The sequence below is a fragment of the Streptomyces sp. NPDC001848 genome (assembly GCF_042891915.1).
Classification (GTDB): Bacteria; Actinomycetota; Actinomycetes; order Streptomycetales; family Streptomycetaceae; genus Streptomyces.
Genome location: NZ_JBIATP010000006.1, coordinates 266,191 through 323,490, shown reverse-complemented (window position 1 = coordinate 323,490; position 57,300 = coordinate 266,191). Strand labels below are relative to the sequence as shown.

Genomic DNA, 57,300 nt, shown 5'->3' with positions numbered 1-57,300 from the left:
GTGTCGAAGGCTGCCTTCACGGCCGGGTTCGACTTGTAGATGACCTTGCCGGAGGAGTCGTAGAAGCGGGTGCTCTCGCCGGCGAGGATCGCCTGGAGCAGACCGCCGGGGGAGTCCATGAAGGTGGTGCCGCTCGGCGCCTTCTTCTTGTACTGCTCGCCGGCCTGGACGAACTTGTCCCAGCTGCCCGTCCACAGCTTGCTCACGGCGTCCCGGTCGGTGGGCAGGCCGGCCGCCTTGAACAGGTCCTTGCGGTAGCAGATCGCCAGCGGGCCGATGTCGGTGCCGAGGCCTATGGTCTGACCGTCCTTGGTGGTGGCCTGCTGCCACTTCCAGTCCAGCCAGTTGCTCTTCTGCACGCCGGAGACCTTGGACAGGTCCACCAGCTTGCTCGCGAAGGTGCTGGTGACCTCCGCGATGTTGCCGACCTCGACGGCCTGGACGTCCATCAGACCGCTGTTGGTGGTCAGGTGGTTCACGAGTGCGGGGTAGTAGTTCTCGTTCCGCTCGATCGCGTTCTCCTGGATCTTGATGTTCGGGTGGAGCTTCTCGTACTCCTTGTAGAGACCGGCCTCCTTGAAGCCCATCGTCCCGAACAGGCCCAGGGTGATCGTGGTCTTGCCCTTGCTGTCGCCACCGGAACCGCTGTCGCCGCTCCCGCCGCTGTCGTTGGCACAGCCGGCCAGCAGTCCGGCGCCCAGCACCGCGACGGCCGCCAGGGCTGTGGCTTTGTGGCGGATGGGGGTCCCCCCGCTCGAGCGAAGTCGAGAGTGGGGGAGGGTACGTGCTCGCATGTCGTCCTCCAGTTGCCCTGACGTGCCGACCCCCCGGCCAACTTCATTGGTGGGCCCGTGTCTTCTTGCTGCGGCTCGGGCGGGGAACGTGCGGGATGTGTATGGGGCAGGTACTGTGGGAGCGCTCCCACAAGTGATGTGTTGAAGAGTCGTGGGTCGGGGCGAGGGTGTCAAGGGAGCGGACGGCGCAACACGTGTTCAGTTATCGGGCTGTTAACTGGCGCCCGGGCGGAGCCGTCCCTGCCGCGGTGAGCCCGGCGGCCGGCCCCGAGCGACGGCCGCGCAGCCGCACGGTGCTGTTACATTCCAGGCCAGACGCGCGAAGCGCGGTGTGACGGGAGGCGACCATGACAGGCCACGGAACGCGGGGCCGGAGTGGCCGGCGGCCGACCCTCGAGGAGGTTGCCGCGCGGGCCGGCGTGGGCCGCGGCACGGTCTCCCGGGTGATCAACGGCTCACCCCGGGTGAGTGACGCGACGCGCGCGGCCGTCGAGGCTGCGGTCGCGGAGCTGGGGTACGTGCCGAACACGGCGGCCCGGGCGCTGGCGGCGAACCGTACGGACGCGATCGCCCTCGTCGTCCCCGAGCCGGAGACCCGGTTCTTCGCGGAGCCGTACTTCTCGGACATGGTGAAGGGCGTGGGGTCCGCGCTGTCGGACACCGAGATGCAGCTACTGCTGATCTTCGCGGGCAGCGACCGGGAGCGGCGCCGGCTCGCGCAGTATCTGGCCGCGCACCGGGTGGACGGCGTCCTGCTGGTCTCCGTCCACGCGGACGACCCGCTGCCCGACCTGCTCGCCCAGCTGGAGATCCCGGCGGTGATCAGCGGCCCCCGCTCGGCCTCGGAGACCCTGCCGTCGGTGGACTCGGACAACTACGGCGGCGGCCGCTCGGCGGTCGGGCACCTGATCGCACGGGGCCGCGCCCGCATCGCCACGATCACCGGCCGTCTCGACGTCTACGGCGCCCAGCGGCGCATCGACGGCTACCGGGACGCACTGCGGGACGCGGGCCGAGAGGTGGACGAGGCCCTGATCCTGCCCGGTGACTTCACGGAGGAGGGGGGCCGCCGGGCGATGACGGAACTGCTGGCCCGCCGCCCGGACCTGGACGCGGTGTTCGCGGAGTCGGACGTGATGGCGGCGGGCGCGCGCCAGGTGCTGCGCGAGGCGGGTCGCCGCATCCCGGACGACGTGGCCCTGGTCGGCTACGACGACTCGGCGATCGCCCGCCACATGGACCCGCCGCTGACGAGCGTGCGCCAGCCGATCGAGGAGATGGGCCGGGCGATGATCGCCCTGCTCCTGGACGAGATAGCGGACCGCCGGCCGGCGGCTTCCCGTTCGCTGGACCGGCGGCAGGTGGTGTTGCCGACGGAACTGGTGGCCCGGGACTCGTCCTGAGGCACCCGAAGCGGGCACCCACGCAAGCGCCCCGGCGCACCGCGCGTGTCAGCCCGGCGGCGACAGCTCCCACCTGACAGTGAGGCTTGGCGATGGCCCGTGCTGAGCGGGCCGTCGACGGCCGACCTCAGGGAACGGCACCGGGATCCCTCTCGGACTCCCCGCGCTCCTGTGCCGCCATCACCTCGTCGCCGTGTTCGAACGCCCAGGCGCCGAACGCCTCGATCGGTGGCAGCAGGCTTCGCCCCAGTTCCGTGAGCTCGTAGTCCACACGGGGTGGTGCGCCCGGGTGGGCGCGGCGCTCGACCAGTCCGTTGTACTCCAGTCGGCGCAGGGTCTCGGTGAGCACCTTGGCGCTGACGCCGCCGATCCGCTCGCGCAGCCGGCCGGGGCGCTCCGGGCCCTCGCGCAGCGCCCAGATCACCACCGGGTTCCAGGTGTTGGCCAGCAGGTCGAAGGCGAGCCTGGCGCGGCAGTCGGCGATGAAGTCCTGGTGGATGAAGTCCTGGTCGACGGTCACTTACCGAATGGTGCCCGAACGGCTTCCTACTGTCGTTCCGAATCCGAGGACAGGACCACCACGAGGGGAGTGGGGACGATGAGGATCGGGATCGTCGGCACCGGGAACATGGCGGACGCCCTGGGCGGCCGGTGGGTACGGGCCGGTCACGACGTACTGGTGGGCGGGCGGGACACGGGCCGCGCGGCAGCCCTGGCCGGAAGGATCGGCGGACGGGCGGGAAGCGTGCGCGACGCTGTCGGGCACGGCAGGGACGCGGTGCTGCTGGCGGTGCCGTACGCGGTGGCGGCTGACGTGGTGTCCGGGCTGTCCGACGCCCTCGCGGGCCGGACGCTGATCGACTGCACCAACCCGGTCGGCCCTGGCTTCCTGCTGGAGACAGGCGGCGGTCCCTCGGCCGCCGAGCGCATCGCAGCCGCCGCGCCGGGCGCGCGCGTGGTCAAGGCGTTCAACCTCTGCCATGAGAGCGTGTGGCGGCTGACCTCGCCCGTCTTCGACGGCCGCCCCCTCGCGGTTCCGCTGTGCGGCGACGACGCCTCGGCTCTGGGGACGGTCCGTCGCCTGGTGCACGACCTCGGCTGCGAACCGTTGAGCGGCGGAGGGCTGGAGCGGGCGGCCCTGCTGGAGGCGACGGCGGCCTTCCTCATCGGACTGTGGGTGGGCGAGGGGGCGGACGCCCGGGCGATCGCGCCGCCGTTGGAGCACTCGGGGGTCGTGTGAGGGGCCGTACCCACCGGCTCGGGGACGGGTTGAGACCATGGGGCGCATGGGAAAGGGCGGTGCGATACGGGCGGTCGTGGTGGCGGCCTGCGGTGTGTTGACGATGTCCCTTGCGGCGTGCGGAAGTTCGCACCACCGGCGCGCCGCCGCGGCGGGCGGTCAGGCGGTCCGTGCATCGCGGAAGAACGCGGACATGACGCGCATACCCGGTATAGGGGACCGGTTGTGGCGCCGGGTACCGGCGGACTCCCGCCAGGTGGTCGCCGTCTACGGCATGGGCCGGAACTCGCCCGACTCGACCGTCGTGCTCTTCACCGAGCAGGGCTCCACCTGGAAGCCAGAACGTTCCTGGGCGGCGCACAACGGGCGGAAGGGCTGGACGACGGACCATCACGAGGGCGACGGGCGCAGCCCGGTGGGCGTGTTCACGCTGAGCGACGCGGGCGGTGTGCTCGACGACCCGGGATCCAAGCTGCCGTACACCAGGTCCGCGTCGTTCCAGGCGCCCCACACCTGGGGCGAGTCCTACTGGCACGACTTCGACTACGTCATCGCCATCGACTACAACCGGGTCAGGGGCACCGCGCCCGACGACCCGACCCGGCCGCTGGGACAGTCGAAGGGCGGCGACATCTGGCTGCACATGGACCACGGCAGCGGCACCTCGGCGTGCGTGAGCCTGTCCGAGGCGGCGATGGAGTACCTGCTGCGCACGCTCGACCCGAAGCAGCACCCGGTCGTGGTGATGGGCGACAAGGCGGAGCCGAACGCCTGACGCGACACCCGGCGGGGTGCCCGCGCCGATAACCGGTGGCCCGGACGGGAGCAGGTCCAGCACAGTGAGGTCATGGCGACTTCCGAGGCCCGGTTCATACCCGGCCTGAAGCTGTCCGGGATCCTGTACGAGGAAGCGGTACGGCCGGTCCTCAGCGAGGCCTTCCCGGGACTGCGACACGCGGCGGCGCGGATCGGCAGCGGTTCGGAGGTGCTGGGCTTCGACACCCCCCGCTCGGCGGACCACGAGTGGGGTCCCCGGCTGGAGCTCTTCCTCTCGGCCGAGGACCGCGCTCGGTACGGCGACGACATCCGCCGTCTGCTGGCCGAACGGCTGCCGAAGCAGCTGCGCGGCTGGCCCACCCATTTCCAGGAGAGCGACGATCCGCTGGACCCCGTCGGACGCATGCGACCGACCGACGGGCCGGTCAACCACCGTGTCGACGTGCACGACGTCGAAGGGTGGCTGGCCGAGCGGCTCGGGCTGCGGTCGGCCGACCCGGAGCCGAGCGTGCGCGTATGGCTGGCGATGCCCCAGCAACGGCTCGCCGAGACCACCGGCGGCGCGGTGTTCCACGACGGGCTCGGCACCCTGACCGCCGTGCGGCGCCGGCTGGCCTGGTACCCGGAGCAGGTGTGGCGGTACCTGCTGGCGTGCCAGTGGCAGCGCATCGCGCAGGAGGAGGCGTTCGTGGGACGCTGCGCGGAGGTCGGAGACGACCTCGGCTCCGCCGTCGTGGCCGCCCGCCTCGTACGGGACCTGATGCGACTGTGCCTGCTGCTGGAGCGCCGGTACGCCCCCTACGGCAAATGGCTCGGCAGCGCGTTCGGCCGGCTCCCGGTGGCCGCGTCGCTCGCCCCGTCGCTGCGCGGCGCGCTGGCGGCGAGGGACCACCCGACCCGGGAACGGCATCTGTGCGACGCGTACGAAGCGGTCGCCGCCCTGCAGAACGCGTCCGGACTGACGACCCCGGTGGACCCGAGCCGTCGCCGCTACCACGCGCGCCCGTTCCTCGTCCTGCGCGCGGAGCGCTTCGCGCAGGCACTGGCCCGCACGGTCACGGATCCGGACCTGCGCGGACTGCCCCTGGTCGGAGGCGTGGACCAGTGGGCGGACAGCACCGACCTGCTCAGCCGGCCCGAGGCCGTCGGCACGCCGTGGGGCCCCGGAAAACAGTTCAGCCGATGACCTGCTCCCGCAGGCCACCGGCTGATCACCGAGGGTGAGTGACGGGACTCGAACCTGTTTCGTATCACCATCGTGACCTGCAGCTTTGCTGTACATGTGGGCAAATCTGGGCGTATGGGTGACGGGTGATGACGTTGGATGACGCTGTGCGGCATCCGGTTTGGCCATGGCCAAACGCTCCTGTGGAGGACGGCGGGTGCGCGTAAGGCGCGGGGTTCGTACCCTCATGCGCTGTGCACCGGATAGGGCCGTCCTGCCCTGGCGGCCCTCCATGCTTCCGTCGCCGTCCGAACGGTGATGTTCCCCTCGTAGCGTGGAGTCCCGGTGCACGACAAACGCGGGCTGTCAGTCGTCATCCTCGTCGTACGGTTCAGGCTCCCGGACGAAGGCCAGATCAAGGACGTAACGTTCGTCAGCGGGGCACTGGGACCAGGCGTGCCCGATCCGCTCCGGGAACCAGTCGTCGTTGATGCTTCTCAGCACCTCGTCGTAGTAGGCGGACGCCGCTTCGCGTCCGGCCCACCACGCATAGCCCTCGTACACGCCCGGGCGGGGCAGGCTCATCTCGCCAGCCGGGCCAAGGGTGAGCTGATTGACGACGAGGACGCCGGTCACGGATGAAAGAGTTGCCGGGCCTCCGTCCCGTTACGGCAGCCGACGCTGACGCCCGTTCAGATGCGATGCCACTGCGGTCAGCTTCGCCTGCAACGGAACGATCAACTCGTCGAAACGCCCCATACCGCGTCAACGAGTCGAAATACCGGAAGCAACCCGTAGATCTTCGACGGCTTCGGTGCCCGCTCAGAACAGTTCCAGGTCCTCGCCGCTGGTGTCCGCGATGACTGGCCGGAACTGGGCAGGGAGGCCGTCCAGGCGGTCAGGGCCGGCCGCGGCGGCCACGGCGGGGGCAGTCTCGGCCAACCAGGCGCGAAATCGCTCGGCGGCTTCGCGGTAGGGGACTCGTGCCAGGACACGGTGCTCGCCGGAGGGGCAGAAGTCGACGGTGACAGTGAGCAGGCAGGAACGGGGCGTGTTCTGACTGCCCGTCCAGGACACGCGTAGGGCACCGCAGGGCGTGCGCCCGCGGGGGGCGCGGTGGGTCGGGCGCAGTGATCGGCAGGCTATGTGGGCGGTCCATGCGGCGAGGTGCGGCAGGGGCAGGGTGGTGCGTGCGCGGCAGCCGGTGCAGCGGTGCCAGTGGCGGAGCCAGTCGTCGGTGTCGGTGTGGAAGAGGCGTGTGTAGCGGTTCGCCACGCGGATGTCGTTGCTGTACAGGTGGTCGGGGCGTTCCTGTGTGTTGCAGGACTGGCAGACCGGGGCGCGGACGTAGCCGTGTTCGTGGCAGTGGTCGAGCACGGTGGCGGGCGCGGTGCGGCAGACGGCGCACGCCCACCCGGCCACCCTGCGGGAGGTACCGGGCTTCCTGCTGAGTACCGAGTACAGCTGGCCTTCCAGCTCTTTGTCGTACGGGCGCAGTGAGGCGGTGGGGCCCTCGGGGCCCTTCGTCTGCAGACCGCCGGCGTCCCGGCCCCGCCGGGGGTGGGAGGGCGGCTCGGTGGCGGCTGCGCTTGCCTGGCGGGTCCGCGCGGCTTGCAGCCACCGCGTTTCGGCGTGCTCGGCGGCGTCGAGCAGCCTGACCACGGCGCGCGGCAGCCACCACGTGCGCTGCGTCCCGTCGCGGGACTGCTCCACGAGTATCTGTCGCCAGTCGATCCCCGCCAGATGGTGCGGCCGGCCGACGTCACGTCGTGCGGCCCGCTCGGGGCCGCCCGACTCCTGCAGTTCCCCCGTGATGCGCCGGCGCCAACGCAGCGGCGTCTCCGCGTCGCACTTCTGCCTCGGCGCTCCACGAAACGGACCGATGCGGACCAGGTCTTGCCGGTCCATCCCCACCGCGTTCAGTTCCGCAGCCGCCCGGCGCACCTCAGGCTCCGGAACACTCCACTGACCGCCGCTCGCCCTGACTGTCGCCACTACATGGCTGCCGAGCAGGACGTACCCCGCCCGGGCATGGGCAGGAGAGCGGGTGAATGCGCCAGAAGCCGTCGGCACAGCGCTGCCGGCCGTCAGATCGCCCCAGAGAGCGTCCGCGGCATCCAGAGTGATCAGGCCGTCCGTGCGACCGGGCATGACACGCTCTGACATACCGACAGGCTAACGGCCAGCAACGCCGCAACGGGTTCCAATCGCCTCGGTCAGCGCGGAGGCCTGACATCCATGTCGGCCGCAGCCGAGGTGGCTCGGCTGCTGGACCTCGAAAACGTGGACGGCCCATGGCTCTGATCAGGACGCGTCACTCAGCGGCGGATCGGTGCACGAAAAAACTGCACAGTGTGCGACCGGACGCATGCTGTGAGTGCGGTTCCATGCGTACTTACGGCTGTCGGTCCTTCCCGGACGACTCGACTCGCGGGCGGATGGGCCGTGGTTCGGCCGTGGCCAAACGGCAGACAGGCCCATTACCTACGTTTCCGCAGGTAATGGGCCTGTTGCATGGGGTGAGTGACGGGACTCGAACCCGCGACATCCTGGACCACAACCAGGTGCTCTACCAGCTGAGCTACACCCACCATGACCGGTGTTTTCGCAGTGGTTTCCCCCACCGGCCGAGAAAAAGTGTACAGGGTCCGAAGGGGTGCTCGCGCCAGCGTTTCCCCCGGCGTCGGGCGTGGCGCCCCGTCGGCCCCGTCGAGACGCTACCGCGCGGGCAGCACGTGCTTGGCCGCGATCGCGCGTGCCGTGTCGGAGTCCGGGCCCGGCTGCGGTACGAAGATCGCCTCCCGGTAGTAGCGCAGCTCGGCGATCGACTCGCGGATGTCGGCCAGCGCCCGGTGGTTGCCGTTCTTCTCCGGACTGTTGAAGTACGCCCGTGGGTACCAGCGCCGGGCGAGCTCCTTGATCGAGCTGACGTCGACGATCCGGTAGTGCAGGTAGTCCTCCAGCGTCGGCATGTCGCGGGCCAGGAAGCCGCGGTCCGTGCCGACGGAGTTGCCGCACAGGGGGGCCTTGCCCGGTTCCTTGACCCACTCCCGTACGTAGGTCAGGACCTGCTCCTCGGCGTCGGCGAGCGTCGTGCCGGCCGCCAGCTCGTCGAGCAGTCCCGAGGCGGTGTGCATCTGACGCACCACCTCCGGCATCGTCTCCAGTGCCGCGTCCGGCGGCCGGATCACGATGTCCACCCCCTCGCCGAGTACGTTCAGCTCGGAGTCGGTGACCAGCGCGGCCACCTCGATGAGCGCGTCGTCCGACAGCGAGAGGCCGGTCATCTCGCAGTCGATCCACACCATGCGATCGTTCATGTGTCCCACCTTATGGCCCGGGCGTGGCGTGCGGACCGCCCGTGCATGTGACCTGTGCGCGGGCGGGTACGGCGACGGGCGGGACCCGGGGTCCTGCGACCCCCTGGCCCCGCCCGTCCCCGCCGGTGCGCCGGTACGGCGGTGGCGCTACGGCGCGCTGCGCTGCCCGGGCACGCCCGGGCGGCCCGCCGCGTACAGCTCGGGCACGTATCTGCCCGCGTGGTCCGTGGACAGGGACGCCGAGGGACCGAGCCCGTTCGGCGGCGCCGTCCGGCGCGTCTGCATCGGGACCTGGGCGGACTCCTGCGCGGCCGGCGGCACGGACGGGCCGCCGGAGCTCTCGGCGTCCGCCTGCCGGTCGCCCTGCGGGCGGCGCGCCCGGTATGCGGCCCGGTAGGCCGCGGGCGACGAGCCGAGCTGGCGCCGGAAGTGCCCGCGCAGCGCGACCGGCGAGCGGAAGCCGCAGCGCCCGGCGACCTCGTCGACCGAGTAGTCGGAGGTCTCCAGCAGCCGCTGCGCCTGCAGCACCCGCTGGGTGATCAGCCACTGCAGCGGCGCGCTGCCGGTGAGTGAGCGGAAGCGCCGGTCGAAGGTCCGCCTGCTCATGTACGCGCGGGCGGCCAGCGTCTCCACGTCGAACTGTTCATGGAGGTGCTCCAGCGCCCAGGCGACGACCTCGGCCAGCGGATCGGCGCCGATCTCCTCGGGTAAAGACCGGTCGAGGTAGCGCTCCTGGCCTCCGCTGCGGCGCGGCGGGACCACCAGGCGCCGGGCGAGCGCGCCGGCCGCCTCGTTGCCGTGGTCCGTGCGCACGATGTGGAGGCACAGGTCGATGCCGGCCGCCGTACCGGCCGACGTCAGCACGTCCCCGTCGTCCACGAACAGCTCACGTGGATCGACGTGCACCGACGGATAGCGCTTGGCCAGCGTCGGCGCGTACATCCAGTGCGTGGTGGCCGGCCGTCCGTCCAGCAGCCCGGCGGCGGCCAGCACGAAGGCGCCGGTGCACAGCCCCACGATGCGGGCGCCCTCCTCGTGCGCCCGGCGCAGCGCGTCGAGCGCCTCCTCCGGCGGTGGAGAGGTGATCGATCTCCAGGCCGGCACCACGACGGTGCCCGCCCGTGAGATCGCCTCCAGCCCGTACGGCGCGGTGAGTTCCAGGCCCCCTGTGGTCCGCAGCGGGCCTTCCTCGCCGGCCGCCACCAGCAGGCGGTAGCGCGGCACTCCGGCGTCCTGGCGGTCAATCCCGAACACCGAAAGTGGAATGGAACTCTCGAAGATGGGGCCGCCGCTGAACAGCAGCACCGCGACGATCTCCTTGCGGCGTCGCCCGGAGAGCTTCCGGGCCGCGGCGTCCGGCGCGGCAGTTGAGTCGTGGCTCATCCTGCTAAGCCCCCCTCGGTGGTCGCGGCTCCTCGGTTGTGTCGCTCCTGCACGTTTCCCCTCGGTCCTGCACGAGTCCCCCGCCGTAGACAGTCATGATCGAATCTACTGTGTCGCGCGATGCCGACGTGACCAGTTCACCATCCGGCACATTGTCGACATGGCAACTTGGCGTGAAGCATTCGATCACGAAGGGTTGCACTCGTGGAGCGTGCAGGGAAGTGCGCCTCGTCCCGGTGGCCAATCCCCGTAGGGTGCGCGCGTCGCCCGGGGGCCTTTCGGCGCAGGTCGAAAGGGGGGTGGGGGGCCGTCCGGCGGCGTGATGCACGAGATTGAGAAGTTGGCTGAAAAGATGCGGGAGCGTGCGCGGAAACCGGTCAGTCGACCGGAGTGCTTCCACCGCTGTGGCGCCCGCCCCTGTGCGCCCCGGTTCCGGTCCTGCTGTGGCGTCCGCGGTGCGGTGCGATCTCCTCGGCCCGCAGGCGCGCGGCGCCCCGCTCGGACTGGCGGAGCAGGGCGCGGCAGGCGGTGGTGACGGCGGCGAGGCCGAGGGCTGTGCTGATCGCGGCGGCGAGGGAGACGCCGTAGCAGACGAGGACGGTGGGGACGAGGACGCAGCAGAAGGCGGCCCAGCGGATCACGTCGCTCGCGGTGTCCGGCGCGGGGCGGTTCCGGGGGGCGGTAGGGGGTGCGGGCACGGTGCGCTCCGTGGGGCGGGGGTTCGCACGGTTCAACGCGGCTCCGCCCCGTCGGTCACTGCCGCATCCGGGGCGGCCGCGGCCGCGTGCGCGGGTGTGGCCCGGGGGCAAACGCCCGGCAAACCGCCTGTACGGGGCAGCAACCATTGCGTTACGGGCGTTCCCTCGTGCATGCTCCCTGGAACCCCGTGCGGCCTGCGCGGGATCTGGGCTAAGGAGGCGTGCCGCCGTACCCTTGGGGGTATGGGGACGGGAAGACGATTCCCGGACGCAGCTCCGCCGCACACCGTCGTCCCCGACAAAGGATCACATCGCCGAGACAGCCATGGCCGGTCACGAATTCTTCGAACCCGCGGACCGCAAGCGGCCGGTCGCCGACCCGACGGCGACCGATCCCCTGGCGGCCGAAGAGCCACGCCCGTCGTGTGATCCCGCGTTCAAGCACGGCGTCGTCGTCGGCTTCGACGGGTCCACCTCCAGCGAGCGCGCCCTCGCGTACGCGATCGGCATGGCGTACCGCTCCGGGTCGGGCCTGATCCTCGTCCATGTCGCCAACCGGCTGCCCACCACGGTGTGGGCGGGCTGCGAGCCGCCGGTCTTCGTGGACGTGCCGGACCACCGCACGGAGGTCCTGGGTCTGGAGCTGGCCTGCGCGGATCATCTCGCCGACGTGCCCTGGATCCTGGTGGAGCGCGGCGGTGACATCTGCCACGAACTCGAAGAGGTGGGCCGGGAGTACGAGGCGGACGCGATCGTCGTCGGCTCCACGCACGGCATCGTCGGCCGCATCTTCGGCTCGGTCGCCGGCCGCCTCGCCAAGCGCGCCCGGCGCCCGGTGATCGTCATCCCCTGAGCTGTCGCTCCACGTGTGCCCACCGGTTCGGCTGTCGGGGCGCCGGTGGGTCGTACGCCGCCTGCGGGGTGTGCGTGGTCATTCGCGCCGTTCCACGCGCCCCCTTACGGGCGCGATTTACAGCCACCGCGCGCCCCGGCACGCGCCCCCGGCTCGCACCCCCACCGTTGTGATTCCGCAACTCGCCGTTGGCCCAGGTGAGATGCGCCGCGGGTAGCGCCGACCCGCTTCCCAAGTCCCTTCGATTTCTTGGCCCATAGAGGTGTTTGTGCCCTTGTGAAGGGCATATATCGGTCACCGCGCACCGTACACGCAGGACAAGAAGGGAGCCCGCCGTGGACAACGACGTCTCTGCGGGAGGCACCACCACCACCGTCGGCCGACTGGCGCTCGGCGTCACGCTGCTGGCCTTCGGGCTCGGATCCACCAAGGTCATCGACGGCGTGACGACGGCCGACGCCGTGTCACTGGCCCACTACGTCGGCGGCGTGGCCCTGTTCCTCACCGGCCTCCTCGCCCTCGGTGCCCGTGACACCGCCACGGGCACCGCCTTCTCCGCGCTCGGCGCCCTGTGGTTCACCTGGGCCGTCACGGCCGGCAACCAGATGTCCGACCACGCCGCCGGACTCTTCCTCCTGCTGTTCGCCCTGGTCACCCTGAGCCTGACGCTCGGCGCGTCCGGCGGCCTGCTCGACCAGGGCACCTACGGGCTGTTCTTCGTGTCCCTGCTGCTGCTCGCCATCGGCCGCCTCGCCGGCAACGACGTGCTCGGCAAGACCGGCGGCTGGTTCGCCGTGGCGGCGGGAGCGGTGGCCTGGTACGCGGCGACCGCGGCCCTCGCCCACTGGCCCACCACCCTTCCGCGACGCGCTGCCGGCCGGGGGGTGACGGCCGCCGGCTGAGGCAGCGACCGGGCCGGAGTGTGGGCGGCTCCGGCCCCTCCGAAAGAGCAACCCCCTGTGGTGGTGGCACACAGGGGGTTGCTGACGTTCGAACCCGCGAGATCGCGGCGCAGCCGGCCGGCGCGGACTACTCCACCGTCACGGACTTCGCCAGGTTACGCGGCTTGTCGATGTCCCGGCCGAGCGCCAACGCCGTGTGATAGGCGAGCAGTTGCAGTGGAATGCCCATCAGGATCGGGTCCAGCTCGTCCTCGTTCTTCGGCACCACGATCGTGTGGTCGGCCTTCTCCTGCTCCTGGTGCGCCACCGCGAGGATCTTGCCGCTGCGGGCCTTGATCTCCTCCATGGCCGCGCGGTTCTTCTCCAGCAGGTCGTCGTCCGGCACGATCGCGACCGTCGGGAGCGCGGGCTCGATCAGGGCCAGCGGGCCGTGCTTCAGCTCGGACGCCGGGTAGGCCTCGGCGTGGATGTAGGAGACCTCCTTCAGCTTCAGCGAGGCCTCACGGGCCACCGGGTAGCCGCGCACCCGCCCGATGAACAGCATCGAACGGGCGTCCGCGAACTGCTCCGCCAGCTTCTTGATCTCCTCCTCCTGCTTCAGGATCTCGGAGATCTGCTCCGGCAGCTTCCGCAGGCCCTCGATGATCCGCTTGCCGTCACGGACGGACAGGTCGCGGGTGCGCCCCAGGTGCAGGGCGAGCAGCGCGAAGGCCACCGTCGTGTTGGTGAAGCACTTGGTGGACACCACGCACACCTCGGGCCCCGCGTGGACGTACATACCGCCGTCCGCCTCGCGCGCGATCGCCGAGCCGACCACGTTGACGATGCCCAGCACCCGCGCGCCCTTGCGCTTCAGCTCCTGCACGGCCGCCAGCACGTCGTAGGTCTCACCGGACTGCGACACCGCCACGTACAGCGTGTCGGGGTCCACGACGGCGTTGCGGTAGCGGAACTCCGACGCCGGCTCCGCGTCCGCCGGGATACGGGCCAGCTCCTCGATCATCTGGGCGCCGATCATGCCCGCGTGGTAGGAGGTGCCGCAGCCGAGGATCTTCACCCGGCGGATCTGCCGCGCCTCGCGGGCGCCCAGGTTCAGGCCGCCCAGGTGCACGGTGGAGAACCGGTCGTCGATGCGGCCCCGCAGCACCCGGTCCACGGCGTCGGCCTGCTCGTGGATCTCCTTGTGCATGTAGGTGTCGTGGCCGCCCATGTCGTACGACTCGGCCTCCCACTCCACGGTGGTCGGCTCGGCCGTCGTACGGGTGCCCTCGGTGGTGTAGGTGCGGAAGTCGTCGGCCTTCAGTGTCGCCATCTCACCGTCGTCCAGCGTCACTATCTGGCGGGTGTGGGCGACGAGGGCGGCGACGTCGGAGGCGACGAACATCTCCTTCTCGCCGATGCCGAGGACGACCGGGGAGCCGTTGCGGGCCACCACGATGCGGTCCGGGAAGTCGGCGTGCATCACGGCGATGCCGTAGGTGCCCTCCACCAGCCGCAGCGCCTGGCGGACCTTCTCCTCCAGCTTCTCGGCCTGGGAGCGGGCGATGAGGTGGGTGAGGACCTCGGTGTCGGTCTCGGAGAGGAACTCGACGCCGTCCGCCTCCAGCTTCTTCCTCAGCTCAGCGGCGTTGTCGATGATGCCGTTGTGGACGACGGCGACCTTGTTGTCGGCCGACAGGTGCGGGTGTGCGTTGACGTCGGAGGGGGCGCCGTGGGTGGCCCAGCGGGTGTGGGCGATGCCGGTGGTGCCCTTGAAGCGCGCGGGGACCTTGGCCTCCAGGTCACGGACCCGGCCCTTGGCCTTGACCATCCTCAGGCCCGCCGACTTCGGCGAGGTGATGACGATGCCCGCCGAGTCGTAGCCGCGGTACTCCAGCCGCTGCAGACCCTCCAGCAGGAGCGGGGCCACATCGCGCTTACCGATGTATCCGACGATTCCGCACATATGTTTCCTTAAATCCCTTTTGACCCCGTATGGATGGAGCAGTCGCCCGGTGGCTCAGTCGTGGACTCAGCCGTAGACGATGCGCCGCAGCTGCCGGAGCGTGAGCTCGGGCGGTGCCACCGTGCGGTACTTCAGGTCCGCCTCGATCCGTTCGAAGATCGACGCGTTCACCAGTCCCTGGGCCTGCAGTTCGCGGTGGCGACGGCGGACGAACTCCTCGGTCGTCTCGTCGAAGTAGGCGAGCACGTCCTGGACCACGCGCAGCGCCTCGCCCCGGTTGAGAGGTGTGGTCCGCGTCAGATGATCGACAAGTTCGTCGTGCACCCGGTAGATCCTGAGGTAAGAGCGCCGGAATCGCAAGAATCGTGCCCGATTTCGGGCAGATGCCTGTTGAAGTTCTTATAGGGTCCCGTTCGACGCCTGTCCATCCTGTGTCCTGCGCCACGTTGATTATGTGGAGGAACTTCTGGCCACATGGACATACCTCGTATGGGAGTTCCGGAGAAGCTCGCGGCCCGCATGAGCATGGCGGAGCAGCACGAGTACCTGCGCGCGAGATTCTCCCGGCGCACGATGATCAGAGGCGGTGCCGTCACCCTGGGCGCCGTCGCGGGTGGCGCATTCGTACCGGGTGCCAGCGCCCAGGCCGCCGTCCCGACCCAGAGCACCGCCCCCGCCGTCGAGAGCGTCGACGGCGCCCTCGTCGCCCCCTTCGGCCGCCACCTCGCCTTCGGCAACGACCCGCGCACCGAGATCACCGTCTCCTGGCAGGTCCCGGTCGCCGTGAAGAACCCGTTCATCCGGATCGGCGCCCACCCCTGGGACCTGTCCCGGAGGATCCCCGCCGAGGTCCGCACCCTCCACACCCCGGCGGGCGTCGGCGCGAGCGGCGACCACACGCAGTACTACCTGCACGCCAAGCTCACCCACCTGCGCCCCGGCAGGACCTACTACTACGGCGTCGGCCACCACGGCTTCGACCCGGCCGAGCGCCACCTGCTGGGCACCCTCGGCACCTTCACCACCGCGCCCGCGCACAAGGAGCCGTTCACGTTCACGGCCTTCGGCGACCAGGGCGTCAGCTACCACGGTCTGGCCAACGACAGCCTGATCCTCGGCCAGGACCCCGCCTTCCACCTGCACGCCGGCGACATCGCCTACGCCGACCCGTCCGGCGCGGGCAAGACCGCCGACACCGGGTTCGACTCGCGCGTGTGGGACCAGTTCCTGTACCAGACGGAGTCGGTCGCCAAGCAGATCCCGTGGATGGTGTCGTACGGCAACCACGACATGGAGGCCTGGTACTCGCCCAACGGCTACGGCGGCGAGGAGGCCCGCTTCACGCTTCCCGACAACGGCCCGGACAAGAAGAACCTGCCGGGCGTCTACTCCTTCGTCTACGGCAACACGGCGGTCATCTCGCTCGACCCCAACGACGTCTCCTACGAGATCCCGGCCAACCTCGGCATCTCCGGCGGCACCCAGACCACCTGGTTCGAGGCGCAGCTGAAGAAGTACCGGGCCTCCAAGGACGTCGACTTCGTCATCGTCTTCTTCCACCACTGCGCGTACTGCACGTCCACGGCGCACGCCTCGGAGGGGGGCGTGCGCCAGGAGTGGGTGCCGCTGTTCGAGAAGTACCAGGTGGACCTGGTCATCAACGGCCACAACCACCAGTACGAGCGCACCGACGTCATCAAGGGCGACAAGGTCGCCAAGAAGCTGCCGATCGGCGAGACCGCCTACCCCGAGACCGAGGGCGTCGTCTACGTGACGGCGGGCGCGGCCGGCCGCAGCCTGTACGCGTTCACCGCGCCGGACTCCTACGAGGGGCACCTGAACGAGGTCGACTCCGTCGCCTCCTTCATCAACACCAAGGACGGCAAGGTCAACGAGACCGTCGCCTGGTCCCGGGTGCGCTACCTCAACTACTCGTTCCTGCGCGTGGACGTCGAACCGGCGGCGAAGGGCCACTACGCCAAGCTGAAGGTCTCGGGCATCGCCGAGACCGGTGACCGCATCGACCACTTCACGGTGGCGCGCCGCGCCAAGTAGCGAAACCCCACGGCAGGCGGTCCTCACATCCCCATGAGGACCGCCTGTTGGGCCTTCGGAACTCCTCGTCGAGGCGTCAGCGTCGAAACTCCACGTGCCGTCCTTCCGGATGATTTCCGCCGCGCCGGGGGTTGTTCCGTCCCGTTCGCGAGAGAGTGGTCTATACCCATCGGGCCCGGAGTGGACCGGGCCCGTGGCACCTCGTGGAAGGGAGCGCATGTGAGACAGCACCACAGAACGCCCCGTCTGCTCGGCACGCTGCTGCTCGTCGCGGTGGCGGGCCTGTCCGCCACCGCCGCGGCACCCGCCGCGGCACCCGCCGCGGCCGCCCGCACCGCCACCCCTCTCGACCGGGTGGTCCCGGCACCCGCCTCGGTCCGCCCGGGCGGGCCCCCGTACGAGATCACCCCCGCGACCCGCATCCGGGTGGACGACTCCGGCGCGGTCCGCCGCATCGGCGGCTACCTCGCCGACGTCCTGCGGCCCTCGACCGGTTACCCGCTGCCGGTCATCACGCACGGCACCGGCGGTGTCCGGCTCCGCCTGGAGGATGGCCCGTACGGCGCCGAGGGCTACCGCCTCGACAGCGGCCCCCAGGGCGTCACCCTCACCGCCCGCGAGCCCGCCGGCCTCTTCCACGGCGTGCAGACGCTGCGTCAGCTGCTGCCCCCGGCCGTGGAGCGGAAGACCGTGCAGCACGGCCCCTGGCCGGTCGCGGGCGGCACCCTCACGGACTCGCCGCGCTACGCCTACCGCGGCGCGATGCTCGACGTGGCCCGGCACTTCTTCACCGTCGCCCAGGTCAAGCGCTTCGTCGACGCCCTCGCCCTCTACAAGATCGACGAACTGCATCTGCACCTGAGCGACGACCAGGGCTGGCGCATCGCCGTCGACTCCTGGCCCCGCCTGGCGGCTTACGGCGGCTCGACCGAGGTCGGCGGCGGCAAGGGCGGCTCCTACACCAAGGCCGACTACCGGGAGATCGTCCGCTACGCAGCGTCGCGCTACGTCGAGGTCGTCCCCGAGATCGACATGCCCGGCCACACCAACGCCGCCCTCGCCTCGTACGCCGACCTGAACTGCAACGGCACGGCGCCCCCGTTGTACACCGGCACCGACGTCGGCTTCAGCTCGCTGTGCGTGCCGAAGCAGGTGACGTACGACTTCGTGGACGACGTCATCCGCGAACTCGCCGCGCTCACCCCGGGCCGCTACCTCCACATCGGCGGCGACGAGGCGCACTCCACCCGTCACGACGACTACGTGAAGTTCATGGACCGTGTGCAGCCGATCGTCGAGCGGTACGGCAAGACGGTGATCGGCTGGCACCAGCTGACCGGCGCCCATCCGGTCAAGGGAGCGCTCGCACAGTACTGGGGGCTCGACAGCACCGGCGCCGCCGAGAAGGCCCAGGTCGCCGAGGCCGCGCGCAACGGCACCCGGCTGATCCTGTCCCCTGCCGACCGGATCTACCTGGACATGAAGTACACCGCGGACACACCGCTCGGGCAGGACTGGGCGGGGCTGGTCGAGGTGCGCCGCTCCTACGACTGGGACCCGGGCGCCTACCTCCTTGGCGCACCCGCCTCCGCGATCGCAGGGGTGGAGGCACCGCTGTGGTCCGAGACGATCGTCACGGACCACGACATCGACTGCATGACCTTCCCACGGCTGCCGGGCGCCGCCGAACTGGGCTGGTCACCGGCCGCCGCGCACGACTGGGACACCTACCGGGTGCGGCTCGCGGCCCAGGCGCCGCGCTGGGACGCTCTCGGTATCGCCTACTACCGCTCGCCGCAGGTCCCCTGGCCCGCGCGGTAGCCGGAACGCGACGGGCACCCCGGAGGACCGTACACCGGGGTGCCCGCCCGTCCGCGCAGGGCCTACAGGCCCGCGATCGGGTTCTTCAGGGTCCCGGCCAGCTGCAACGCGCCCGACGGGTCCGCCAGGTCCACCATCTGCCGGTTGTCGCGCAGCTGGAGCCGGTTGAGGCAGGAAAGGGAGAACTCCGGGACGAACAGGTCGTACTGGCGGAACCTGTCGGCGAGCTGCGGGTTCGCGTCCTGGTACTCGTGGACGACCTCCGCGACCGTCCGCCAGAAGTCCTCCTCCTCGAGGATCCCCTCGGTGGCGAGCTGAGCCGCGACGAAGCGGAAGAAGCAGTCGAAGACGTCCGTGAAGACCGACAGCAGCTTCTTGTCCTCCGGGACCTCCACCCGGATCCGCGCGACCTCCGGCGGCAGCACCGCCTCCGGATCCATGACCGCGATCTCCTCCGCTATGTCCTTGAAGATCGCGCGCTGTACGACACCGTCCTTCAGGACGAGGATGACGTTCTCGCCGTGCGGCATGAACACCAGGTCGTAGGCGTAGAAACCGTGCAGCAGCGGGGTGAGGTAGGCGCCCAGATAGTGTCGCAGCCACTGCCTCGGTGTGAGCCCCGAGCGCTCGATCAGCGCGCCCGCGAAGGACACGCCCTCGTGGTCGACATGGGCGAGGGACGCCATCGTCGCCAGGGTCTCGCCGTCCTGGAGCGAGGGAACCGGGCTCTCCCGCCACAGGGCGGCGAGCATCTTCCGGTACGGGGAGTAGCGGTCGGTGGCCCTCTCGTACTCCAGGTGGCGGTAGCCGACGGCCGCGCGCTCCCGGATGATCGTCAGGTCCGTCGACTTCAGCACCGGGTCGCTCTCGAGCAGCCGGGCCAGCCAGTCGTTGATCGCCGGAGTGGCCTCCATATAGGCAGCCGACAGGCCGCGCATGAAACCCATGTTGAGTACGGACAGGGCCGTCTTGACGTAGTGCTTCTCCGGGTGGGACGTGTTGAAGAAGGTCCGGATGGACTGCTGTGCCAGGTACTCGTCGTCGCCCTCGCCGAGACAGACCAGGTTCCGGCGGGCCACCTCGGCGGCGAAGGTGACGGTGAGCTTGTTCCACCACTGCCAGGGGTGGACGGGGACGAGGAGGTAGTCGGCCGGGTCCAGCCCCTGGTCGCGCAGGATGCCGTGGAACCGCTCGACGGTCTGCGCGCCGAGCTCCTCCCGGACGAACGACTCGTACTCGATGCCGGTCCCCGCCGTGAACGCCGCCCGTGAGCGGTGCGCCGCCAGCCACACCAGTCGGACCGGGCTCGCGGTCTCGGGCGCGTACGACAGGTACTCGTGGATGCCGAAGCCGAGCCGCCCGTTGTTGGCGACGAAGCAGGGGTGGCCCTCGGTCATCCCGGTCTCGATCGCCTGGAAGCCGGAGCGGGCCAGCTCCCGGGACGTGACGTGCGGCTTGGTGAGCTTGTAGCAGATGCCGGCGAGGGTGGAGGAGATCTCCTCCAGGTAGACGGGCAGGATGTCGTCGCTCAGGCCCAGCGACTGCCTCAGCTCGATGAAGAAGTCCAGCGCGGCGAGCGGCAGCTCGGTGCCGTCCCGGTGACGGGTGATCGAGTCCGCGTCGACCTGCCAGTGGTCGAGGGCGCGCAGGGTGGCCGTGAAGCGGTAGCGGGTGAGCCCGTCGTCGCTGCGGACGAGGAACCGGCCGTCCCCCTCCCGCTCGGGGCTGATCAGCCGCTCGTGGGCGAACTCGGCGAGGGCCTTGCGGATCAGCAGGCGGGTGGCCTTCTCCCAGCGCTCGGGGGTCAGATGGGCCACGGCGTCGGCGAGGGTCATGCCGTCACCGCCTTCTCGAACCGCTCACGGGTGCAGAAACTCAACAGGGCCTTCTTCTCCGGCTTCTCGATCTCACGTTCGGGTACGAACCCGACCGCCGCGTTCAGTGCGTGCACGGCCGTGTTGCGCACATCGGGCTCGACGACGACCCTGCGCGTGGCCGGGTCCTCGAACAGGTGTCGTATCACGGCGGTGATGACGGCCCGGGTGAACCCGTGTACGGGCGTGCCGGCCGGTGCCACCAGGAAGTGCATGCCGACGTCGCCCGGCTCCGGCTCGTACAGGCCGACCAGCTCCCGGTGCGCCGGGTCGTACTTCTCCATCAGGAAGGCGGGCTCGCCGTCGTGCAGCCCGAGGAGCGCGTGGTGGTGCTCGTCGGCTTCGATCTCCGCGTAGGCGCGCTCGACGTCCGCGACCGTGGCGTCCTGCATCATCCAGAAGACCGCCTTGGGGTGCGTGACCCAGGTGTGCAGCAGTTCGGCGTCGCCGCCGGGGTCGAGGGGGCGGAAGGCGAAGGTGCCGATGTCGACGGTCCTCATACGGCGAACTCCTGGAAGGCGATCGTCTTCTCGACGGGGTAGTACTCGGTGCCGAGCAGCTCCCGGATGATGTACGCGTTCCGGTAGGCGCCCATGCCCAGGTCGGGTGACGTGATCGAGTGCGTGTGGACGCCGGCGTTCTGCAGGAAGACGCCCCGGCCGGTGACGTCGATCGCGTAGTTGCGGGCCACGTCGAAGTTGCCGTGCCCGTCGTAGCGCAGGCGGTGGCGGACGGGCCTGAGGAACTCCGGTTCGACGTACTTGTATCCGGTGGCGAGGATCAGGGCCTGGGAGCGCAGCGCGTAGTCCTTCCCCTGCTCCTCCTGGCGGAACGTGAGGGTGTACGTGCCGTCCTGGTACGTGGCCCTCGTCAGCGCGGAGTTGGTGAGCAGTCGGGTCGGGACCGGGCCGTCGAGGTTCTTCTGGTACAGCAGGTCGAAGATCTCGTTGATCAGATCGCTGTCGATTCCCTTGAACAGGCCCTTCTGCTGCTCGGTGAGGCGGTAGCGGGTCCGCTCGGGCAGCGCGTGGAAGTAGTCGATGTACTCCGGGGAGGTCATCTCCAGTGTGAGCTTGGTGTACTCGAGGGGGAAGAACCGCGGGGAGCGGGTCACCCAGTTCAGCCGGTAGCCGTGGGTGTCGATCTCGCCGAGCAGGTCGCGGTAGATCTCGGCGGCGGACTGGCCGCTGCCGACCAGGGTGATCGACTCCTTGGCCTGGAGCCGGTGCTTGTGGTCCAGGTAGCGGGAGTTGTGGATGACGTCACCGTCGAGGTCGCGGCAGGGCTCGGGGATGTGGGGAGGGGTGCCGGTGCCGAGGACCAGACGACGGGCGCGGTAGGTGTCCCCGCGCTGCGTCCGTACGACATAGACCTCGTCGTCGTCCGCGTACGTCACCTCGGTGACCGTCGTGCCGAAGCGGACGCCGGAGAGCTTCGAGGCGGCCCAGCGGCAGTAGTCGTCGTACTCCACCCGCAGTGGGTAGAAGTTCTCGCGGATGTAGAACGAGTACAGCCTGCCCTGCTCCTTGAGGTAGTTGAGGAAGGAGTACGGGGACGTGGGGTCGGCCAGGGTGACCAGGTCCGACAGGAACGGCGTCTGGAGGTGGGCGCCCTCCAGGAACATCCCCGAGTGCCACTCGAAGGTGGGCTTCGACTCCAGGAAGACGCCGTCGAGGCCGTCGATCGGCTCGGTGAGGCAGGAGAGGCCGAGGTTGAAGGGCCCGAGCCCGATCCCGACGAAGTCGTAGGTCTTGCCGGTGGCTTCAGGACGCGCGGTCAAGGGACTCTCCCAGGTACTGCTCGGCGTGGCCGGCGATCAGATCGAGGACGGCTGTGATGTCGTCCACCGTGGTCTCGGGGTTGAGCAGGGTGAACTTCAGGTAGTGGCGGCCCGCCACCTTGGTGCCCGCGACGACCGCGTCACCGGAGGCGAACAGGGCCTTGCGGGCGTGCAGGTTGGCGCGGTCGATGTCGGCCGGGTCGGTGACGGCGGAGGGGATGTGGCGGAAGACGAGGGTGGACAGCTGCGGCTCGACGACGACGTCGAAGCGCGGATCGGCGGCGAGCACCTTCCAGCCCTCGGCCGCCAGGTCGCAGACCTCGTCGAAGAGCTGTCCGATGCCGTCGGCGCCCATCACGCGTAGTGTCATCCACAGCTTGAGGGCGTCGAAGCGGCGGGTGGTCTGCAGGGACTTGTCGACCTGGTTGGGGATGCGCTCCCGCACCGCGCGGCGCGGGTTGAGGTAGTCGGCGTGGTAGGTGGCGTGCCGCAGGGTGGAGGCGTCGCGGACCAGGACGGCCGAGGAACTCACCGGCTGGAAGAAGGACTTGTGGTAGTCGACGGTGACCGAGTCGGCGCGCTCGATGCCGTCGAGGAGGCCGCGGCGGCGGGGCGAGACCAGCAGCCCGCAGCCGTAGGCCGCGTCCACGTGCATCCAGGTGCCGTACTGGGCGCACAGTTCGGCGATCTCGGGCAGCGGGTCGATGGAGCCGAAGTCGGTGGTGCCGGCGGTGGCGACGACCGCCATCGGGATCAGGCCGTCCCGGGTGCAGCGTTCCAGCTCGTGGGCGAGGGCGACGGTCTGCATGCGCTTGTCGCGGCCGACGGGGACGGCGACGACGGACTCGGGTCCGAGGCCGAGGAGCTGGGCGGACTTCCTGACGCTGAAGTGGCTGACCTCGGAGGTGAGGACGCGCAGCCTGGCCAGCGTGTCCGGTGCTTCCCACCCTGCCCGCCCCGGCTCGGCCTCCTCCCGGGCCAGCAGCAGTGCCTGGAGGTTGGACTGGGTGCCGCCGGAGGTGAACACGCCGTCGGCGGCCGGGCCGAGGCCGATCCGCTCGGCGGTCCAGTCGATGAGCCTGCGCTCGATCAGGGTGCCGCCCGCCGACTGGTCCCAGGTGTCGAGGGAGGAGTTGACGGCGGACAGGACGGTCTCGCCGAGGACGGCCGGGATGACGACCGGGCAGTTGAGGTGGGCGAGGTAGCGGGGGTGGTGGAAGTAGACCGCGTCGCGGAGGTAGAGCTCCTCCAACTCGTCCAGGGCTGCCGTGGTGTCGTGCAGCGGACGGTCCAGGTCGATCCCGTCGATGAGGGGGGCGAGGGCGTCGACCGTGACGCCGGTGAACGGGCGGTCGGTGGTGGCGAGTCGGTCGGCCACCCGCTCTACTCCTTCGGTCACGGAGCGGCGGTAGTGCTCCGCGGTGAGGTCATTGAGCAGGTGCGAGCGCATGTGGGGGTCCTCCGGTGGGGGAGTCCGTGCGGGACAGCAGAGGGGCGAAGTCGCCTCTGTCGTAACTTAGGTTAGCCTAACCTAAGTTCGATCTAGGGAAACTTCGCCCCTTCGTGACCGCCGTCACCGCTGTTCGCGCACCTGCTCCTCGCTCAGCCCCTGCCGCCAGTAGCCGACGAAGGTGACACACCGCCGGTCGACACCGCGCTCGGCCACGAAGTGCCGGCGCAGCGCCTTGACGCAACCGGATTCGCCCGCCAGCCAGACGTACGGGCGGGCGGCGGACGGCAGTTGGGTGTCGCGCAGGGCGCCGAGGGCCATGGGGGACCCCTCGGCGCTGTTCTGGTTCCGTACCAGCCAGGTGATCTCGGCGTCGGCCTCGGTCACCAGGTCCTGGATGTCATCGGCGTGCCCGACCTCCAGCCAGACCCGGGCGCGCATGCCCGCGGGCAGCGACTCGAGGATCGCGGCGGCGGCGGGTACGGCGGTCTCGTCGCCCCACACCACGACCAGGTCGGTGTCCTCGGGCGGACGGAAGCGAATGGCGCGGTTGTCCTCGATCACCGGGCCGAGCACGAGTACGCGGTCGCCGGGCGTGGCCCTCGACGCCCAGCGGGAGGCGGGTCCGGCCGGGGTGTGCAGCACGAAGTCGATGTCGATCTCGTCGGGGTCCCGGCGCAGTGCCCGGAGGGTGTACGAGCGCATCACCGCCCTGACGTCGTCCGGGAGTTCACGCCAGGCCCCCCACCAGCCGTCGTCCAGCTCCAGCGGCACCACTGGTTCCGGCTGTCCGGGGTGCGGCAGGAACAGGGACAGACTCTGATCGCGTCCGTCGGAGCGGAAGACGTACAGGTCGTCCCCGGCGAAGGTGACGCGGACGAGTGACGGCCCGAGCCGCCTCGTCCGTACGACCTGGAGGGAGAAGAAGCGGAACGGGGCGGCCACGGCAGTCGTCACGGTGACTCCTCAGCTGACCTTCTTGGCGGCCTCGATCGCCTTGGCGAGGTCCTCGAGCAGCGGGGCGCACTTGCCGTACGACAGGATGGGTTCGGGATTGCGGGCGATGACCTGGCCCGCCTTGACCGCGGGGAGTTTCTTCCAGGTCGCCTCGGTGATGTCGGCGGGCTGGATGGCCGAGGAGCGGTTGTCCATCATGATGACGTCGGCCTTGTACTTGTCGACGTTCTCCCAGCTGAGGTTCTCGAACCAGCCCCCGCTCGCCTTCAGCGCGGAGGCGGGCGGCTCGACGAGGTTCACACCGAGGGCCTTGAAGTACTCCAGGTCGATCGAGAGGTTGGTTCCGGAGACGTAGAAGACGTCCTGGCTCGCGGAACCTGCCAGCACCCTGATGTCGGGCTTGGCCTTGGAGGCCGCGCGCAGCCGGGCGGCGGCGTCCTCGAACCGCTTCCTCGCCTGCGTGGTCTTCGCGGAGGAGGTGTCCGCGCCGAGCGACCTGGCCAGGTCCAGCATCCGCTGGAGGGGCTCGGGCAGCTGGCGGTCGTAGACGGAGATCCCGACGCTCGGGGCGCCCACGGCGAGGATCTTCTTCTTGGACTCCTCGGGCACGTACCAGAGCGTCCCGGCGCCGTCGAACAAGGTGGTGACGAGGAGATCGGGGGCGAGGGCCGCGTACTTCTCCACGTTGAACTGGCCCCACTGGTTGCCGAGGACGGTGACCTTGTTGACGTCGAGGTCGCCGGCCTGGACGTCGGCCCTGCCGTCCTTGGTCCTCGTCGGCCCGAAGACGCCCTTCACCTCGACGCCGTAGTCGTGCAGCGCGGCGGCGACACCGGCGAACGCGACGATGTTCGACGGCACCTTGTCGGCCTTGGCGGTCTGCCCGCGGTCGTCCTTGAAGGACCAGGGGCCGGACGTGGCGGCTGCCGTCCCCCCGCTTCCCGAGCCGCCGCTTTTCGTCTCGCCGCCCCCGCAGGCCGCGAGCACGGCGCCGAGACCGAGGGCGCCGCCGGCGGCGAGGAGGCCGCGACGGGTGGGGCTGGTGAGGCGGGCATGGGGCATGGCGTGGTCTGCTTTCGTGCGGTCGGGGCAACTGGCTGATCGCGACTTAGGTTAGCCTAACCTTATGTGGTGTCCCAGGGGTGCTGAGGCCGCCCGACTCCGCTGCCGCATGGAGAGCGCCGCATCCCAGTACGATCACGCGGACGCTGTCGGGCGGGAGAATGCGGGGGACAGGGGCGTGCGGGGAACAACCTCAGGGGTCACCGGCTGGGTGGGTGTACGGCTGTGCTGCCGCTCGTTGCGGGGTGCGGCGGTGGCCGGAGCAACTCCGAGGCTTCCGGCGGCAAGCGCTCCCGGCCGACTGCCGCAAAGTCGAACCAGGGCAAGGCCACAGACCAGGGGAGCGGAGCCTTTCCGGACACTGATGTGATCGTCACCGCCTCGTGCTCCGTGCTCGCGAGCAACCCGGCCAGGGTTACGGTCACGGGCTGGGATCCGCAGACGTGGAAACCGAAAGCCTCCTGGATCTTCACCGTTCCCGCCCAGGCCGTGGTCGCGGAGGCGGACGATGTCGACTCCCCACTGGTGGAGCTGTGCGCTGACAACCTCCCCGAGCCGGCACCTCGGACGACGGTCCCCATCCCATCGCGCCCACCCGGCTGCGGCAGCTCTTCGACAAGGACCATTCCCGGATGGCCGTCGTGCTCATCGATGCCGCCGACTGCTACCCCTATGGATGGGTCGACAGCGCGACCGTGCTGTGCGGCCCGCGGTTGGGCGAGGCGAAGGACCCGAAGCGGAAGAACTCCTTCTGGACGCTGGACACTTCCCGCCTCGACGACTCGGCGGACGTCCCGAAGGGCGCCCTGGGCGATCCGATCATCCCGGTGACGGATCGGAAGAACACCGTTCGGACGATTTCGCCGGACGGAAAGCAGATGGTCTTTGCCTCACTTCAGGGCACTCGGCTCGAGTTCTTCGTCTCCCCCATCTCCCTCGGCGCAAGCCCGAAGAAGGTCACTGCAGCGGGTGCGGACGGGGCGCTGCGCCTGGGGGACGTCCTGGAGTGGCGGTAGGCGTTCAACTCTTCTTCGTGGTCTCGGCGGAAGCGTGAGGAAGGGGCGGGACGGGCCGATCCCGACCCTCCGGGCCCCCTCCACGCGCTCCGCGCACGCGAACAGGTCTCCGCGCTCGCGACAGGTCTCCGCGCTCGCGCGTCTTCACGCAGTCCGCCGCCGAGCGTACTGAATCATCCGTTTCGGGGCGATTCAGCCCGCCAGCCCCAACTCCCGTGCGATCAGCATCCGCTGTACCTCGCTCGTGCCCTCACCGATCTCCAGGATCTTGGAGTCGCGCCACATACGGGCCACCGGGTACTCGTTCATGAAGCCGTAGCCACCGTGGATCTGGGTGGCGTCGCGGGCGTTGTCCACCGCGACCGTGGAGGAGTGGAGCTTCGCCAGGGCCGCCTCCTTCTTGAAGGGCTCGCCGGAGATCAGGCGGGACGCTGCGTCGCGCCAGGCCAGGCGGGCCGTGTGGGCCTTCATCTCCATGTCGGCGATCTTGAACTGGATGGCCTGGTTCGCGCCGATCGGGCGACCGAAGGCGTGGCGTTCCTTCGCGTACTTCACCGACTCGTCCACACAGCCCTGCGCCAGGCCCGTCGCGAGCGCCGCGATCGCGATACGGCCCTCGTCCAGGATGCGCAGGAACTGGGCATAGCCCCGGCCCACCTCGCCCAGGAGGTTCGCCGCGGGGACGCGGACGTCCGCGAAGGACAGTTCACGGGTGTCCGACGCGTTCCAGCCGACCTTCGAGTACGGGGCCGCCACCGTGAAGCCCGGGGTGCCGGACGGGACGATGATCGAGGAGATCTCCGGGCGGCCGTCCTCCGTGCGGCCGGTGACCGCCGTGACCGTGACCAGGCCCGTGATGTCCGTACCCGAGTTGGTGATGAAGCACTTGGTGCCGTTGATCACCCATTCGTTCGTCGCCGGGTCCAGGCGGGCCGTCGTACGGGTCCCGCCCGCGTCCGAACCGGCCTCCGGTTCCGTCAGGCCGAACGCGCCCAGGATCTCGCCCGAGCACAAGCGCGGCAGCCACTCCCGCTTCTGGGCCTCCGTGCCGAAGCGGTGGATCGGCATCGCGCCGAGGGAGACGCCTGCCTCCAGGGTGATCGCCACCGAGGAGTCCACCCGGGCCAGTTCCTCCAGTGCGATGCCCAGCGCCAGATAGTCGCCGCCCATACCGCCGTACTCCTCCGGGAACGGCAGCCCGAACAGGCCCATCCGGCCCATCTCGCGGACGATCTCGTACGGGAACTCGTGGCGCTCGTAGAAGTCGCCGATCTTGGGTGCGACGACGTCGTGCGCGAACTCCTCGACCGTGCGCCGGAGTTCCTCCAGTTCGGGGGAGAGGTGGTGGTCCATGGGTCACTCCTTGTGGGAGAGGGCTCGGACGGTGCGGGAGGGGCTCGGCCGGTCCAGGTGGGCGGCCATCCACACGCTTGTGGCGGTGAGCCGGCCGAGGTCGACCCCGGTGTCGATGCCGAGGCCCTGGAGCATCCAGACGAGGTCTTCGGTGGCGAGGTTGCCGGTGGCGGACTTGGCGTAGGGGCAGCCGCCGAGGCCGCCCGCCGAGGCGTCGACGGTGGTCACGCCGTGCTGGAGCGCCGCCAGGGTGTTGGCGAGCGCCTGGCCGTAGGTGTCGTGGAAGTGCACGCCGATCGCGCTGGTCGGCACGCCTTCCTCGTTGAGCTGGGACAGCAGGGCCTGGACGTGGCCCGGGGTCGCCACCCCGATCGTGTCGCCCAGGCTCAGCTCGTCACAGCCCATGTCCATCAGCGCCTTGCAGACGCGGACCACCTGGTGGACGGGGACCGCACCCTCCCAGGGGTCGCCGAAGCACATCGACAGATAGCCGCGCACGTGCACGTTCTGCGCCTTCGCACGGGTGACCACCGGTTCGAACATCGCCAGTGCCTCGTCCACCGTGCGGTTGAGGTTGGCCTTCGCGAAGGACTCGGTGGCGCTGGCGAAGACGGCGATCCGGCGGGCGCCCAGCGCGAGGGCGCGGTCCAGGCCCCGTTCGTTCGGCACCAGGACCGGCAGCTCCACCGGCAGGTCGTCGACGAGAGGGAACAGCTCTTCGGCGTCGGCCAGTTGGGGCACCCACTTGGGGTGGACGAAGCTGGTGGCCTCGATCGTGGTCAGGCCCGCGTCGGCGAGCCGGCGGATGAAGTCGGCCTTCACCTCGGTCGGTACCGTGCGCTTCTCGTTCTGCAGGCCGTCGCGGGGGCCGACCTCGTGGATCCGCACCCGGGCGGGCAGGTCCTGCGCCGGTACGACCATGGGCAGTTCCTCGACGCTCATCGCTCCGCCTCCGTGTCGTCCTCGGGGCCTTCCTCGTGCGCCGCGATCACGGCCAGCACCTGGTCCATGGCGACCGTCGTGCCGGGGGCGACGTCCAGTTCGGTGACGGTCCCGGCGTGCGGGGCGGAGATGACGTGCTCCATCTTCATCGCCTCCACCACCAGCAGGCTCTGTCCGGCCGTCACCTCGTCACCGACGGCCACCTTGACCACGGTCACCGTGCCGGGCATGGGCGCGGTCAGCGAGTCGGTGCCGGAGCGGGCGGCGCCGGTGAGGGACGCGGCCACCGGGTCGTGGTCGCGCACGTGCCAGGAGTCGCCGTCCCGGCCGAGCCAGTGGCCGGCGCGGTGGAAGGTGTGGCGTACGCCGTCCAGGACGACGGACACGTGGTCCTCGGTGACCGTGTGCGTGCCCCGGGGTGTGTACTGCACGGGGTCGTGCACCCGCAGGGGGAAGGCCACCGGCTTGGGTTCGCCCCCGAGCCGCCAGCCGCTCGGCACGGAGAACGGGTCGATCCAGCCGCCGTCGCCGCGTGGCGTCAGCGCGTCCAGGCGTACGGCGGCGGCGGCCTCGTAGACCTCTTCCGGCACCTGTGCCGGGACCAGCGCGTCCACCTCGCGCTCCACCAGCCCGGTGTCCAGCTCGCCGGCCACGACCGCCGGGTGGGCCAGCAGCCGGCGCAGGAAGCCGGCGTTGGTCTGCACGCCCAGGGTGACCGTCTGTGCGAGGGCCGCCCGGAGCCTGCGCAGCGCGGTCGCGCGGTCCGGGCCGTAGGCGATGACCTTCGACAGCATCGGGTCGTACAGGGTGCCGACCTCGGTGCCCTCGGACAGGCCGGAGTCGGTCCGGAGGCCGTCTCCCTGCGGCTCGTGCAGCCTCAGCACCGTGCCGCCGGAGGGCAGGAAGCCGCGCGCCGGGTCCTCGGCGCAGATACGGGCCTCGATCGCGTGCCCGGTGAGCGTGACGTCGTCCTGTTTGAAGGACAGGCGCTCGCCCGCCGCCACCCGCAGCTGCCACTCCACCAGGTCCAGGCCCGTGACCAGTTCGGTGACCGGGTGTTCCACCTGCAGGCGGGTGTTCATCTCCATGAAGTGGTACGACGAGGGGTCGCCGCCGGGCACGATGAACTCCACCGTGCCCGCGCCCTCGTACCCGCACGAGCGGGCCGCCTGGACCGCCGCCTCGCCCATCGCCGCACGCGTGGCCTCGTCGAGGAGCACGCTGGGCGCCTCCTCGATGATCTTCTGGTGGCGGCGCTGGAGGGAGCATTCGCGCTCGCCCAGGTGCACCACGTTCCCGTGGCCGTCCGCCAGGACCTGGATCTCGATGTGCCGGGGGCGGTCGATCCACCGTTCGACGAGCAGCGTGTCGTCGCCGAAGGCGGCGCGGGCCTCGCGGCGGGCGGCGGCGATCTCGTCGGGCAGTGCCGAGGCGTCCCGCACCAGCCGCATGCCCTTGCCGCCGCCGCCCGCGCTGGGCTTGAGCAGCACCGGCATGCCGATCTCGCGGGCGGCCTCCGCCAGTTCGGCGTCCGTGAGGCCGCTGCCGTTCGACCCCGGGACGACCGGCACTCCCGCCGCCCGTACCGTCTCCTTGGCCCGGATCTTGTCGCCCATCAGGGCGATCGCCTCCGCGGGCGGCCCGATGAACACCAGCCCCGCCTCGGCGCACGCCCGCGCGAACGCCGCGTTCTCCGCGAGGAAGCCGTATCCCGGGTGCACCGCCTGGGCGCCGGTCCGGGCGGCGGCCTCCAGCAGGCGCGCCACCGACAGATAGCTCTCGGCCGCCGGCGCCGGTCCGATGCGTACCGCCGTGTCGGCCTCCCGGACGTGCCGGGCGTCGGCGTCGGCGTCGGAGAAGACGGCCACCGAGCGCACGCCCATCGACCGCAACGTGCGGATGACACGGACGGCGATCTCGCCCCGGTTGGCCACAAGCACTGTCTCGAACATGGTCGTCAAGCCCCCCTCACATCCGGAAGACGCCGAACTGGGGTTCACCCAGGGGCGCGTTGGCACACGCGGTCAGGGCCAGGCCCAGGACCTGCCGGGTCTCCAGCGGGTCGATCACGCCGTCGTCCCACAGGCGGGCCGTCGCGTAGTAGGCGTTGCCCTGGCGCTCGTACTGGGCGCGGATCGGGGCCTTGAACGCCTCCTCTTCCGCCGCCGGCCAGGACTCGCCGCGCGCCTGGAGCTGGTCGCGCTTGACGGTGGCGAGGACCGAGGCGGCCTGCTCGCCGCCCATCACCGAGATCTTGGCGTTCGGCCACATCCACAGGAAGCGCGGCGAGTACGCCCGGCCGCACATCGAGTAGTTCCCCGCGCCGAACGAGCCGCCGATCACCACGGTGAGCTTCGGCACGCGCGTGCACGCGACCGCCGTCACCATCTTGGCGCCGTGCTTGGCGATGCCGCCCGCCTCGTAGTCGCGGCCCACCATGAAGCCGGAGATGTTCTGCAGGAAGACCAGCGGGATGCCGCGCTGGTCGCACAGCTCGATGAAGTGGGCGCCCTTCTGGGCCGACTCGGAGAACAGGATGCCGTTGTTGGCGACGATCCCCACCGGGTGGCCGTGGATCCGGGCGAAGCCGGTGACCAGGGTCTGCCCGAACTCCGCCTTGAACTCGGCGAAACGGGAACCGTCCACCACGCGCGCGATGACCTCGCGGACGTCATAGGGCGTGCGGGAGTCCACCGGTACCGCCCCGTACATCCCGTACGGGTCCACCTTGGGCTCGGTGGAGGGGACCACCTCCCAGGGCAGGGCTCCGCGCGCGGGGAGGGTCGCGACGATGTTCCGCACGATCCGCAGCGCGTGCGCGTCGTCCTCCGCCAGGTGGTCCGTCACGCCCGACACACGCGCGTGGACCTCACCGCCGCCCAGTTCCTCGGCGGTGACGACCTCACCCGTGGCCGCCTTCACCAGAGGGGGCCCGCCGAGGAAGATCGTGCCCTGGTTCCGGACGATCACGGCCTCGTCGCTCATCGCCGGGACGTACGCCCCGCCCGCCGTGCAGGACCCGAGCACGGCGGCGATCTGGGGGATGCCGGCGCCCGACATCCGCGCCTGGTTGTAGAAGATCCGCCCGAAGTGCTCTCGGTCGGGGAAGACCTCGTCCTGCATGGGCAGGAAGGCGCCTCCGGAGTCGACCAGGTAGACGCAGGGGAGGCGGTTGTCGAGGGCCACCTCCTGGGCCCGCAGGTGCTTCTTCACCGTCATCGGGTAGTACGTCCCGCCCTTGACGGTCGCGTCGTTGGCGACGATCACGCACTCGCGACCGCTGACCCGCCCGATCCCGGCGATCACCCCGGCGGCCGGCGCCTGCCCGTCGTACATCCCCTCGGCGGCCAGCGGTGCCAGCTCCAGGAAGGGCGAGCCCGGATCCAGCAGGGTGTCCACGCGATCGCGCGGCAGCAGCTTGCCGCGCGCGGTGTGGCGCGCGCGGGCCTTCTCACCGCCGCCCAGCCGAGCCGCGGCCAGCTTGGCGTGCAGCTCCTCCACCAGGGCGCGGTGCGCCGCCTCGTTGGCCCGCCAGGCCTCCGACGCGGGGTCTGCGGCGCTCGTCAGCTCCGGTGCCTCGTGCATCCTGCGGTCCCCTCACCTTGTTAATGAGCGTTAACGCATTTCCTTCAGGTTAACGACCGCTAACCTCCCTGTCTAGAATTGTTTTCATGGCCACGAGAACCGACGCCCCCACCCGTCGCGAGCAGATCCTGAAGGAGGCCGCGCGGCTGTTCGCCGAGCGCGGCTTCCATGGCGTCGGTGTCGACGAGATAGGGGCCGCGGTCGGCATCAGCGGGCCCGGTCTGTACCGGCACTTCGCGGGCAAGGACGCCATGCTCGCCGAGCTGCTCGTGGGGATCAGCGGGCAGCTGCTGACCGGGGCCAGGCGGCGGGTCGCCGAGGCCGACGGTGGTCCCGACGGGCGGAACCCGGAGGCGGTCCTCGACTCGCTGATCGAGGGGCACATCGACTTCGCGCTGGACGACCGTCCCCTGATCACCCTGCACGACCGCGAGCTGGACCGCCTCCGGGACAGCGACCGCAAGCTCGTGCGCCAGCTGCAGCGGCAGTACGTGGAGCTGTGGGTGGAGGTGCTCCGCGAGGTGTACCCGGCGCTGGCGGAGCCGGCCGCGCGCTCGGCGGTCCACTCGGTCTTCGGGCTGCTCAACTCGACGCCGCATCTGGGGCGGCCGGGTTCGCTGCCGGGGCGGGGCACCACGGCGGAGCTGCTGCACCGGATGGCGCGGGGGGCGTTCGCGGCGGCGGGGGCGGAATGAGCCGGGGGTCTGCTCCGCAAGCGTGACGAGCGTTACGGCTGGGTGCCTCTGGACTGTCGTCCGTACTGGCCGGTACGGTTAGGTCTGAGCAAGCGCTTAGACATGGCCGGAAGTAGCCAGCTGGAGGTGGCGGCGGTGCGCCGTACTGTGTTCAACGAGGACCACGAGGCGTTCCGGGAGACCCTGCGCGCCTTCATCGAGGCCGAGGTCGTACCGGTGTACGACGAGTGGTTCGCGGCCGGCCAGGCGCCGCGCGACTTCTACTACAAGCTCGGCGACCTGGGCATCTTCGGCATCAGCGTGCCCGAGGAGTACGGCGGCGCCGGCCTGGACACCCACAAGTTCGAGGCCGTCCTCTACGAGGAGACCGCGCGCGCGGGCGTGCAGTTCGGCGGCTCCGGAGTGCACGTCCTGCTCGCCCTGCCGTACATCAAGATGCTCGCCACCGACGAGCAGAAGAAGCGCTACCTGCCGAAGTTCGTCACCGGCGAGGAGATGTGGGCCATCGCGATGACCGAGCCGGGCACCGGCTCCGACCTCGCGGGCATGAAGACCACCGCCAAGCTCTCCGAGGACGGCACGCACTACGTCCTCAACGGCGCCAAGACCTTCATCACCGGCGGCGTCCACGCCGACCGCGTCATCGTCTGCGCCCGCACCGCCGCCCCGCGCGAGGACGACCGCCGCTTCGGCATATCCCTGTTCGCCGTGGACACCAAGTCCGAGGGCTACTCCATCGGCCGCAAGCTGGACAAGCTGGGCCTGCGCACCTCCGACACCGCCGAGCTGGCCTTCGTCGACGTCAAGGTGCCGGTCGAGGACCTGCTCGGCGAGGAGAACAAGGGCTTCCACTACCTCGGCCACAACCTGGCCTCCGAGCGCTGGGGCATCGCCTTCGGCGCCTACGCGCAGGCCAAGGCCGCCGTCCGGTTCGCCAAGCAGTACGTCCAGGAGCGCACCGTCTTCGGCAAGCCGGTCGCCCACTTCCAGAACACCAAGTTCGAGCTGGCCGCCTGCCAGGCCGAGGTGGACGCCGCCGAGGCCGTCGCCGACCGCGCGCTCGAGGCCCTCGACGCCGGCGAGCTGACCCCTGCCGAGGCCGCCTCCGCCAAGCTGTTCTGCACCGAGGTCGCCCACCGCGTCATCGACCGCTGCCTCCAGCTGCACGGCGGCTACGGCTACATGAACGAGTACCCGATCGCCCGTCTGTACGCCGACAACCGCGTCAACCGCATCTACGGCGGCACCAGCGAGATCATGAAGACGATCATCGCGAAGGACATGGGTCTGTAAGGTCACCGAAAAAAGTGCCCGATACAACTGACCCCATGAGTCAGGCACTTCAGTCCCTGCTCGATCTGCTCGACCTGGAGCGGATCGAGCAGGACATCTTCCGCGGCCAGTCCCGGTCCGCCGTGGTCCCGCGCGTCTTCGGCGGGCAGGTCGCGGCCCAGGCACTGGTCGCCGCGGGGCGCACGGTCCCCGCGGAACGGCACGCGCACTCGCTGCACGCGTACTTCCTGCGCCCCGGCGACCCCGGCGCGCCCATCGTCTACACGGTCGACCGCATCCGCGACGGGCGTTCGTTCACCACCCGCCGGGTCGTGGCCGTCCAGCACGGGCAGCCCATCTTCCACCTCTCCGCGTCGTTCCAGACGTACGAGGAGGGCCTGGAGCACCAGGCGCCGATGCCGCCCGCGCCCGACCCGGCCACCCTGCCCACCTCCCAGGAGCGGCTGCTCGGCTACGACCACCTCGCTCCCGAGGTGGTGGAGCGGTTCCTCGAGGCCCGCGAGGCCGTCGACCTGCGGTACGTGGACGAGCCGCCGTACGGCAGGTTCGGCGAGCCGCGCGAGCCGCACTCCCAGGTGTGGTTCCGCACCAACGGCAAGCTCGACGGTGACATCGACGAACCCCTGCTGCACGTCGTCCTCGCCACCTACGTCTCCGACATGACGCTCCTCGACTCCGTGCTGCTCGCACACGGGCGCGGCGGCTGGGCCGTGGGTGACGTGGTCGGGGCCTCGCTGGACCACGCCATGTGGTTCCACCGGCCGTTCCGGGCCGACGAATGGCTGCTGTACGACCAGGAGTCGCCGTCGGCCTCCGGGGGACGCGGGCTGGGCCAGGCCCGCATCTACACCCAGGACGGGCAGCTGGCGATCACGGTCATCCAGGAGGGCGTGGTCCGCGTCCCCCGCTGATCCGCTCAGTCCTCCTTCAAGCCCGCCGCGTGCAGCAGGTACGCCGTCAGCGGGTCGTAGTGGCGCGGGCTCGTGACGTGGTCGTCGAGGGGGACCGTCACCTGGACGGTGCCCTCGGCCTCGGCGATGAAGAGGGCCGGGTCGTTGCAGTCGGCGTACCCGACGGAGTCGATGCCGAGCTGTCCCGCGCAGCCCGCCCAGCCGTGGTCGGCGACCACCAGGTCCGGCAGGGGGCGTCCCTCGCCCTCCAGGCCCTTCAGGATCGCCCGCATCGGCTCGCCCGAGTGGGTGTGCCAGAGCGTCGCGCCGTGCTCCAGGACGGCCACGTCCGCGAACTGCATGACGTACCCCTCGTCCGTCCGCAGCCCGTCCGGGATCACCACGATCTCGCAGCCGGCGGCGCGCAGGGCGGCGGCGGTGGCGCGGTGCACGTCGAGGAGGCCGCCGGGGTGTCCGGTGGCGAACAGCACGCGCTGCCCGCCCTCGGCGGCCTTGCGCAGACGGCCCGCGAGCCGGTCCAGAGCGTCGACCGTCAGTTCCGGGTCGATGGTGTCCTGGCCGTAGCGGTACTCGGGGTCGTCGTTGACGCCGCAGCGCTCCGCCATGACCGCGAGGACGTCCTGCTCGTCCCTCCAGCGGTCGCCGAGCTCCAGGCCGAACCAATAGTTCCGGTCGCCGTTCGCGAGCTTGCGGTAGTGGGAGAGGTTGTTCTCGCGGGGCGTGGCCACCTCACCCGCGATACGGGTCCGGACGAGGTGGACGAGGAGCTCGGAGCGGCTGGGGATCCCGGGTATCGGCATGTGCCCCATTCTGCCGGGGCGCTCCGCGCGGTCCGCCGGTGTTTCGTTCCGTGGGATGTGCGTCACTCTCCGGCCGGGGGCGCCCGGGGGTGTCGCGCGGGCATTGTCCGGTTTCACCCCGCCCCCGTCTGCTTGAGCGCGAACCACAGCTCCATCCGTACGTCCGCGTCGTCCAGGTCCACCCCCAGCAGCGCCGCGCACCGCGCGATCCGCTGCCGGACCGTGTTGCGGTGGACCGACAGGGCGACCGCCGTGCGGTCCCAGCTGCCGTGCAGGGAGAGCCAGGTGCGCAGCGTCTCGGTGAGCGCGGTGCCCTGGCCCAGGGGTGCCAGCAGGGTGCGGGCGTGCAGCTCGGCCTCCGCCGGTGGGACCAGGTCCGCCAGGCCCGTGCGCTCGCCGTGCCGGACCAGCGTGGTGCGGGTCGCGCGGGCGCGGGCCAGGGCACGGGAGGCCTGGGTGTCGGCGGCGGCCCAGTCGCGCGGGGCGACGGTGGCGCTGACGCCGAGGGTCCAGCCGGGCTGCGGGGCCGGGGCGCGGTCGGCCGGGACGAGGACGCGTACGACACCCTCTCCCAGGTCGATCAGTGTGGAGCCGAGCGCCGCGCCGAGCGCGGACGCGGCCACGGCGTCCGGCGCCGGTCCTTCCCTGGTGGGCCGGGCGTGCACCACCAGCCACCGGTCCCCGCCGAGCAGGGGCGCGACCGCCTCCGCCGGGGCGCCGAGCAGCAGCCGCACGAGCGCCGAGGAGCGTGCCGCACCGGGCCCGCTCTGGTGCTCCCCGGTCAGGAGGGAGAGGAGCACCGCGGCGACGGAGGCGATGGTGTGGTCGCCGGGGTCGCGCCGCGGTGCCGCCACCCCGAGCACGAAGCCCTGCCCGGTGCCGAGGGCGTACGCGGCGAGGTGGGTCCCGGCGACGGTGTCGGTGGCGGAGGCGGGGGTGGGACCCGTAGGGCCGGCCGGGCGGACCACTCCCGCCAGCTCTCCCAGCGTCCGAACCGCCTCGTCGGGGGCGCGCCCCCCTCCCGCCAGCTCCGCGCCGTCCGGTCCGTACAGCACCGCCCGGCCCCCCACCCGCTGGGCCAGCTGCCGCAGCACCGACGGCACCGGGTCAGGGCGGGCCGCCGCCGCGGCCAGGCTCTGCTGGGCCTCCGTGACGCGGCGCAGTTCCGCCAGGCGGGCCTGGGCCATCAGCTGCCAGACCGCGCGGGCCACGCCCGAGAACGTCGTCTGCGGCGGGACCTCGAGCAGCGGCAGCCCGTAGTGGTCGCAGGCCGCCACCAGCGCCCGCGGCACCGTGTCGTGCACCGGCGCGAGGCCGAAACCGAGCGCCGCGCCGCCCGCCGCCACGATCCGGGACACGTAGTCGTCGAAATAGGTCCCCGAACCCGCCGCCTCCGGGATGTGCACGCCCGCCGTCAGCAGCAGCTCGCCGCCCAGCAGATACGGGTAGGGATCCGCCATCTCCGAGGTGTGCGCCCAGTGGATCGCCGTGCCGGAGTCCCTCGGCCCGGCGATCTGCCGCAGGGCCAGGTCCTCGCGGGCCAGCAGCGCGGCGAGCGGCACCGGTGGGGTCGGCGGTACCGCCGGGGCCGAGGGCGTGTCCGCCATGGTGGACGGTTCCTCCATCCCGCTCGGTTCAGATGGATGAAACGTACACTTCGCAGTCGCTTTCCGGCCACCTTAGTGTCAGTCCAGACCGGCAGCCGCGGGTACGGGCGGATGTCCCCGCGAGCGCTGTCGCCCCCACCGGTCGGGCCGAGCGGCCGACCGCGTCCCCGAGATCCATCTGCACGACACGCCACCGGGAAGTGCGCGAAGGAGGGCCCCACATGGCCGTCGACTACACAGTGATCGTCGTCTATCTGGCCGGCATGTTGGCCATGGGCTGGTGGGGCATGCGCCGCGCCCGCTCCAAGAGCGAGTTCCTGGTGGCGGGGCGCCGCCTCGGGCCCGCCATGTACTCCGGCACCATGGCCGCGATAGTCCTCGGCGGCGCGTCCACCATCGGCGGTGTCGGCCTCGGCTACCGGTACGGGCTGTCGGGCGCCTGGATGGTGTTCACCATCGGCCTCGGCCTGCTCGCCCTGTCGGTCTTCTTCTCCGCCCGCATCGCCCGTCTGAAGGTCTACACCGTCTCCGAGATGCTCGACCTCAGATACGGCGGCCGGGCCGGCGTGATCTCGGGCGTGGTCATGTGGGCGTACACCCTGATGCTCGCGGTCACCTCCACCATCGCCTACGCCACCATCTTCGACGTCCTGTTCGACATGAACCGGACGCTCGCGATCGTCCTCGGCGGCTCCATCGTCGTCGCGTACTCGACGCTCGGCGGGATGTGGTCCATCACGCTGACCGACATGGTGCAGTTCGTCGTCAAGACGATCGGCGTGCTGCTCCTGCTGCTGCCCATCGCGGTCGTCAAGGCCGGCGGTTTCAGCGAGATGAAGGCCAAGCTGCCGACCTCCTACTTCGACCCGCTGGGCATCGGCGGCGAGACGATCTTCACCTACGTCCTGATCTACACGTTCGGCATGCTGATCGGGCAGGACATCTGGCAGCGCGTGTTCACCGCGCGCAGCGACACCACGGCCAAGTGGGGCGGCACGGTCGCCGGCACCTACTGTCTGGCCTACGCGCTCGCCGGCGCCGTCATCGGCACCGCCGCCAAGGTGCTGTTTCCGAAGCTGGGCAGCCCGGACGACGCGTTCGCGACCATCGTCAAGCAGGAACTCCCCGTCGGAATAAGGGGGTTGGTGCTCGCCGCCGCCCTCGCCGCGGTCATGTCGACCTCTTCCGGTGCGCTCATCGCGTGTGCGACCGTCGCCAACAACGACATCTGGTCGCGGTTGCGCGGTGTCGTGCGCCGCGACGAGGGGGCGCACGACGAGGTGAAGGGCAACCGCGCCTTCATCCTGATCATGGGGGTGGCGGTGATCGGCACGGCCATCGCGCTGAACAACGTGGTCGAGGCACTGACCGTCGCGTACAACCTGCTCGTCGGCGGTCTCCTGGTCCCGATCCTGGGCGGTCTGCTGTGGAAGCGCGGCACCGTGCAGGGCGCGCTCGCCTCGGTGGTGGTCGGCGGTCTCGCCGTCATCGGTCTGATGGCGTCCTACGGCATCCTCGCGAACGAGCCCGTCTACTACGGGCTGCCGGCCTCGCTCGCCGCCTACGTCGTCGTGTCGCTGGTGACCAGGCCGACCGACGAGGCCGTCCTGGCCGCCTGGCGGGAGCGGCTCGCGGGACGGGGCGCGGCGAACCCGGAGGAGCCCGCGACGGTGGGCGCCTGACCCTGTTGCTTCGGCCCGGTCGCCAGGGGGCGGCCGGGCCGGGCGGGGCCCGTCGGAGGGCTCCGCGACACTGGAAGAAACACGCATTACCTGGAGGAGTCCGACGATGAGCAGCACCGAGAACCCCGCAGCAGGCGGCAGCCGGCCCCGCGGCCCCGTCGACTCGTCCCGCATCCCGCGCTACGCGGGACCGGCGACCTTCGCCCGGCTGCCCCGCCTCGACGAGGTTGGCACCGCGGACGTCGCCGTCGTCGGCGTGCCGTTCGATTCGGGCGTCTCCTACCGCCCCGGCGCCCGCTTCGGCGGCAACGCGATCCGTGAGGCGTCCCGCCTGCTGCGCCCGTACAACCCGGCGCAGGACGCCTCCCCGTTCGCGCTCGCCCAGGTCGCGGACGGGGGCGACATCGCCGTGAACCCGTTCAACATCCACGAGGCGGTGGAGACCATCGAGGCCGCCGCCGACGAACTCCTCGGCACCGGCGCCCGCCTGATGACCCTCGGCGGCGACCACACCATCGCGCTGCCGCTGCTGCGGTCCGTCGCCAAGCAGCACGGCCCGGTCGCGCTGCTCCACTTCGACGCCCACCTCGACACCTGGGACACCTACTTCGGCGCGGAGTACACCCACGGCACCCCGTTCCGCCGTGCCGTCGAGGAGGGCATCCTCGACACCTCCGCGCTCTCCCACGTCGGCACCCGCGGCCCGCTGTACGGCAAGCAGGACCTGACCGACGACGAGAAGATGGGCTTCGGCATCGTCACCTCCGCCGACATCTACCGGCGCGGCGCCGACGAGGTCGCCGACCAGCTGCGCCAGCGCATCGGCGACCGCCCGCTGTACATCTCCATCGACATCGACTGCCTCGACCCGGCGCACGCCCCCGGCACCGGCACCCCGGAGGCGGGCGGCATGACCTCCCGGGAACTCCTCGAGATCCTCCGGGGCCTGGCGTCCTGCAACCTGGTCTCCGCGGACGTCGTCGAGGTGGCGCCCGCCTACGACCACGCGGAGATCACGTCGGTGGCCGCCTCCCACACGGCGTACGAACTGACGACGATCATGAGCCGCCAGATCGCGGCGGCCCGTACCGGTGAGGAGACCGAGAGCAAGTGACCCACGACCACGACCTGGTCCTCCGCCCCACGACAGCCCAGACGGAGGCCGCCCTCAATCCTCCCCCCGGCCGTAACGGCGGAGACCTGGTCGTGGAGACCCTGGCCGGGCTGGGCGCGACGACGGTCTTCGGCCTGCCCGGCCAGCACGCCCTCGGCATGTTCGACGCGCTGCGCCGCTCCGACCTCAGGTACGTCGGGCTCCGGGTGGAGAACAACGCGGGGTTCGCGGCGGACGCGTACGGGCGGATCACCGGTGAGGCGGCGCCGCTGCTGCTGTCCACCGGCCCCGGCGCGCTGACGTCCCTGGCCGCGCTCCAGGAGGCCGCGGCGGCATCGGCGCCCGTGCTCGCGATCAGCAGCCAGATCCCGACCCCCGGCCTGGGCGGCGGCCGCCACGGCTATCTGCACGAACTCCCCGACCAGGCGGCCTCGTTCCGGGGCGTGGTGAAGTCGGTCCACACGGTCCGTACGCAGTCGCAGATCCCGTCGGCGATCGCCGAGGCCTGGAAGTCGGCGCTGACGGTGCCGCACGGCCCGGTGTGGGTGGAGATCCCGCAGGACGTACTGCTGGCCGAGACGCGCCTGCCGGTGGTCACGGCGGTGGACGCGACCCCGGACGAGCTGCCGCCGCGTCCCGAACTCACCGCGGTGGCCGCGCGCCTGCTGTCGCGCGCCGAGCGCCCGGCGATCATCGCGGGCGGGGGAGTGGTCAGGTCGGACGCGTCCGGCAAGCTCCTGGCGCTCGCCGAGAAGCTGAACGCCCCCGTCGTCACCACCTTCGGCGGCAAGGGAGCCTTCCCCTGGGAACACCCGCTGTCCCTCCAGTCCTGGCTGGAGGACCGCCACACCACCGACTTCCTCGAGGACGCGGACGTCCTGCTGGTGGTCGGCTCGGGCCTGGGTGAACTCTCCTCGAACTACCACACGTTCGAGCCGCGCGGCCGGGTCGTCCAGATCGAGGCGGACCTCGGCAAGCTGGAGTCCAACCACCCCGCCCTCGGCATCCACGCGGACGCACGCCTGGCACTGCAGGCGCTGCTGGAGACGGTGGAGCCACGCGAGGACGCGAACGCCCCGGAGCGGGTACGGACAGTGCTGTCGAAGGTGGCCGACCGGATCGCCTCCCAGGACCTGGCCCTCGAACAGGAGGTGCTGGCGTCGGTGCGGCGCGCCCTCCCGGAGGGCTCCCCGTCCTTCTGGGACATGACGATCCTGGCGTACTGGGCCTGGTCGGCCTTCGACGCGAAGGCTCCCAACACCATGCACTCGGCGCAGGGAGCCGGCGGTCTCGGCTACGGCTTCCCGGCGGCCCTCGGCGCGGCGGCGGCGGACCCCACGCGTCCGGTGCTCGCCGTGTCGGGTGACGGCGGCGCCCTGTACTCCATCGCGGAACTGGCCACGGCGCGGCAGTACGGCCTCGACGTCACCTGGCTGATCGTCGACGACGGCGGCTACGGCATCCTGCGCGAGTACATGACGGACGCCTTCGGCCAGGCCACGGCGACGGAACTGACCCGCCCCGACTACGTCGCCCTGGCGGAGTCCTTCGGCGTCCCGGGCGTGCGTACGAGCCCGGCCACCCTGGAGGCCGACCTGGCGAAGGCCCTGGCGGAACCGGGGCCTTCGGTGGTCGTCCTGCCGGCGGTACTGCGGATGTTCGCGCCGACGCACCTCAGCTGACGTCGGACGGGTCCAGGCGGTAGAGCGTCGACTGGCTGCTCTGCGACGAGGAGTTCCTCTCCGAGGAAGAGCTCGACGTCGTGGTCCTGCTGTAGGCGCTCTCCTTCACGGCCGTGCCGTGCTTGCGCACCCAGGACGTCACCTCGGAGCTGAGGCTGTTGTTGCCGCCGCCCGGGCCGCCCCCCATGCCGCCGAGCTGGATGTAGTGGAGTTCGCCCTTCTTCACCAGCTCCTCGAGCTTGGCGACGGTCATCGCCCGGTCGGTTCCGGTGAAGCCCCACATCGAGATGACCGGCACGTTGCTGCCCAGCTCGATCTGCGCCGCGCCCTGCGAGTTGGAGACCGCGAGCAGCCACGTGGCCCCGTCCCGGTGCTTCTTCAGGTAGGCGATGAGCTCGCTGCTCGCCCCGCCCACGCCACCGGGGCCGCCACCGAAGCCCCCGCGCGTGCGGTCGTTGCCGGTCGCACCGTCCTGGGTGCCGGGCTCGCCGCCGGTGCCGTTCGGGGGCGAGCCGCCCATCTCGGTTGTGCCGCTGCCCTGTTGGCCACCGGGGAGGCCGCCGCCGGGGGCGCCGCCGGGGGCGCCGCCGCTCGGGCCGCCGCCGGCCTCGGTGTTCTGGCCCGAGCCCTGCTGTGTGCCGCCCGGCATCCCGCCGTTGCCAGGGCCGCCGTTGCCCCCGCCGAAGCCGCCGCGGTTGCCGCTCGGCCGGCCGCCGAAGCCACCACCCGTGGAGGGACCGGCGGTCGGGTTCGTACCGCCCATGCCGCCGCCGCCCGAACGGGACGGCACCGACCAGGCGTACGCCGCCGGGCCCGCGAGCGCCGCGACGACCGCCGCGGCGACGGAGGCCGCGAGGAGCCGGACGCGGTTGCCCGAGCGGAAGACGAACAGGCCGACGATCGCCGCCGCCATGACCACAGCGACGGCCGGCCACAGCCAGGTGTTCCAGCCGGAGGCCCGGCGCAGCAGCACGATCGCCCAGCCGGCCGTCACGGCCAGTCCCACCGGAAGCACCCATGCCCAGCGCTTGTCGGCACGGAACGCGCGCAGCAGCATCACGCCCCCGCCCCCGCACAGCGCCGCGATGCCGGGTGCGAGCGCGGTCGTGTAGTACGGGTGCATGGTGCCCTCGGCCATCGCGAAGGTCAGGTAGTGCAGCGCCGTCCAGCCGCCCCACAGCAGCAGCGCGGCCCTCGTCAGGTCCGTGCGCGGCGCCCGGCCGCACAGCACCAGGCCGGCACCGCACGCGATCGCCGCGAAGGGGATCAGCCAGGAGATCTGGCCGCCCAGGATGTCGTTGAACATGCGGCCGATGCCCGCCGAGCCGGAGAAGCCTCCGCCTCCGCCCCCGCCGCCCATGTTGCCCTCGCCGCCGAAGATGCGGCCGAGGCCGTTGTACCCCGTGATCAGGTTCCAGGCGGTGCCGTCCGTCGAGCCGCCGATGTACGGCCGTTCGGAAGCGGGCACCAATGACACGGCCGCCGCCCACCAGAAGCTGGAGACGGCCAGGACCACGGCCGCGACGAGCAGGTTCACGAAGCGCTTCACCAACGGCGGCCGGGCCGCGCAGAGATGGACCGCGAAGACGGCGGGCAGCGCGATGTACCCCTGCAGCATCTTGGTGTTGAACGCCAGTCCGAAGCACACGGCCGAGCCCAGCAGCGGCAGCAGCCGGCCGTTCGTCACCGCGCGCAGCGCGAGCGCCGCCGCCCCGACCATCAGCAGGACCAGCAGCGTGTCCGGGTTGTTGTCCCGGTTGATGGCGACCGTGATGGGCGTCAGCGCGAGCACCAGCGCGGCGACGGTGGCCGCCCCGTGGCCCCATACCCGCTTCACGGAGGAGTGCAGGATCCAGATGGTCGCCAGTGCGGCGACGATCATCGGCGCCATCATCTGCCAGGTGCCGAAGCCGAACACGCGGCAGGAAAGGCCCATGACCATGAGCGCGAGCGGCGGTTTGTCGACGGTGAGGAAGTTGCCCGCGTCCAACGAGCCGAAGAACCACGCCTTCCAGCTCTGGGTGCCGCTCAGCACGGCCGCGCTGTAGAAGCTGTTGAGCCCCGAGCCGGTCAGGTTCCAGGAGTACAGCACGGCGGCCGGCGCCAGGATGCCGAGCAGCGCGGGCAGCGACCAGCGCGGTGCGGTGCCGCTGTCGGGGGAGGGACCGTGGGGTGGCCCGGCGGCCGGTGAACCGGAGACCGAGGGGAGGCCGGGCAGTTCGGGGCGAGGAGGGGTGGCAGAGGTCACCGGTGCACCATGCAGAGACGCCATGGGTACGGACTGTGGTCAGCCTGGGTGTGAGCTGTGGATGGGTGAGACCTCGGTAAGCGGACGGCAAGTGAGAGGTTTCTCACCACGACGCCGCGACTGCGGGTGTGAACCGGTCTGCGAACGACTTTGTGAGCGAACTCGCCTACAACTTTGGGGCATTCCCGTGAGTCAATAGGGCACGAGCGTGCCGGGGGCACGCTTTTCTCCATGTAAGAGGATGGTTGACCTCGATGATTCACCGGATATCCGGCAATTCCCGGACATTTAAGAGAGTTCGGGTTCTCGCGGCCGGGCTCGGCGTCGGCGTGCTCGTACCGTTCGTGGCGGCCGCCGCACCCGCCGCCGCGGCCACGCCCACGGTCAGCTGCACCTCGGGCAAGGCGGGTCTGGCCGCCAAGCTGCAGAAGGACATCACCGCGGCCCTCGCCGGCCGCAAGGGCACCGTCGCGGTCGGCCTCTACGACCGCTCGACGAACACCACCTGCTCGCTGCGCGACACGTCCGCGTACGACTCGGCCAGCGTGGTGAAGGTCACCGTCCTCGCCACGCTGCTGTGGGACGCGAAGAAGCACAACCGCTATCTGACCAGCCGTGAGAACAGCCTCGCCACAGCCATGATCACCAAGTCGGACAACAGCGCCACCAGCACGCTGTGGAAGCAGCTGGGCCTGACGAAGATCAAGGGCTTCCTCGCCGCGGCCGGCATGACCCGGACCAAGCCGGGCGCGAACGGATACTGGGGCCTGACCCAGATCACCGTGCAGGACGAGCAGAAGCTGCTCAAGCTCATCACCGCGAAGAACGCCGTGCTGAGCGACAACTCCCGGGCCTACATCCTGAAGCTGATGGCGAACGTCATCTCCTCGCAGCGCTGGGGCACTCCGGCCGGCGCGCCCTCCGGCGTGGCCGTGCACGTCAAGAACGGCTGGCTGCAGCGTTCCACGCACGGCTGGCGGGTGCACAGCGTCGGCACGTTCAACGGGCGCGGCCACGACTACATGATCACCGTGCTGACCTGGGACAACAGCACGATGAACTACGGCGTCACCACCATCCAGAACGTGGCGAGGGCCATCCACAAGGACCTGGTGCCGACGACGTCCACCACGAGCACGTTCGTGCCGACGAGCACGCCGCAGGAGGCGTATCCGGCGGTCCCCGCGAGCTGACACGGCCGAACTCCCCGTGTTTCACGGGGAGTCCACCCCGTCCCACTCGTCTCGCTCTACGGTGACGGCATGCGCCTGAGAACTGTTCTCGCCACCGTCACCGCCACCCTGGCGGCGGCCACTTCCCTGGCGGCCGCCGGGCCGGCCGCCGCCGGGCCCTCCACCGCGCCCGGGCGGACCCCCGGCCACGCCTGCTCCTCCACCGTCGACCTCGAACGCTTCTCCGACGTCCTCGACAAGACGACGTACGACGGCACGTTCGTCGGCAACCTTTCCGCCCTCGCCGTCGACGGCGACCGACAACTCGTCGCGCTTTCCGACCGCTCCTCGCTCTTCACCCTCGACCGCCGGACCCTGAAGCCGACGAGCGTGGTCGGCCTCGCCGACGAGAACGGCGCGGCGCTCGACTCCGAGGGCCTGGTCGTCGACTGGGACGGCACCCGGCTCGTCACCTCCGAGACCGAGCCGTCCGTACGCCGCTACTCCCGTGCCGGGAAGATCCTCGACCGCCTCCCCGTGCCCGGCTCGCTCCTGGTCGCCCCCGCCGGCCGCGCCACCCCCAACCTGACCTTCGAGGGCCTGACCCTGCTGCCCGGCGGCCACACCCTGCTGGCGTCGATGGAGGGCTCGCTCTCCGGGGACGGCACTGGCCTCGTCCGCTTCCAGACCTGGGAGCGCGACAAGGGGCACTTCCGGCTCGCGGCCCAGTACGGCTACCGCGTCGACCCCGGTCTCGGCGTCCCCGAGGTCCAGGCGACTCCCGACGGACGGCTCCTGGTCCTGGAACGCGGCTTCACGTCCGGGTACGGCAACACGGTCCGCCTCTACCTGGCCGACCCGCGGCACGCCACGGACACGAGCGGCATCGAGAACCTGACGGGGCAGCCGGGCGTACGCCTGATCAAGAAGACCCTGCTCGCCGACCTCGTGAACTGCCCGTCACTGGGAGCGACCGCCAAGCAGCCCCAGCCGAACCCGCTCCTCGACAACATCGAGGGCATGACGATCACGGGCACCTCCCACGGCCGCCTGGACGTGCTCCTGGTCAGCGACGACAACCAGAACCCGGCCCAGACGACGCGGTTCTACGACCTGCGGGTACGGATCCGAAATGTTGCGGCGGGATGAAATCCGCTGCTGACGGCGTTGGTGCTTTCCGGTAGACCAGGTCTTGAGGAGGGCACCGCGTGGCAGCGCACCAGGACGGGACACGAGGATGGGCGCGCCGGCTCGCCGGCTACGCCTGGCGGTACCCCAAGGACGTCGTCCTCGCCCTGGGCTCCTCCCTCGCCGGCATGGGGCTCACGGCCCTGGTGCCCCTGATCACCAAGGTGATCATCGACGACGTCATCGGGAACCACAGCAGGTCCATGGCCCCCTGGGCCGGCGCCCTGATCGGCACGGCCGTCCTCGTCTACGTCCTCACCTACATCCGGCGCTACTACGGCGGCCGTCTCGCCCTCGACGTCCAGCACGACCTCCGCACGGAGATGTACGGGACGATCACCCGGCTGGACGGACGACGCCAGGACGAGCTGTCCACCGGGCAGGTCGTCGGCCGCGCCACCAGTGACCTCCAGCTGATCCAGGGCCTGCTGTTCATGCTCCCGATGACCATCGGGAACGTCCTGCTCTTCCTGGTCTCCCTGGTGGTCATGGCCTGGCTGTCGCTGCCGCTGACCCTGGTCGCGCTGGCCGTCGCGCCCGCCCTGGGCTACATCGCCAAGCGCAGCCGGTCCCGGCTGCACCCGGCCACCTGGTACGCCCAGGCCCAGGCCGCCGCCGTGGCGACCGTGGTCGACGGCGCCGTCAGCGGCGTCCGCGTGGTGAAGGGGTTCGGGCAGGAGGAACAGGAGACCGGCAAGCTCCGCGAGGTCGGGCGCCGGCTCTTCGCTGGGCGGCTGCGGACCATCCGGCTGAACTCCCGGTACACCCCGGCCCTCCAGGCGGTGCCCGCCCTCGGCCAGGTCGCCATGCTGGCGCTCGGCGGCTGGCTGGCGGTGCGCGGGCACATCACGCTCGGCACGTTCGTCGCGTTCTCCTCCTACCTCGCGCAGCTGGTCGGCCCGGTCCGCATGCTCGCCGTGGTCCTCACCGTCGGCCAGCAGGCCCGTGCGGGCGCCGAGCGGGTCCTGGAGCTCATCGACACCGAGCCGTCGCTGCAGGACGGCACCAAGGAGCTGCCCGCCGACGCCCCCGCGACCGTCGAGTTCGACGACGTCTCCTTCGCGTACGAGGACGGTCGCCCCGTCCTCGACGGGCTCTCCTTCGGGATCCGCCCCGGCGAGACCCTCGCCGTCGTCGGCTCCTCCGGCTCCGGAAAGTCCACCGTCTCGCTGCTGCTGCCGCGCTTCTACGACGTCACGCACGGCGCCGTCCTCGTCGGCGGCCACGACGTGCGCGAACTGACCCTTGAGTCCCTGCGCGCCGCGATCGGGCTGGTCCCCGAGGACTCCTTCCTCTTCTCCGACACGGTCCGCAACAACATCGCCTACGGCCGCCCCGACGCCTCGCAGGAGGAGATCGAGCGGGCCGCACGCGCGGCGCAGGCGGACCGTTTCATCGCCGAGCTGCCCAACGGCTACGACACCAAGGTCGGCGAGCACGGCCTGACCCTCTCCGGCGGCCAGCGCCAGCGCATCGCGCTCGCCCGCGCCATCCTTACCGACCCGCGGCTGCTGGTCCTCGACGACGCGACCTCGGCGGTGGACGCCCGCGTCGAACACGAGATCCACGAGGCCCTGAAGCAGGTCATGCAGGGCCGAACCGCCCACCCGTCGCCCGACCACCACCCCTCGTCGAGCGCTGACGCGCGCACCACCCTATTGATCGCCCACCGCCGCTCCACCCTCAACCTCGCCGACCGCATCGCGGTCCTCGACGGCGGCCGTCTCGCCGACATCGGCACCCACGAGGAGCTCCAGGAGCGCTCCGCCCTCTACCGCCGCCTCCTGACCGACCCCGACGAACTGGGCGGTGTCTCCCCCGGCCACGCCCAGCCGGCCACACCCCAGGAGGACACCAGCGTCCGGGACGAGCTGGACGCCGAATTCGACGCCGAGCGCGGTGTCACCCCGCGGCTGTGGACCGGCGACCGGGAGCCCAAGGACCACGCCCTCACCGGGACCCCGGCGACCCCCGAGCTGCTCGCCCAGGTCGAGAAGCTGCCCCCGGCCATCGACACCCCCGACGTCGACGAGGCACGCGCCGTCCAGCCCGAGAAGTCGTACGGCCTCACCCGGCTGCTGCGCGGCTTCGGGCTGCCCCTGCTCGTCAGCCTCGCCCTCGTCGCCGTGGACGCGGGCATGGGGCTGCTGCTGCCGATCCTGATCCGGCACGGCATCGACCAGGGTGTCTCCCGGATGGCCCTCGGAGCGGTCTGGGCGGCATCCCTGCTCGCGCTGGGCACCGTCCTGATCCAGTGGGCGGCACAGGTCGGCGAGACCCGGATGACCGGACGCACCGGCGAACGCGTCCTGTACTCCCTGCGGCTGAAGATCTTCGCCCAGCTCCAGCGGCTCGGCCTCGACTACTACGAGCGGGAGCTGACCGGCCGGATCATGACCCGGATGACGACGGACGTCGACGCCCTGTCGACGTTCCTGCAGACGGGGCTCGTGACGGCCTTCGTCTCCGTCGTCACCTTCTTCGGCATCATGGTCGCCCTGCTGGTGATCGACGTACAGCTGGCGCTCGTCGTGTTCGCCACCCTGCCCCCGCTGATCGTGGCGACCGTCTTCTTCCGCCGGGCCAGCGTGAAGGCGTACGAACTGGCCCGTGAGCGGGTGTCGGCGGTCAACGCGGACCTGCAGGAGTCGGTGTCCGGGCTGCGCATCCTGCAGGCGTTCCGGCGGGAACGGGACGGCGGGCGGCGGTTCACCGAGGGCAGCGACTCCTACCGCCGGGCACGCATCCGCGGCCAGTGGCTGATATCCGTCTACTTCCCCTTCGTGCAGCTGCTGTCGTCGGTGGCCGCCGCGTCCGTGCTGATCGTGGGCGCGCACCGGGTCGGCGCGGGGACGCTGACGACGGGCGCCCTGGTCGCGTACCTGCTGTACATCGACCTGTTCTTCGCGCCCGTGCAACAGCTCTCCCAGGTGTTCGACGGCTACCAGCAGGCCACGGTGTCGCTGGGCCGTATCCAGGAACTCCTCCAGCAGCCCACCACCACGAAGGCCGCCGAGGAGCCGCTGGAGGTGCTGTCGCTGCGCGGCGACATCGCCTTCGAGAGCGTCCACTTCGCCTACGGCGACGACGAGGAGGCGCTGACCGGCGTGGACCTGACGATCCCGGCCGGGCAGACCGTCGCGTTCGTCGGCGAGACCGGCGCGGGCAAGTCGACCCTGGTCAAGCTCGTCGCCCGGTTCTACGACCCCACGCGCGGCCGGGTGCTGGTCGACGGCACCGATCTGCGCTCGCTGGACCTGACCTCGTACCGGCACCGGCTCGGCGTGGTCCCGCAGGAGGCGTACCTGTTCCAGGGGACCGTCCGGGACGCCATCGCGTACGGGCGTCCGGACGCGACCGACGCCGAGGTGGAGGCCGCGGCCCGGGCGGTCGGCGCGCACGACATGATCGCCCGCCTCGAGGGCGGCTATCTGCACGAGGTCGCCGAGCGCGGCCGCAACCTGTCCGCCGGGCAGCGGCAGTTGATCGCGCTGGCGCGCGCGGAGCTGGTGGACCCCGACATCCTGCTGCTCGACGAGGCGACCGCCGCGCTCGACCTGGCCACCGAGGCCCAGGTCAACCAGGCCACGGACCGCCTCGTCGGCCGTCGCACAACCCTGGTCGTGGCCCACCGCCTGACGACGGCGGCGCGCGCCGACCGGGTGGTGGTGATGGACCACGGCCGCATCGCGGAGGACGGCACCCACGAGGAGCTGCTGCGCCGCGGCGGCCGGTACGCCGACCTGTGGCGGACGTTCGTGGGGGCGCCGGGACCGGAGCAGGAGGAGCCGGTCGGCTCCTCGGCCTGACACCCCGTCGGATTCAGGAAATCCTGAGGAAGTTCTTCCAAACGTTCGAAAAGGTGCGCCTGTATGCACCGCAGCGACGCAACCATCCGCCGTACGCCATGCGTCCGTACAGCAGTACGCTCATCGTCGCGGGGAGGACCACAGAGGTGGACAAGGGTGCGATACGCCGGCGCCTGGCGCTCGGCATGACCGTGCTGACGGCGTCCGGGCTGCTCGCGCTGGCGAGCCCGGGGCACGCGGAGGCGGCCGACTACTGCTCGGGACCCAAGGTTCGTACGCTCTCGTTCTCCACCGGCTCCGTGCAGGTCTACAAGCGCGACGGCTATGTCTGCGCGGTGACCCTCGCGAACCATGTCTCCGGCAGGAGGACGATGTCGGTGAGCGTGCAGGCGCGCGGCAGCCGCCCCGCGGCCGACATCGGGCAGTACACGCACCACGCCGGGCCCGTCACCGTGCACGCCGGCCACCGGTGTGTGTGGATCCGTGGCTCCGTGGGCTCGGGATCGGTCAGCTCCGGGTGGATCCTCTGCTGACCCGGACCCGCGGTCACAGCCGCCGGGCGCACCCCACCGGTCTGCTGCCGCCCAGTTGCACGTAGAGGGCCGTCGACGGCGGGCACTGCGCGCGGCGCGCGACCGCCGACGTCACCTCGTATTCGGGCGCGTGAGCGCCGCTGCCGTCGCAGGCCGTCTCCCGGACCTCGCCCTTGCCCGCGCCGTACACACAGTCCCCGACGATCGTGCGCGGGCCGCCCCCACCGCCGGGGTCGCCCGGGTGTGGCGGCTCCAGGTTCCGCATGCACGCGTATCCGCGCCGCACCATCCCGAAGGGGCTGATGTGCAGCACGAAGTCCGTGGTCGCGGGGCATGCGGGACCCTGTGCCGGGTCGCCGTCGTACCGTGCGACCACCCGGGCGGCGGCCCGTTCGCTCGTGCACGGCACTTCCGTGAAGCTCGTCGTCCCGAAGGAACTGCACTTGTCCACGGCGAGGAACTCGGCGCCGAACCCGGACGGCGCGGGCGAGGTGGCAGGCCCGCTCGGCCGGTCCTTCGCCGCTCCCGCCACCGTCTGGCACCCGGAGACCCCGCCCACCGCCAGCGCAGCGGCCAGCAGCGCACCCGGCAACACTCGTGTCCCTCGCATCGCCAACCCCCCGGTCCACCCCCGCGTCCAGCGTGGCCCGCGGCCACGGTCCACGCCAGACGTCTCGGGTGCTTTGCGACAAATAGGGGCGGGGTGCCAGGTTCCCGGCGTACGGCTAGTACGACAGCCCGTACCCGATCGGGTACAGCACTTGGGCCGGGTCGTCCGCCCGCTGCACCGGCACCGGCAGCCTCCCGCGCGGCCTGACCCGGCCCGCGATCACCCGCGCCGCGGCGCGCAGTTCGACGTCCGTCCAGGCGTACGACGCCAGGAAAGCGCCCACATCAGGGAGTTGCGCGACGTCATACGGGTTCCGGACGGCGAGAGCGATCACCGGCTTCCCGGTGGCGGCCAACTGGTGCACCAGCGTCCGCTGGGAACTGGTTGCGCTCACGTTGTACGTCGCCACGACCACCGCGTCCGCGTCCCGCGCCGCCGTCACCGCCTCGGCGACTGTCGCCGACGAGGGCGCCGTGCCGGTGGACAGCGCGGTAGCGGTGAAGCCCAGCTCGGTGAGGGCGTTCGCCAGGACGGTGGTGGGCGGCCCGTCGGTGCCGGTCGGGGACGCCGGGTCCGCACCGGCCACCAGCAGCCGGGGCCGGGTGCGGCGCGAGAGCGGCAGCAGACGCTCCTGGTTGACCAGCAGGGTGGTCGTGCGGTCCGCGATGCGGTCGGCGGTGCGCAGGTGCTCCGGGGTGCCGACGGTCCGGTCGACGCCGTCCCCGCTCACGTACGGCTGGTCCAGCAGCCCCAGCTTCGCCTTCAGCCGCAGAACGCGCAGCAGCGACTCGTCGAGCCTGGCCTCGGTCAGCTCACCGCCCCGCACCGCGTCCAGTACCGCGTTCCAGGCGAGGGCCGGGTTCGGTGGATCGAGCAGCTGGTCGACGCCCGCCTTCAGGGCGAGCACGGGCACGCGGTCGTCGCCGTACTTCTGCCGTACGCCCTCCATGCCGAGCGAGTCGGTCACCACGACCCCGTCGTAGCCCAGCTCCTGCCGCAGGATGCCGGTGACGATGGGGCGCGAGAGGGTTGCGGGGTCGCCGGAGCCGTCCAGCGCGGGCACCATGATGTGCGCGGTCATCACGGCGTCGACCCCCGCCCGGACCGCCGCTCGGAACGGCACCGCGTCCAGCCGCTCCCACAGCTCGCGGCTGTGCGTGATGACCGGGAAGCCGTAGTGGCTGTCGACGGCGGTGTCGCCGTGGCCCGGGAAGTGCTTGGCGGTCGCCGCGACACCCGAGGACTGATACCCCCTCACCTCCGCCGCGACCAGGGCCGCCACGGCATCCGGGTCGGCACCGAAGGACCGTACGCCGATGACCGGGTTGGCCGGGTTGACGTTCACGTCCGCGTCGGGGGAGTAGTCCTGGCGGATGCCGAGGGCGCGCAGCTCGGCACCGGCGATCCGGCCCAGGGTCTGCGCGTCGGCACGGGAGCCACCGGCTCCGATCGCCATCGCGCCCGGGAACAGCGTCGCGGGCCTGCCCACACGGGCGATGATCCCGTGCTCCTGGTCGGTGGCGATGAGCACGGGCAGCCCGCGCGGCTGGTCGAGCGACGCCTTCTGGATGCCGTTGGACAGTTCGGCGATCTGATGGGGACCGCGCGTGTTGTGCGCCCAGGCGAAGTAGATGATGCCGCCGACGCGGTACCGGGCGACCAGTTCGGCGGCGGTGCGAACGCCGAACTCCCTGAGGTTGGCGTCGATGTCGGCCTGGTCGGGGGCGGTCGCCGAGTGGCCGTGGATCCGCATCACGAACAGCTGGCCGACCTTCTCCTCCAGCGTCATACGGGAGATCAGGCCCTTGAGCCGCTCGTCGTCGTGGACGGAGTCCCCGGCTGCGTACCCGGCTGCGTGAGCGGCGCCCGGGGTGAGCGCGAGGGCCGCCGACACGCCCGCGGCGGCGAGGACCGTGCGTCTGGAGGGCTGTGCGGTGCTTCCCGTGCCGGATTCGTGCACGTGCGCTCCTTCCGGAGGAGAACGCTGAAGGAAACTTCCGAAGAGTCACCAATATCCGGGAAGTTTCTGCCGGTCAAGGCGCCGCACATGAGGTACCGCAGACGAGGGGCCGCCATCGGCGCTGATGGAGGGGGGCGCGCCGATGGCGGCGTGCTGCCGGCCGCGTGCGGCGGAGAGGGTGGTCAGCGATCGCAGCCAGCAGCGAGAGCCGACACCGCAGCGCGGAGACTCATCCGGCAACCTGCCCATGGGACGAAGGGGCACCGGGTCGGGTTCCCCGGAAACCGCCGGTCGCCGGAAGTCGGTGCGAGGGTGGTCAACGGGGCGTGTGCGCCGACACCGTGGGCCAGTGGTGCTGGAGGGTGCGCACGGTCTCGGCGATCGCCGGCCGCCGGGCCGCCCCGCTGCGCCACAGCGCGTACAGGTGTCGTACGGGCATGGGGTCCAGGGGTACCTCGACGACCCCCTCCGGCAGCGGGCCCCGGCCGAGCCGCGGGATCAGGGCGATACCGAGTCCGGCGGCGACCAGGGCGACCAGGGTCGGGTTCTCGTCGGCCTGGTGGACCACCTCGGGCTCGTGCCCGGCCGCGCGCAGCGTCCGCACCAGCCAGTCGTGGCAGACCCGGCCCGGCGGCTGGCAGATCCACCGCTCACCGCCCAACTCCTCGCGGCGTACGGCCGTCCGCCCGGCGAAGCGGTGGCCGGCGGGCACCAGCAGATCGCACAGGTCGTCGCCGATGACCGCCTGTTCCACCCCCTCGGGTGCGGGCAGCGGCGCGATGTCCCAGTCGTGCGCCACGGCGACGTCCACCACGCCCTTGGCGACCAGGTCGACGGACAGATGCGGGTCCACCTCGGTCAGCCGGGTGTCCAGAGCGGGGTGCCGGCGCGCGAGGTCCGTGAGCACCCCCGGCATCAGCCCCCGCGCGGCCGACGGGAACGCCGCCACCGTCAGCCGCCCGGCGGGCAGCCCCCGCCGCTCCTCCAGCTCGGTCTCGGCGCGCTCCACGATCGCCAGCAACTGCTGTGCGGCGGCGGCGAGTTGAAGCGCCTCGTCGGTGAGTCGCACGCCGCGCCCCTCCCGTTCGAGCAGCACGGTCCTGGTCTCCCGCTCCAGCTTGGCGATCTGCTGGGAGACGGCGGACGGCGTGTAACCGAGTGCGGCGGCCGCGGCGCCGACCGTGCCGTGAACGGAGACGGCGTGCAGGGCGCGCAGGCGCTGGAGGTCGAGCAAGATGCCCCCCTGAGGATTAGCGATGCTTCATCCAACCATGCAGCAATCATCGCTGGTGCTTCACGGTCATGGGGCGTGATCCTCGACGCATGCGACCCGCACACCTGTCTCTCGCCGTCCTCGTCGCCGCCGTCTGGGGCGTGAACTTCACCGTCATCGAACTGGGCCTCGGCCACTTCCCGCCCCTGCTGTTCTCGGCCCTGCGCTTCCTGGCCGCGGCCGTCCCCGCCGTCTTCCTCGTGGGCCGCCCCAAGGTGGCCTGGAAGTGGATCGTGGCGGTGGGTCTGGTGCTGGGCGTGGCGAAGTTCGGGCTGCTGTTCCTCGGCATGGCCGCGGGGATGCCCGCCGGCCTGTCCTCCCTGGTCCTGCAGATCCAGGCGGTGTTCACCGCGCTCATGGCCTTCGCGCTGCTCGGCGAACGCCCCACGCGCCTGCGGGCGTTGGGCATGGCGGTGGCCCTCGGCGGCGTGGCCCTCGCGGCCGTCGACGAGGGAACGGCCGGCCCGCTCGGCGCGTTCGCCCTGGTCATCGTGGCGGCGGCCTGCTGGGGCCTGTCCAACGTCCTCACCCGCAAGGCGTCCCCGCCGGACCCCCTGAACTTCATGGTGTGGGTCAGCACGGTGCCGGTCCTGCCCCTGCTCGGCCTGTCCCTCCTCGCGGAGGGCCCGTCCCGCGACCTCGCCGCACTGCGCGCCCTCAACTGGCAGGGCGCCGGCATCGTCCTCTACGTCGCCTGGATCACCACGGTCTTCGGCTTCGGCGCCTGGGGCTGGCTGCTGCGCCGCCATCCCGCGTCCACGGTCGCGCCGTTCTCCCTCCTGGTCCCGGTCTTCGGCATGTCGTCCGCGGCCGTGTTCCTGGGCGAACCGATCAGCCCCCTGCGCTGGGGCGCGGCGGCACTACTGGTGGGCGGGGTGGCGCTGACGTCGCTGGCTCCGGCGGGGAGCGCCCGGCCGAAGAAGGTCCGGTCGGCGGACGTGCCGGCGAGCGAACCGATCAGCGAGCCAGCGTGAGGCCATGCCCGAAGTCGAGATCCCCGGTTCCAAGTCCATCACCGCCCGCGCGCTCTTCCTGGCCGCCGCGGCCGACGGCGTCACCACGCTCGTACGGCCACTGCGGTCGGACGACACCGAGGGCTTCGCGGAGGGCCTGAGCACCCTCGGTTACAGCGTCGGCCGGACCCCGGAGGCCTGGCACGTCGACGGCCGCCCGCAAGGCCCGGCGGCCACCGAGGCGGACGTGTACTGCCGCGACGGCGCGACCACGGCCCGCTTCCTGCCCACCCTGGCCGCCACCGGACACGGCACCTACCGCTTCGACGCCTCGCCGCAGATGCGGCGGCGCCCGCTGGGCCCGCTGACCCGGGCACTGCGGGACCTGGGCGTACGGCTGCGGTACGAGGAGTCGGAAGGGCACCATCCGCTGACGGTGGAGGCGGCCGGCGTGGAGGGAGGCGAGGTGGTGCTGAACGCGGGCCAGTCCTCCCAATACCTCACGGCCCTGCTGCTCCTCGGCCCCCTCACGCGCCAGGGCCTGCGCATCACGGTGACGGACCTGGTGTCGGCGCCGTACGTCGACATCACGGTCGCGATGATGCGGGCGTTCGGAGCGCAGGTGCGCCGCGAGGGGAACGTCTTCGTGGTCCCAACGGGCGGTTACCGCGCCACGACGTACGCGATCGAACCGGACGCCTCCACCGCGAGCTACTTCCTCGCGGCGGCGGCCGTGACGGGCGGCGAGGTCACGGTGCCCGGGCTCGGGGCGGGCACGCTCCAGGGGGACCTGGGCTTCGTGGACGTGCTGCGGCGGATGGGCGCGGAGGTGGAGGTGGCCGCGGACCGCACGACGGTGCGCGGGACGGGGGAGTTGAGGGGGCTGACCGTCAACATGCGCGACATCTCCGACACGATGCCGACGCTGGCGGCGATCGCGCCGTTCGCCTCCGGCCCCGTCCGCATCGAGGACGTGGCGAACACCCGGGTGAAGGAGTGCGACCGCCTGGAGGCCTGCGCGGAGAACCCGCGGCGGCTGGGGGTGGGGGTGGCCACGGGCCCGGACTGGATCGAGATCGCGCCGGGGACGACGGCGGACATGGGGACGTCGCCGGGCGCGCACATCAAGACGTACGGCGACCACCGGATCGCGATGTCCTTCGCGGTCACGGGACTTCGGGTGCCGGGAATCTCGTTCGACGACCCCGGCTGCGTCAGGAAGACCTTCCCGGACTTCCACGAGTCGTTCGCGGAGCTGCGGGCGGGGTTGTATGCGCCGGGCGGGAGCGGCCGGCCGGCTCCGGTCGGTGGGCGGGGTGGGTGGGGGTTCTGAGTGCAACAGATTCGGCGGATCTGTTGCAGTCGGGGAGCTGACAGGGCCCGGGGCCGGGGGTC

The 57,300-nt window shown here is 71.1% G+C and carries 46 protein-coding genes and 1 tRNA gene (1 of these 47 only partly in view); 21 read left to right on the top strand and 26 right to left on the bottom strand.

The window, feature by feature from the left end; all coding sequences use genetic code 11:
* A protein-coding gene (locus ACFYZJ_RS14910) for an ABC transporter substrate-binding protein (RefSeq protein ID WP_388567318.1) crosses the window boundary here: on the bottom strand, positions 1–794 show its 5' portion. 568 nt of this gene lie to the left of the window's left edge; the window shows 794 of its 1,362 coding nt (coding positions 1–794); its start codon is at positions 792–794; its stop codon lies off the left edge, out of view.
* A gap of 347 nt (positions 795–1,141) precedes the next feature.
* On the opposite strand from ACFYZJ_RS14910, the gene ACFYZJ_RS14905 reads away from it, so the two are divergent.
* On the top strand, positions 1,142–2,197 hold the full coding sequence (locus ACFYZJ_RS14905; protein WP_388567315.1) for a LacI family DNA-binding transcriptional regulator: 1,056 nt from the start codon (positions 1,142–1,144) through the stop codon (positions 2,195–2,197).
* Between the two features lie 127 nt (positions 2,198–2,324).
* Here the strand turns inward: ACFYZJ_RS14905 and ACFYZJ_RS14900 are convergent, their stop codons facing one another.
* Complete coding sequence (locus ACFYZJ_RS14900) at positions 2,325–2,717, bottom strand: winged helix-turn-helix transcriptional regulator (protein ID WP_388567312.1); 393 nt, start codon at positions 2,715–2,717, stop codon at positions 2,325–2,327.
* A 78-nt stretch (positions 2,718–2,795) separates the two neighbouring features.
* Here ACFYZJ_RS14900 and ACFYZJ_RS14895 point away from each other — a divergent pair, with 78 nt between their 5' ends.
* The 3 genes from ACFYZJ_RS14895 (at position 2,796) to ACFYZJ_RS14885 (ending at position 5,400) form a co-directional block, all read left to right on the top strand.
* On the top strand, positions 2,796–3,437 hold the full coding sequence (locus ACFYZJ_RS14895) for an NADPH-dependent F420 reductase (RefSeq protein WP_388567309.1): 642 nt from the start codon (positions 2,796–2,798) through the stop codon (positions 3,435–3,437).
* Between the two features lie 46 nt (positions 3,438–3,483).
* Positions 3,484–4,212: a L,D-transpeptidase family protein gene (locus ACFYZJ_RS14890; RefSeq protein WP_388567305.1), complete on the top strand. Its 729-nt coding sequence runs from the start codon at positions 3,484–3,486 to the stop codon at positions 4,210–4,212.
* A gap of 72 nt (positions 4,213–4,284) precedes the next feature.
* Complete coding sequence (locus ACFYZJ_RS14885; RefSeq protein WP_388567303.1) at positions 4,285–5,400, top strand: DUF4037 domain-containing protein; 1,116 nt, start codon at positions 4,285–4,287, stop codon at positions 5,398–5,400.
* Between the two features lie 345 nt (positions 5,401–5,745).
* Here ACFYZJ_RS14885 and ACFYZJ_RS14880 read toward each other — a convergent pair whose 3' ends face one another.
* The 6 genes from ACFYZJ_RS14880 to ACFYZJ_RS14855 form a co-directional block, all read right to left on the bottom strand.
* Entirely contained in the window at positions 5,746–6,015 is a 270-nt protein-coding gene (locus ACFYZJ_RS14880) for a hypothetical protein (RefSeq protein ID WP_388567302.1), read from the bottom strand.
* A gap of 186 nt (positions 6,016–6,201) precedes the next feature.
* Positions 6,202–7,545 (bottom strand): endonuclease domain-containing protein, encoded by a 1,344-nt coding sequence (locus ACFYZJ_RS14875; protein ID WP_388567299.1) that lies wholly within the window; start codon positions 7,543–7,545, stop codon positions 6,202–6,204.
* Between the two features lie 349 nt (positions 7,546–7,894).
* Positions 7,895–7,970: transfer RNA gene (locus ACFYZJ_RS14870), tRNA-His, on the bottom strand.
* 126 nt (positions 7,971–8,096) lie between these two features.
* Positions 8,097–8,699 (bottom strand): oligoribonuclease, encoded by a 603-nt coding sequence (gene orn, locus ACFYZJ_RS14865; RefSeq protein ID WP_388567297.1) that lies wholly within the window; start codon positions 8,697–8,699, stop codon positions 8,097–8,099.
* Between the two features lie 147 nt (positions 8,700–8,846).
* Positions 8,847–10,082: a helix-turn-helix domain-containing protein gene (locus ACFYZJ_RS14860; protein ID WP_388567294.1), complete on the bottom strand. Its 1,236-nt coding sequence runs from the start codon at positions 10,080–10,082 to the stop codon at positions 8,847–8,849.
* A 377-nt stretch (positions 10,083–10,459) separates the two neighbouring features.
* On the bottom strand, positions 10,460–10,780 hold the full coding sequence (locus ACFYZJ_RS14855; protein ID WP_388567291.1) for a hypothetical protein: 321 nt from the start codon (positions 10,778–10,780) through the stop codon (positions 10,460–10,462).
* A gap of 325 nt (positions 10,781–11,105) precedes the next feature.
* On the opposite strand from ACFYZJ_RS14855, the gene ACFYZJ_RS14850 reads away from it, so the two are divergent.
* Positions 11,106–11,633, top strand: a complete 528-nt coding sequence (locus ACFYZJ_RS14850; RefSeq protein ID WP_388567289.1) for a universal stress protein — start codon at positions 11,106–11,108, stop codon at positions 11,631–11,633.
* A gap of 335 nt (positions 11,634–11,968) precedes the next feature.
* On the top strand, positions 11,969–12,535 hold the full coding sequence (locus ACFYZJ_RS14845) for a GPR1/FUN34/YaaH family transporter (protein ID WP_388567286.1): 567 nt from the start codon (positions 11,969–11,971) through the stop codon (positions 12,533–12,535).
* 127 nt (positions 12,536–12,662) lie between these two features.
* Here the strand turns inward: ACFYZJ_RS14845 and glmS are convergent, their stop codons facing one another.
* Positions 12,663–14,480: a glutamine--fructose-6-phosphate transaminase (isomerizing) gene (gene glmS / locus ACFYZJ_RS14840; protein WP_388567284.1), complete on the bottom strand. Its 1,818-nt coding sequence runs from the start codon at positions 14,478–14,480 to the stop codon at positions 12,663–12,665.
* 66 nt (positions 14,481–14,546) lie between these two features.
* Positions 14,547–14,804: a hypothetical protein gene (locus ACFYZJ_RS14835; RefSeq protein ID WP_388567282.1), complete on the bottom strand. Its 258-nt coding sequence runs from the start codon at positions 14,802–14,804 to the stop codon at positions 14,547–14,549.
* A 165-nt stretch (positions 14,805–14,969) separates the two neighbouring features.
* Here ACFYZJ_RS14835 and ACFYZJ_RS14830 point away from each other — a divergent pair, with 165 nt between their 5' ends.
* Together ACFYZJ_RS14830 and ACFYZJ_RS14825 are read left to right on the top strand one after the other, a co-directional pair.
* A complete protein-coding gene (locus ACFYZJ_RS14830) occupies positions 14,970–16,535 on the top strand; it encodes a fibronectin type III domain-containing protein (RefSeq protein ID WP_388567639.1) in 1,566 nt (521 codons plus the stop codon).
* A gap of 219 nt (positions 16,536–16,754) precedes the next feature.
* Positions 16,755–18,356, top strand: a complete 1,602-nt coding sequence (locus tag ACFYZJ_RS14825; RefSeq protein ID WP_388567278.1) for a beta-N-acetylhexosaminidase — start codon at positions 16,755–16,757, stop codon at positions 18,354–18,356.
* Between the two features lie 62 nt (positions 18,357–18,418).
* On the opposite strand, the gene ACFYZJ_RS14820 is transcribed toward ACFYZJ_RS14825, so the two are convergent.
* The 6 genes from ACFYZJ_RS14820 to ACFYZJ_RS14795 form a co-directional block, all read right to left on the bottom strand.
* On the bottom strand, positions 18,419–20,191 hold the full coding sequence (locus tag ACFYZJ_RS14820) for an IucA/IucC family protein (RefSeq protein WP_388567276.1): 1,773 nt from the start codon (positions 20,189–20,191) through the stop codon (positions 18,419–18,421).
* Complete coding sequence (locus ACFYZJ_RS14815) at positions 20,188–20,730, bottom strand: GNAT family N-acetyltransferase (RefSeq protein WP_388567274.1); 543 nt, start codon at positions 20,728–20,730, stop codon at positions 20,188–20,190. The genes ACFYZJ_RS14820 and ACFYZJ_RS14815 overlap by 4 nt, the downstream gene beginning before the upstream one ends.
* Positions 20,727–22,010, bottom strand: coding sequence for a lysine N(6)-hydroxylase/L-ornithine N(5)-oxygenase family protein (locus ACFYZJ_RS14810; protein WP_388567272.1), 1,284 nt, complete (start codon positions 22,008–22,010; stop codon positions 20,727–20,729). Before ACFYZJ_RS14810 ends, ACFYZJ_RS14815 begins: the two co-directional genes overlap by 4 nt.
* Complete coding sequence (gene desA / locus ACFYZJ_RS14805; RefSeq protein ID WP_388567269.1) at positions 21,994–23,460, bottom strand: lysine decarboxylase DesA; 1,467 nt, start codon at positions 23,458–23,460, stop codon at positions 21,994–21,996. Before desA ends, ACFYZJ_RS14810 begins: the two co-directional genes overlap by 17 nt.
* 123 nt (positions 23,461–23,583) lie before the next feature.
* Positions 23,584–24,417: a siderophore-interacting protein gene (locus tag ACFYZJ_RS14800; protein ID WP_388567266.1), complete on the bottom strand. Its 834-nt coding sequence runs from the start codon at positions 24,415–24,417 to the stop codon at positions 23,584–23,586.
* A 9-nt stretch (positions 24,418–24,426) separates the two neighbouring features.
* Positions 24,427–25,479, bottom strand: coding sequence for an ABC transporter substrate-binding protein (locus ACFYZJ_RS14795; RefSeq protein ID WP_388567264.1), 1,053 nt, complete (start codon positions 25,477–25,479; stop codon positions 24,427–24,429).
* 632 nt (positions 25,480–26,111) lie between these two features.
* Here ACFYZJ_RS14795 and ACFYZJ_RS14790 point away from each other — a divergent pair.
* On the top strand, positions 26,112–26,495 hold the full coding sequence (locus ACFYZJ_RS14790; protein ID WP_388567262.1) for a hypothetical protein: 384 nt from the start codon (positions 26,112–26,114) through the stop codon (positions 26,493–26,495).
* A 192-nt stretch (positions 26,496–26,687) separates the two neighbouring features.
* Here the strand turns inward: ACFYZJ_RS14790 and ACFYZJ_RS14785 are convergent, their stop codons facing one another.
* From ACFYZJ_RS14785 to ACFYZJ_RS14770, 4 genes are read right to left on the bottom strand one after another with little or no spacing between them, the layout of a single operon-like run.
* A complete protein-coding gene (locus tag ACFYZJ_RS14785; RefSeq protein WP_388567259.1) occupies positions 26,688–27,848 on the bottom strand; it encodes an acyl-CoA dehydrogenase family protein in 1,161 nt (386 codons plus the stop codon).
* A gap of 3 nt (positions 27,849–27,851) precedes the next feature.
* On the bottom strand, positions 27,852–28,790 hold the full coding sequence (locus ACFYZJ_RS14780; RefSeq protein ID WP_388567256.1) for a hydroxymethylglutaryl-CoA lyase: 939 nt from the start codon (positions 28,788–28,790) through the stop codon (positions 27,852–27,854).
* Entirely contained in the window at positions 28,787–30,742 is a 1,956-nt protein-coding gene (locus ACFYZJ_RS14775; protein ID WP_388567254.1) for an acetyl/propionyl/methylcrotonyl-CoA carboxylase subunit alpha, read from the bottom strand. Before ACFYZJ_RS14775 ends, ACFYZJ_RS14780 begins: the two co-directional genes overlap by 4 nt.
* A 16-nt stretch (positions 30,743–30,758) precedes the next feature.
* Positions 30,759–32,375, bottom strand: coding sequence for a carboxyl transferase domain-containing protein (locus tag ACFYZJ_RS14770; RefSeq protein WP_388567251.1), 1,617 nt, complete (start codon positions 32,373–32,375; stop codon positions 30,759–30,761).
* A gap of 86 nt (positions 32,376–32,461) precedes the next feature.
* Between ACFYZJ_RS14770 and ACFYZJ_RS14765 the strand changes: the two genes are divergently transcribed.
* From ACFYZJ_RS14765 to ACFYZJ_RS14755, 3 genes are all read left to right on the top strand, one after another.
* On the top strand, positions 32,462–33,070 hold the full coding sequence (locus tag ACFYZJ_RS14765) for a TetR/AcrR family transcriptional regulator (protein ID WP_388567249.1): 609 nt from the start codon (positions 32,462–32,464) through the stop codon (positions 33,068–33,070).
* Positions 33,071–33,205: 135 nt separating this feature from the next.
* The gene (locus ACFYZJ_RS14760; protein ID WP_388567636.1) at positions 33,206–34,363 is read left to right on the top strand and encodes an acyl-CoA dehydrogenase family protein; all 1,158 of its coding nucleotides are present in this window, start codon (positions 33,206–33,208) and stop codon (positions 34,361–34,363) included.
* Positions 34,364–34,398: 35 nt separating this feature from the next.
* Positions 34,399–35,274 (top strand): acyl-CoA thioesterase, encoded by an 876-nt coding sequence (locus ACFYZJ_RS14755; protein WP_388567247.1) that lies wholly within the window; start codon positions 34,399–34,401, stop codon positions 35,272–35,274.
* A gap of 5 nt (positions 35,275–35,279) precedes the next feature.
* Here the strand turns inward: ACFYZJ_RS14755 and ACFYZJ_RS14750 are convergent, their stop codons facing one another.
* Together ACFYZJ_RS14750 and ACFYZJ_RS14745 are read right to left on the bottom strand one after the other, a co-directional pair.
* Entirely contained in the window at positions 35,280–36,074 is a 795-nt protein-coding gene (locus ACFYZJ_RS14750; protein WP_388567244.1) for a phosphatase, read from the bottom strand.
* Between the two features lie 113 nt (positions 36,075–36,187).
* Entirely contained in the window at positions 36,188–37,699 is a 1,512-nt protein-coding gene (locus tag ACFYZJ_RS14745) for a PucR family transcriptional regulator ligand-binding domain-containing protein (protein ID WP_388567242.1), read from the bottom strand.
* A gap of 203 nt (positions 37,700–37,902) precedes the next feature.
* Between ACFYZJ_RS14745 and ACFYZJ_RS14740 the strand changes: the two genes are divergently transcribed.
* The 3 genes from ACFYZJ_RS14740 to ACFYZJ_RS14730 all read left to right on the top strand — a co-directional run bounded on the left by ACFYZJ_RS14740 (position 37,903) and on the right by ACFYZJ_RS14730 (position 42,159).
* Positions 37,903–39,363 carry a sodium:solute symporter gene (locus ACFYZJ_RS14740; RefSeq protein WP_388567239.1) on the top strand — a complete coding sequence of 487 codons (1,461 nt, stop codon included), beginning with the start codon at positions 37,903–37,905 and terminating at the stop codon, positions 39,361–39,363.
* A gap of 106 nt (positions 39,364–39,469) precedes the next feature.
* Positions 39,470–40,477, top strand: coding sequence for an agmatinase (gene speB, locus ACFYZJ_RS14735; protein ID WP_388567237.1), 1,008 nt, complete (start codon positions 39,470–39,472; stop codon positions 40,475–40,477).
* A complete protein-coding gene (locus tag ACFYZJ_RS14730) occupies positions 40,474–42,159 on the top strand; it encodes a thiamine pyrophosphate-binding protein (RefSeq protein WP_388567234.1) in 1,686 nt (561 codons plus the stop codon). Before speB ends, ACFYZJ_RS14730 begins: the two co-directional genes overlap by 4 nt.
* Here the strand turns inward: ACFYZJ_RS14730 and ACFYZJ_RS14725 are convergent.
* The gene (locus ACFYZJ_RS14725; RefSeq protein ID WP_388567232.1) at positions 42,152–44,407 is read right to left on the bottom strand and encodes an ArnT family glycosyltransferase; all 2,256 of its coding nucleotides are present in this window, start codon (positions 44,405–44,407) and stop codon (positions 42,152–42,154) included. The genes ACFYZJ_RS14730 and ACFYZJ_RS14725 overlap by 8 nt on opposite strands.
* Positions 44,408–44,661: 254 nt before the next feature.
* Between ACFYZJ_RS14725 and ACFYZJ_RS14720 the strand changes: the two genes are divergently transcribed.
* The 4 genes from ACFYZJ_RS14720 (at position 44,662) to ACFYZJ_RS14705 (ending at position 51,109) form a co-directional block, all read left to right on the top strand.
* Entirely contained in the window at positions 44,662–45,600 is a 939-nt protein-coding gene (locus ACFYZJ_RS14720; RefSeq protein WP_388567633.1) for a serine hydrolase, read from the top strand.
* A gap of 69 nt (positions 45,601–45,669) precedes the next feature.
* Entirely contained in the window at positions 45,670–46,728 is a 1,059-nt protein-coding gene (locus tag ACFYZJ_RS14715) for an esterase-like activity of phytase family protein (RefSeq protein WP_388567229.1), read from the top strand.
* A gap of 59 nt (positions 46,729–46,787) precedes the next feature.
* Entirely contained in the window at positions 46,788–50,576 is a 3,789-nt protein-coding gene (locus ACFYZJ_RS14710; RefSeq protein ID WP_388567227.1) for an ABC transporter ATP-binding protein, read from the top strand.
* A gap of 146 nt (positions 50,577–50,722) precedes the next feature.
* Positions 50,723–51,109 carry a hypothetical protein gene (locus ACFYZJ_RS14705; protein ID WP_388567630.1) on the top strand — a complete coding sequence of 129 codons (387 nt, stop codon included), beginning with the start codon at positions 50,723–50,725 and terminating at the stop codon, positions 51,107–51,109.
* Between the two features lie 13 nt (positions 51,110–51,122).
* Here the strand turns inward: ACFYZJ_RS14705 and ACFYZJ_RS14700 are convergent, their stop codons facing one another.
* The 3 genes from ACFYZJ_RS14700 to ACFYZJ_RS14690 form a co-directional block, all read right to left on the bottom strand.
* Positions 51,123–51,719: a hypothetical protein gene (locus ACFYZJ_RS14700; protein ID WP_388567225.1), complete on the bottom strand. Its 597-nt coding sequence runs from the start codon at positions 51,717–51,719 to the stop codon at positions 51,123–51,125.
* 115 nt (positions 51,720–51,834) lie between these two features.
* Positions 51,835–53,679 carry a glycoside hydrolase family 3 protein gene (locus ACFYZJ_RS14695; protein WP_388567223.1) on the bottom strand — a complete coding sequence of 615 codons (1,845 nt, stop codon included), beginning with the start codon at positions 53,677–53,679 and terminating at the stop codon, positions 51,835–51,837.
* 316 nt (positions 53,680–53,995) lie between these two features.
* Positions 53,996–54,913: a LysR family transcriptional regulator gene (locus tag ACFYZJ_RS14690; RefSeq protein WP_388567221.1), complete on the bottom strand. Its 918-nt coding sequence runs from the start codon at positions 54,911–54,913 to the stop codon at positions 53,996–53,998.
* Positions 54,914–55,002: 89 nt separating this feature from the next.
* Here ACFYZJ_RS14690 and ACFYZJ_RS14685 point away from each other — a divergent pair, with 89 nt between their 5' ends.
* Positions 55,003–55,926, top strand: a complete 924-nt coding sequence (locus ACFYZJ_RS14685) for an EamA family transporter (protein WP_388567218.1) — start codon at positions 55,003–55,005, stop codon at positions 55,924–55,926.
* Positions 55,927–55,930: 4 nt separating this feature from the next.
* Positions 55,931–57,238 carry a 3-phosphoshikimate 1-carboxyvinyltransferase gene (aroA, locus tag ACFYZJ_RS14680; protein WP_388567216.1) on the top strand — a complete coding sequence of 436 codons (1,308 nt, stop codon included), beginning with the start codon at positions 55,931–55,933 and terminating at the stop codon, positions 57,236–57,238.
* Positions 57,239–57,300: the final 62 nt, after the last annotated feature.

Excerpts from the sequence above, each read along its gene's own strand:
- ACFYZJ_RS14905 (WP_388567315.1), top strand. The coding sequence starts at position 1,142 with ATGACAGGCCACGGAACGCGGGGCCGGAGTGGCCGGCGGCCGACCCTC.
- ACFYZJ_RS14895 (WP_388567309.1), top strand. The coding sequence starts at position 2,796 with ATGAGGATCGGGATCGTCGGCACCGGGAACATGGCGGACGCCCTGGGC.
- ACFYZJ_RS14890 (WP_388567305.1), top strand. The coding sequence starts at position 3,484 with ATGGGAAAGGGCGGTGCGATACGGGCGGTCGTGGTGGCGGCCTGCGGT.
- ACFYZJ_RS14885 (WP_388567303.1), top strand. The coding sequence starts at position 4,285 with ATGGCGACTTCCGAGGCCCGGTTCATACCCGGCCTGAAGCTGTCCGGG.
- ACFYZJ_RS14875 (WP_388567299.1), bottom strand. The coding sequence starts at position 7,545 with ATGTCAGAGCGTGTCATGCCCGGTCGCACGGACGGCCTGATCACTCTG.
- orn (WP_388567297.1), bottom strand. The coding sequence starts at position 8,699 with ATGAACGATCGCATGGTGTGGATCGACTGCGAGATGACCGGCCTCTCG.
- ACFYZJ_RS14860 (WP_388567294.1), bottom strand. The coding sequence starts at position 10,082 with ATGAGCCACGACTCAACTGCCGCGCCGGACGCCGCGGCCCGGAAGCTC.
- ACFYZJ_RS14850 (WP_388567289.1), top strand. The coding sequence starts at position 11,106 with ATGGCCGGTCACGAATTCTTCGAACCCGCGGACCGCAAGCGGCCGGTC.
- glmS (WP_388567284.1), bottom strand. The coding sequence starts at position 14,480 with ATGTGCGGAATCGTCGGATACATCGGTAAGCGCGATGTGGCCCCGCTC.
- ACFYZJ_RS14830 (WP_388567639.1), top strand. The coding sequence starts at position 14,970 with ATGGGAGTTCCGGAGAAGCTCGCGGCCCGCATGAGCATGGCGGAGCAG.
- ACFYZJ_RS14820 (WP_388567276.1), bottom strand. The coding sequence starts at position 20,191 with ATGACCCTCGCCGACGCCGTGGCCCATCTGACCCCCGAGCGCTGGGAG.
- ACFYZJ_RS14815 (WP_388567274.1), bottom strand. The coding sequence starts at position 20,730 with ATGAGGACCGTCGACATCGGCACCTTCGCCTTCCGCCCCCTCGACCCC.
- desA (WP_388567269.1), bottom strand. The coding sequence starts at position 23,460 with ATGCGCTCGCACCTGCTCAATGACCTCACCGCGGAGCACTACCGCCGC.
- ACFYZJ_RS14795 (WP_388567264.1), bottom strand. The coding sequence starts at position 25,479 with ATGCCCCATGCCCGCCTCACCAGCCCCACCCGTCGCGGCCTCCTCGCC.
- ACFYZJ_RS14790 (WP_388567262.1), top strand. The coding sequence starts at position 26,112 with ATGGCCGTCGTGCTCATCGATGCCGCCGACTGCTACCCCTATGGATGG.
- ACFYZJ_RS14785 (WP_388567259.1), bottom strand. The coding sequence starts at position 27,848 with ATGGACCACCACCTCTCCCCCGAACTGGAGGAACTCCGGCGCACGGTC.
- ACFYZJ_RS14780 (WP_388567256.1), bottom strand. The coding sequence starts at position 28,790 with ATGAGCGTCGAGGAACTGCCCATGGTCGTACCGGCGCAGGACCTGCCC.
- ACFYZJ_RS14775 (WP_388567254.1), bottom strand. The coding sequence starts at position 30,742 with ATGTTCGAGACAGTGCTTGTGGCCAACCGGGGCGAGATCGCCGTCCGT.
- ACFYZJ_RS14770 (WP_388567251.1), bottom strand. The coding sequence starts at position 32,375 with ATGCACGAGGCACCGGAGCTGACGAGCGCCGCAGACCCCGCGTCGGAG.
- ACFYZJ_RS14765 (WP_388567249.1), top strand. The coding sequence starts at position 32,462 with ATGGCCACGAGAACCGACGCCCCCACCCGTCGCGAGCAGATCCTGAAG.
- ACFYZJ_RS14755 (WP_388567247.1), top strand. The coding sequence starts at position 34,399 with ATGAGTCAGGCACTTCAGTCCCTGCTCGATCTGCTCGACCTGGAGCGG.
- ACFYZJ_RS14750 (WP_388567244.1), bottom strand. The coding sequence starts at position 36,074 with ATGCCGATACCCGGGATCCCCAGCCGCTCCGAGCTCCTCGTCCACCTC.
- ACFYZJ_RS14745 (WP_388567242.1), bottom strand. The coding sequence starts at position 37,699 with ATGGAGGAACCGTCCACCATGGCGGACACGCCCTCGGCCCCGGCGGTA.
- ACFYZJ_RS14740 (WP_388567239.1), top strand. The coding sequence starts at position 37,903 with ATGGCCGTCGACTACACAGTGATCGTCGTCTATCTGGCCGGCATGTTG.
- speB (WP_388567237.1), top strand. The coding sequence starts at position 39,470 with ATGAGCAGCACCGAGAACCCCGCAGCAGGCGGCAGCCGGCCCCGCGGC.
- ACFYZJ_RS14720 (WP_388567633.1), top strand. The coding sequence starts at position 44,662 with ATGATTCACCGGATATCCGGCAATTCCCGGACATTTAAGAGAGTTCGG.
- ACFYZJ_RS14715 (WP_388567229.1), top strand. The coding sequence starts at position 45,670 with ATGCGCCTGAGAACTGTTCTCGCCACCGTCACCGCCACCCTGGCGGCG.
- ACFYZJ_RS14700 (WP_388567225.1), bottom strand. The coding sequence starts at position 51,719 with ATGCGAGGGACACGAGTGTTGCCGGGTGCGCTGCTGGCCGCTGCGCTG.
- ACFYZJ_RS14685 (WP_388567218.1), top strand. The coding sequence starts at position 55,003 with ATGCGACCCGCACACCTGTCTCTCGCCGTCCTCGTCGCCGCCGTCTGG.
- aroA (WP_388567216.1), top strand. The coding sequence starts at position 55,931 with ATGCCCGAAGTCGAGATCCCCGGTTCCAAGTCCATCACCGCCCGCGCG.